Source organism: Faunimonas pinastri (assembly GCF_900110915.1).
Classification (GTDB): Bacteria; Pseudomonadota; Alphaproteobacteria; order Rhizobiales; family Afifellaceae; genus Faunimonas; species Faunimonas pinastri.
Window position 1 is genome coordinate 1 of the sequence record NZ_FOFG01000006.1, and the last position, 54,967, is coordinate 54,967.

At 65.4% G+C, this 54,967-nt stretch carries 57 protein-coding genes, 1 tRNA gene and 1 other RNA gene (1 of these 59 cut by a window edge); 22 read left to right on the forward strand and 37 right to left on the reverse strand.

What is annotated here, in order from left to right; all coding sequences use genetic code 11:
- Window positions 1-458: 458 nt before the first annotated feature.
- The 3 genes from BMY25_RS09320 to BMY25_RS09330 are packed head-to-tail and all read left to right on the forward strand — an operon-like array spanning window position 459 to window position 2,152.
- Window positions 459-638 (forward strand): hypothetical protein, encoded by a 180-nt coding sequence (locus BMY25_RS09320; RefSeq protein WP_092496380.1) that lies wholly within the window; start codon window positions 459-461, stop codon window positions 636-638.
- Between the two features lie 14 nt (window positions 639-652).
- Window positions 653-1,255: a DUF927 domain-containing protein gene (locus BMY25_RS09325; protein ID WP_092496381.1), complete on the forward strand. Its 603-nt coding sequence runs from the start codon at window positions 653-655 to the stop codon at window positions 1,253-1,255.
- Between the two features lie 42 nt (window positions 1,256-1,297).
- Window positions 1,298-2,152, forward strand: a complete 855-nt coding sequence (locus tag BMY25_RS09330; protein ID WP_092496382.1) for a hypothetical protein — start codon at window positions 1,298-1,300, stop codon at window positions 2,150-2,152.
- Between the two features lie 115 nt (window positions 2,153-2,267).
- Here the strand turns inward: BMY25_RS09330 and BMY25_RS09335 are convergent.
- The 3 genes from BMY25_RS09335 to BMY25_RS09345 form a co-directional block, all read right to left on the reverse strand.
- Window positions 2,268-2,344 (reverse strand) — tRNA-Arg (locus tag BMY25_RS09335).
- A 66-nt stretch (window positions 2,345-2,410) separates the two neighbouring features.
- Window positions 2,411-3,778, reverse strand: coding sequence for a sensor histidine kinase (locus tag BMY25_RS09340; RefSeq protein ID WP_092496383.1), 1,368 nt, complete (start codon window positions 3,776-3,778; stop codon window positions 2,411-2,413).
- Between the two features lie 203 nt (window positions 3,779-3,981).
- Window positions 3,982-5,397 (reverse strand): dihydrolipoyl dehydrogenase family protein, encoded by a 1,416-nt coding sequence (locus BMY25_RS09345; protein WP_092496384.1) that lies wholly within the window; start codon window positions 5,395-5,397, stop codon window positions 3,982-3,984.
- 321 nt (window positions 5,398-5,718) lie between these two features.
- Between BMY25_RS09345 and rpmH the strand changes: the two genes are divergently transcribed.
- Genes rpmH through argB form a run of 5 tightly spaced genes read left to right on the forward strand, consistent with a single transcriptional unit; the run spans window position 5,719 to window position 9,715 of the window.
- On the forward strand, window positions 5,719-5,853 hold the full coding sequence (gene rpmH / locus BMY25_RS09350; RefSeq protein WP_092496385.1) for a 50S ribosomal protein L34: 135 nt from the start codon (window positions 5,719-5,721) through the stop codon (window positions 5,851-5,853).
- 17 nt (window positions 5,854-5,870) lie between these two features.
- Complete coding sequence (gene rnpA, locus BMY25_RS09355) at window positions 5,871-6,239, forward strand: ribonuclease P protein component (protein WP_092496386.1); 369 nt, start codon at window positions 5,871-5,873, stop codon at window positions 6,237-6,239.
- On the forward strand, window positions 6,236-8,089 hold the full coding sequence (gene yidC / locus BMY25_RS09360) for a membrane protein insertase YidC (protein WP_092496387.1): 1,854 nt from the start codon (window positions 6,236-6,238) through the stop codon (window positions 8,087-8,089). Before rnpA ends, yidC begins: the two co-directional genes overlap by 4 nt.
- A 1-nt stretch (window position 8,090) precedes the next feature.
- Window positions 8,091-8,756 (forward strand): ribosome biogenesis GTP-binding protein YihA/YsxC, encoded by a 666-nt coding sequence (yihA, locus tag BMY25_RS09365; protein WP_092496388.1) that lies wholly within the window; start codon window positions 8,091-8,093, stop codon window positions 8,754-8,756.
- A gap of 38 nt (window positions 8,757-8,794) precedes the next feature.
- A complete protein-coding gene (gene argB / locus BMY25_RS09370) occupies window positions 8,795-9,715 on the forward strand; it encodes an acetylglutamate kinase (protein WP_092496389.1) in 921 nt (306 codons plus the stop codon).
- Between the two features lie 345 nt (window positions 9,716-10,060).
- Here the strand turns inward: argB and BMY25_RS09375 are convergent, their stop codons facing one another.
- From BMY25_RS09375 to BMY25_RS09405, 7 genes are all read right to left on the reverse strand, one after another.
- On the reverse strand, window positions 10,061-10,993 hold the full coding sequence (locus BMY25_RS09375; RefSeq protein WP_092496553.1) for a 2-hydroxyacid dehydrogenase: 933 nt from the start codon (window positions 10,991-10,993) through the stop codon (window positions 10,061-10,063).
- Between the two features lie 23 nt (window positions 10,994-11,016).
- Window positions 11,017-12,645, reverse strand: coding sequence for an ABC transporter ATP-binding protein (locus tag BMY25_RS09380; RefSeq protein WP_238858249.1), 1,629 nt, complete (start codon window positions 12,643-12,645; stop codon window positions 11,017-11,019).
- A gap of 8 nt (window positions 12,646-12,653) precedes the next feature.
- A complete protein-coding gene (locus BMY25_RS09385) occupies window positions 12,654-13,874 on the reverse strand; it encodes an ABC transporter permease (protein ID WP_092496391.1) in 1,221 nt (406 codons plus the stop codon).
- 3 nt (window positions 13,875-13,877) lie between these two features.
- The gene (locus BMY25_RS09390; RefSeq protein WP_092496392.1) at window positions 13,878-14,975 is read right to left on the reverse strand and encodes a microcin C ABC transporter permease YejB; all 1,098 of its coding nucleotides are present in this window, start codon (window positions 14,973-14,975) and stop codon (window positions 13,878-13,880) included.
- A gap of 9 nt (window positions 14,976-14,984) precedes the next feature.
- Window positions 14,985-16,898 carry an extracellular solute-binding protein gene (locus tag BMY25_RS09395; RefSeq protein ID WP_092496393.1) on the reverse strand — a complete coding sequence of 638 codons (1,914 nt, stop codon included), beginning with the start codon at window positions 16,896-16,898 and terminating at the stop codon, window positions 14,985-14,987.
- Window positions 16,895-18,781, reverse strand: coding sequence for an extracellular solute-binding protein (locus BMY25_RS09400; RefSeq protein ID WP_092496394.1), 1,887 nt, complete (start codon window positions 18,779-18,781; stop codon window positions 16,895-16,897). The genes BMY25_RS09395 and BMY25_RS09400 overlap by 4 nt, the downstream gene beginning before the upstream one ends.
- A gap of 179 nt (window positions 18,782-18,960) precedes the next feature.
- Window positions 18,961-20,382, reverse strand: a complete 1,422-nt coding sequence (locus BMY25_RS09405) for a c-type cytochrome (protein WP_092496395.1) — start codon at window positions 20,380-20,382, stop codon at window positions 18,961-18,963.
- A 162-nt stretch (window positions 20,383-20,544) separates the two neighbouring features.
- On the opposite strand from BMY25_RS09405, the gene BMY25_RS09410 reads away from it, so the two are divergent.
- Both BMY25_RS09410 and BMY25_RS09415 read left to right on the forward strand, forming a co-directional pair.
- Window positions 20,545-21,276, forward strand: coding sequence for a 3-deoxy-manno-octulosonate cytidylyltransferase (locus BMY25_RS09410; protein ID WP_092496396.1), 732 nt, complete (start codon window positions 20,545-20,547; stop codon window positions 21,274-21,276).
- Window positions 21,273-22,175, forward strand: a complete 903-nt coding sequence (locus BMY25_RS09415; protein ID WP_177176797.1) for a prephenate dehydratase — start codon at window positions 21,273-21,275, stop codon at window positions 22,173-22,175. Before BMY25_RS09410 ends, BMY25_RS09415 begins: the two co-directional genes overlap by 4 nt.
- A 36-nt stretch (window positions 22,176-22,211) precedes the next feature.
- Here BMY25_RS09415 and nudC read toward each other — a convergent pair whose 3' ends face one another.
- Both nudC and BMY25_RS09425 read right to left on the reverse strand, forming a co-directional pair.
- The gene (gene nudC / locus BMY25_RS09420; RefSeq protein ID WP_092496397.1) at window positions 22,212-23,147 is read right to left on the reverse strand and encodes an NAD(+) diphosphatase; all 936 of its coding nucleotides are present in this window, start codon (window positions 23,145-23,147) and stop codon (window positions 22,212-22,214) included.
- A gap of 27 nt (window positions 23,148-23,174) precedes the next feature.
- Window positions 23,175-23,594: an HIT family protein gene (locus tag BMY25_RS09425; RefSeq protein ID WP_092496398.1), complete on the reverse strand. Its 420-nt coding sequence runs from the start codon at window positions 23,592-23,594 to the stop codon at window positions 23,175-23,177.
- 150 nt (window positions 23,595-23,744) lie between these two features.
- On the opposite strand from BMY25_RS09425, the gene dapD reads away from it, so the two are divergent.
- The 4 genes from dapD to BMY25_RS09445 are packed head-to-tail and all read left to right on the forward strand — an operon-like array spanning window position 23,745 to window position 26,749.
- The gene (gene dapD, locus BMY25_RS09430; RefSeq protein WP_092496399.1) at window positions 23,745-24,575 is read left to right on the forward strand and encodes a 2,3,4,5-tetrahydropyridine-2,6-dicarboxylate N-succinyltransferase; all 831 of its coding nucleotides are present in this window, start codon (window positions 23,745-23,747) and stop codon (window positions 24,573-24,575) included.
- Between the two features lie 10 nt (window positions 24,576-24,585).
- Complete coding sequence (locus BMY25_RS09435) at window positions 24,586-24,987, forward strand: DUF805 domain-containing protein (RefSeq protein WP_177176798.1); 402 nt, start codon at window positions 24,586-24,588, stop codon at window positions 24,985-24,987.
- On the forward strand, window positions 24,984-26,168 hold the full coding sequence (gene dapE / locus BMY25_RS09440; protein WP_092496401.1) for a succinyl-diaminopimelate desuccinylase: 1,185 nt from the start codon (window positions 24,984-24,986) through the stop codon (window positions 26,166-26,168). The genes BMY25_RS09435 and dapE overlap by 4 nt, the downstream gene beginning before the upstream one ends.
- Complete coding sequence (locus BMY25_RS09445) at window positions 26,165-26,749, forward strand: hypothetical protein (RefSeq protein WP_092496402.1); 585 nt, start codon at window positions 26,165-26,167, stop codon at window positions 26,747-26,749. Before dapE ends, BMY25_RS09445 begins: the two co-directional genes overlap by 4 nt.
- A gap of 3 nt (window positions 26,750-26,752) precedes the next feature.
- On the opposite strand, the gene truA is transcribed toward BMY25_RS09445, so the two are convergent.
- From truA to BMY25_RS09465, 4 genes are all read right to left on the reverse strand, one after another.
- Window positions 26,753-27,490, reverse strand: a complete 738-nt coding sequence (truA, locus tag BMY25_RS09450) for a tRNA pseudouridine(38-40) synthase TruA (protein WP_092496403.1) — start codon at window positions 27,488-27,490, stop codon at window positions 26,753-26,755.
- 15 nt (window positions 27,491-27,505) lie between these two features.
- The gene (gene fmt, locus BMY25_RS09455) at window positions 27,506-28,441 is read right to left on the reverse strand and encodes a methionyl-tRNA formyltransferase (protein ID WP_092496555.1); all 936 of its coding nucleotides are present in this window, start codon (window positions 28,439-28,441) and stop codon (window positions 27,506-27,508) included.
- Window positions 28,442-28,455: 14 nt separating this feature from the next.
- Window positions 28,456-28,989, reverse strand: a complete 534-nt coding sequence (gene def, locus BMY25_RS09460) for a peptide deformylase (RefSeq protein ID WP_092496404.1) — start codon at window positions 28,987-28,989, stop codon at window positions 28,456-28,458.
- A gap of 81 nt (window positions 28,990-29,070) precedes the next feature.
- On the reverse strand, window positions 29,071-30,549 hold the full coding sequence (locus BMY25_RS09465) for a DNA recombination protein RmuC (protein ID WP_177176799.1): 1,479 nt from the start codon (window positions 30,547-30,549) through the stop codon (window positions 29,071-29,073).
- A gap of 157 nt (window positions 30,550-30,706) precedes the next feature.
- Between BMY25_RS09465 and BMY25_RS09470 the strand changes: the two genes are divergently transcribed.
- From BMY25_RS09470 to BMY25_RS09480, 3 genes are all read left to right on the forward strand, one after another.
- A complete protein-coding gene (locus BMY25_RS09470; RefSeq protein ID WP_092496556.1) occupies window positions 30,707-31,522 on the forward strand; it encodes an SDR family NAD(P)-dependent oxidoreductase in 816 nt (271 codons plus the stop codon).
- 33 nt (window positions 31,523-31,555) lie between these two features.
- Window positions 31,556-32,146, forward strand: a complete 591-nt coding sequence (locus BMY25_RS09475; RefSeq protein ID WP_238858250.1) for a DUF421 domain-containing protein — start codon at window positions 31,556-31,558, stop codon at window positions 32,144-32,146.
- 64 nt (window positions 32,147-32,210) lie between these two features.
- A complete protein-coding gene (locus BMY25_RS09480) occupies window positions 32,211-32,735 on the forward strand; it encodes a TspO/MBR family protein (protein WP_092496406.1) in 525 nt (174 codons plus the stop codon).
- Window positions 32,736-32,759: 24 nt separating this feature from the next.
- Here BMY25_RS09480 and recR read toward each other — a convergent pair whose 3' ends face one another.
- The 7 genes from recR to BMY25_RS09515 form a co-directional block, all read right to left on the reverse strand.
- On the reverse strand, window positions 32,760-33,365 hold the full coding sequence (recR, locus tag BMY25_RS09485) for a recombination mediator RecR (RefSeq protein ID WP_092496407.1): 606 nt from the start codon (window positions 33,363-33,365) through the stop codon (window positions 32,760-32,762).
- Window positions 33,366-33,379: 14 nt separating this feature from the next.
- Window positions 33,380-33,703 (reverse strand): YbaB/EbfC family nucleoid-associated protein, encoded by a 324-nt coding sequence (locus tag BMY25_RS09490; RefSeq protein ID WP_092496408.1) that lies wholly within the window; start codon window positions 33,701-33,703, stop codon window positions 33,380-33,382.
- A gap of 27 nt (window positions 33,704-33,730) precedes the next feature.
- A complete protein-coding gene (locus tag BMY25_RS09495; protein WP_092496409.1) occupies window positions 33,731-35,614 on the reverse strand; it encodes a DNA polymerase III subunit gamma/tau in 1,884 nt (627 codons plus the stop codon).
- Window positions 35,615-35,719: 105 nt separating this feature from the next.
- Window positions 35,720-35,817, reverse strand: an RNA gene (ffs, locus tag BMY25_RS09500) — signal recognition particle sRNA small type.
- Between the two features lie 94 nt (window positions 35,818-35,911).
- Window positions 35,912-36,652 carry a pyrimidine 5'-nucleotidase gene (locus tag BMY25_RS09505; RefSeq protein ID WP_092496410.1) on the reverse strand — a complete coding sequence of 247 codons (741 nt, stop codon included), beginning with the start codon at window positions 36,650-36,652 and terminating at the stop codon, window positions 35,912-35,914.
- Between the two features lie 36 nt (window positions 36,653-36,688).
- Window positions 36,689-37,555, reverse strand: a complete 867-nt coding sequence (locus BMY25_RS09510; RefSeq protein ID WP_092496411.1) for a C40 family peptidase — start codon at window positions 37,553-37,555, stop codon at window positions 36,689-36,691.
- Window positions 37,556-37,596: 41 nt separating this feature from the next.
- On the reverse strand, window positions 37,597-38,985 hold the full coding sequence (locus BMY25_RS09515) for a leucyl aminopeptidase family protein (protein WP_092496412.1): 1,389 nt from the start codon (window positions 38,983-38,985) through the stop codon (window positions 37,597-37,599).
- Window positions 38,986-39,114: 129 nt separating this feature from the next.
- Here BMY25_RS09515 and BMY25_RS09520 point away from each other — a divergent pair, with 129 nt between their 5' ends.
- Entirely contained in the window at window positions 39,115-40,005 is an 891-nt protein-coding gene (locus BMY25_RS09520; protein WP_092496413.1) for a tetratricopeptide repeat protein, read from the forward strand.
- A gap of 31 nt (window positions 40,006-40,036) precedes the next feature.
- On the opposite strand, the gene BMY25_RS09525 is transcribed toward BMY25_RS09520, so the two are convergent.
- The 10 genes from BMY25_RS09525 to BMY25_RS09570 all read right to left on the reverse strand — a co-directional run bounded on the left by BMY25_RS09525 (window position 40,037) and on the right by BMY25_RS09570 (window position 49,071).
- A complete protein-coding gene (locus BMY25_RS09525) occupies window positions 40,037-41,011 on the reverse strand; it encodes a type II secretion system F family protein (RefSeq protein ID WP_092496414.1) in 975 nt (324 codons plus the stop codon).
- A 10-nt stretch (window positions 41,012-41,021) separates the two neighbouring features.
- Entirely contained in the window at window positions 41,022-42,029 is a 1,008-nt protein-coding gene (locus tag BMY25_RS09530) for a type II secretion system F family protein (RefSeq protein WP_092496415.1), read from the reverse strand.
- 52 nt (window positions 42,030-42,081) lie between these two features.
- Window positions 42,082-43,545, reverse strand: coding sequence for a TadA family conjugal transfer-associated ATPase (locus BMY25_RS09535; protein WP_092496416.1), 1,464 nt, complete (start codon window positions 43,543-43,545; stop codon window positions 42,082-42,084).
- Window positions 43,546-43,556: 11 nt separating this feature from the next.
- Entirely contained in the window at window positions 43,557-44,840 is a 1,284-nt protein-coding gene (locus tag BMY25_RS09540; RefSeq protein WP_428976953.1) for a CpaE/TadZ family protein, read from the reverse strand.
- Window positions 44,840-45,559, reverse strand: a complete 720-nt coding sequence (locus BMY25_RS09545; protein WP_177176800.1) for a CpaD family pilus assembly protein — start codon at window positions 45,557-45,559, stop codon at window positions 44,840-44,842. Before BMY25_RS09545 ends, BMY25_RS09540 begins: the two co-directional genes overlap by 1 nt.
- 20 nt (window positions 45,560-45,579) lie before the next feature.
- Window positions 45,580-47,157, reverse strand: a complete 1,578-nt coding sequence (locus BMY25_RS09550; protein WP_177176801.1) for a type II and III secretion system protein family protein — start codon at window positions 47,155-47,157, stop codon at window positions 45,580-45,582.
- Between the two features lie 29 nt (window positions 47,158-47,186).
- Window positions 47,187-47,972, reverse strand: coding sequence for a Flp pilus assembly protein CpaB (gene cpaB, locus BMY25_RS09555; protein ID WP_092496419.1), 786 nt, complete (start codon window positions 47,970-47,972; stop codon window positions 47,187-47,189).
- Window positions 47,973-48,106: 134 nt separating this feature from the next.
- A complete protein-coding gene (locus tag BMY25_RS09560; protein WP_346432145.1) occupies window positions 48,107-48,637 on the reverse strand; it encodes an A24 family peptidase in 531 nt (176 codons plus the stop codon).
- Window positions 48,638-48,649: 12 nt separating this feature from the next.
- Window positions 48,650-48,835 carry a Flp family type IVb pilin gene (locus BMY25_RS09565; protein ID WP_092496421.1) on the reverse strand — a complete coding sequence of 62 codons (186 nt, stop codon included), beginning with the start codon at window positions 48,833-48,835 and terminating at the stop codon, window positions 48,650-48,652.
- A 59-nt stretch (window positions 48,836-48,894) separates the two neighbouring features.
- Window positions 48,895-49,071 carry a Flp family type IVb pilin gene (locus tag BMY25_RS09570; RefSeq protein WP_092496422.1) on the reverse strand — a complete coding sequence of 59 codons (177 nt, stop codon included), beginning with the start codon at window positions 49,069-49,071 and terminating at the stop codon, window positions 48,895-48,897.
- 346 nt (window positions 49,072-49,417) lie between these two features.
- On the opposite strand from BMY25_RS09570, the gene BMY25_RS09575 reads away from it, so the two are divergent.
- From BMY25_RS09575 to BMY25_RS09585, 3 genes are all read left to right on the forward strand, one after another.
- Complete coding sequence (locus BMY25_RS09575; protein WP_092496423.1) at window positions 49,418-49,876, forward strand: pilus assembly protein N-terminal domain-containing protein; 459 nt, start codon at window positions 49,418-49,420, stop codon at window positions 49,874-49,876.
- Window positions 49,877-50,002: 126 nt separating this feature from the next.
- A complete protein-coding gene (locus BMY25_RS09580) occupies window positions 50,003-50,503 on the forward strand; it encodes a TadE/TadG family type IV pilus assembly protein (protein ID WP_177176802.1) in 501 nt (166 codons plus the stop codon).
- Window positions 50,500-51,156, forward strand: a complete 657-nt coding sequence (locus tag BMY25_RS09585) for a TadE/TadG family type IV pilus assembly protein (RefSeq protein WP_092496425.1) — start codon at window positions 50,500-50,502, stop codon at window positions 51,154-51,156. The genes BMY25_RS09580 and BMY25_RS09585 overlap by 4 nt, the downstream gene beginning before the upstream one ends.
- A gap of 86 nt (window positions 51,157-51,242) precedes the next feature.
- Here the strand turns inward: BMY25_RS09585 and BMY25_RS09590 are convergent, their stop codons facing one another.
- The 3 genes from BMY25_RS09590 to upp form a co-directional block, all read right to left on the reverse strand.
- Window positions 51,243-52,742 (reverse strand): phosphomannomutase/phosphoglucomutase, encoded by a 1,500-nt coding sequence (locus BMY25_RS09590; RefSeq protein ID WP_092496426.1) that lies wholly within the window; start codon window positions 52,740-52,742, stop codon window positions 51,243-51,245.
- 34 nt (window positions 52,743-52,776) lie between these two features.
- A complete protein-coding gene (locus tag BMY25_RS09595; RefSeq protein WP_092496427.1) occupies window positions 52,777-53,307 on the reverse strand; it encodes a TIGR02281 family clan AA aspartic protease in 531 nt (176 codons plus the stop codon).
- A gap of 79 nt (window positions 53,308-53,386) precedes the next feature.
- Window positions 53,387-54,028 carry a uracil phosphoribosyltransferase gene (upp, locus tag BMY25_RS09600; RefSeq protein ID WP_092496428.1) on the reverse strand — a complete coding sequence of 214 codons (642 nt, stop codon included), beginning with the start codon at window positions 54,026-54,028 and terminating at the stop codon, window positions 53,387-53,389.
- Between the two features lie 194 nt (window positions 54,029-54,222).
- On the opposite strand from upp, the gene BMY25_RS20770 reads away from it, so the two are divergent.
- Window positions 54,223-54,360, forward strand: a complete 138-nt coding sequence (locus BMY25_RS20770) for a hypothetical protein (RefSeq protein WP_177176803.1) — start codon at window positions 54,223-54,225, stop codon at window positions 54,358-54,360.
- 17 nt (window positions 54,361-54,377) lie between these two features.
- Here BMY25_RS20770 and BMY25_RS09605 read toward each other — a convergent pair whose 3' ends face one another.
- Window positions 54,378-54,967: the final stretch of a phosphopentomutase gene (locus BMY25_RS09605; RefSeq protein ID WP_092496429.1), read on the reverse strand. Its footprint extends 631 nt past the window's final position; only the last 590 of its 1,221 coding nucleotides appear in the window; the start codon falls outside the window, past its right edge — the gene reads right to left on this strand; it ends in the stop codon at window positions 54,378-54,380.

Sequence of the window (54,967 nt, forward strand, 5' to 3'; positions counted from 1 at the left end):
GCGGACCGCAAGACGGTGCGGTACCGGTCCTGTCGTCCGCCGGACACGGCGTTGCGCGAGCGTCTGCGGGAACTGGCGACCGAGCGGCGGCGGTTTCTGGCGGGTGACACCCCGGAAAGAACTGATGGGCCTAGTCCGGATCAGGCCTGTTGGTTCGAACGGGAACGCACCTCCTGATGGGGGTGGGAAGCGGAACGGCAAGAAGCGGGAAACACCCCCGCAGATGCATCCAGGCCCACTGTCGAGGCTGTAGATCCCCCTTTCGAGCTTGATGGGCGGCCACACTGCACTTGGTCGGCAGCGCCCTTCCCAGGCGTCTGCCGGCCTCGCTGGCCGGCCATGTGTCGAAACTGCCGTGCAAGCCGTGCAGCCGTGCAGCCGCTCTTCTTCAAACATTCGTGATCACCCCCGCGCCCCAGCCAGATGCGGGGCCATTCCCTTCCATCATAGGTTCCACCATGACCAAGAAAGCGAAGGCGGTGCGTCCGCCTATCGAGAAGATTGCGACCGTGTACGACGAGGCGACCGGAAGCTGGTTCGATGTCTTTTCGTTCGTCACCATTCGAGGTGAGCTCGCAGAACTCACCGTACTCCGCGCCACCAACGAGAGCCGCAGCAGCTTCGAGAGCAGCTTCTGAACAAGGGCACCCCTATGGAGCTGAGCGAGGGTGAGATCAACCGTGCGATCCGTCAGCAACCAGCGGAGCATCGCATCTTCTGCGGGCATGCCGGCTGGCGGAACGATGACACCGCCTTTGTGCTCCAGGATCAGTGCATCCCGCCGCGTGTCGAAGGAACCACGCTTCTGCCACCCAGATGGCAGGAACACCTTCAGCGCCCGGCTCTACAGAGGCAAGGTAAGACGGAAGCCTGGACGGAGAAGGTCGCCAAGCCTGCTGGGGGCTCCTCACGACTGCTGACCGGAATTGCCGCTGCTTTTGCCGCCCCTCTGATCAAGACCTCGGGTCTGCAACCCTTCGGGCTTCTCTTCTATGGCCCTTCCAAGGTCGGGAAATCGCTGCTGCTGACTGCTGCGGGTTCGACCTTCGGCATCGGCGAAGAGCGGGACCTGCCCGCCTGGAACGTCACGGATGCCGGGTTTGATGAGCTTGCCCGACTCCATAATGATCTGCCGCTCTTGATAAACGAACTGGCGGTCCGCAGGGGGGCCAAGACAAAGATATACGGCGACATGCGGTCCTTCGCTTACCGCTTCAGCGAGGGCAAGGAGCTCCGGCGCCACAGCGGCTTTTAGGCGCCAAGCACCTCGAGGGTGCCTGGGAACTGGCGTTCCGTCATGATCACCGGCTCGGAGCACTCTCTCACCGAGTGGGCCAGCGTCTGCGGTGAGACACAGGATGCTGGCGAGATTGCCCGGCTTTTCGATGTCCCTGCCCTTCACCCAGGCTGCGTCACGATCTTCGACTGGCTGGAAGAAGAGTACGGGGCCGAGCAGGGAGCTAAGCGAGCCGAGACCCGACTGGCGAACATCCGGCGCCGCTGCATGAAGTATCGGGGCACGGTTCTCCCGGAATTCATCTGCTACCTGATGGCGCAAGGGACAGACTTCGAGCTGCAGGTGCGATCGCTGATGGCGGCCTTCGAGGCGGAGGTGGTCAGGGAGGAGATGGAACCCGCGCTAAAGCATGCGGCCAAGAACTTCGCCCTGATCTATGCCGCCGGCATGCTGGCCCGGGACGCGGGATTGGTGGCCTGGTCCGAAGCACGGATCGAAGCGAGCATCCGGCGCTGCTTCGAAGATGGAGCTTCGATCATCCAAGCCCAGATCGAATCGTTCGAAGAGGCTCGCGCTCGATTCTTCGGCCAGCTCGAGACCGACGAGCTGATCGAGCACGATGCTGACCGGAGCCTCTTCGCCACCGCAAGGGGATACCGGACCCGATCGGAATCGTCGACCCCGTACATTCTTCGAGGCGAGGCGGTTCTGAGCTGGCTCCCGAACCCATCCGTTCGCAATCAGCTGCTTCTTTGGGCGGCCGACGAGGGGCTGCTCCGCTGCAAGGGCAAGTCCACGGGCGGCAGAGACATCGCCTGGGCGGAAACTCAGCGTGGCTGGCGGGACGGGACGCGGCCTAGGTCGATCGTTCTCAAGGTATCACGGGAGACGCTGGACGCTCTCACGAGCACCTGACAATCACCGGCCGGATGGCGACCCGCTCTGGGTCGCCATTTGGTCACCCGCATCCAATGCGTCAGCGCAGCCCCCGTAAGGGGACGCTGAAAAGCCAATAATAACAAAGAGATAGTGGTGCGCCCGAAGAGATTCGAACTCCTGACCCCCAGATTCGTAGTCTGGTGCTCTATCCAGCTGAGCTACGGGCGCACTGTCCGGTGGCGTTTACCGCCGCGGTGAGCGTCATCTAGCCGACGCTTGGGGGGATTGCAAGGGCTAGAACGCTTCCTTTGCGCTTCTATTCACAGCTCGCCTCTGCTCCGTCCGGACCGCCCGGTCGGGTATGGTCACCTCGAAGACGGCGCCGGCACCCTGGCGCTCGATCAGGGCGATGCGGCCGTCATGGGCGCGGACGATCTCGGCGGCGATCGGCAGGCCGAGTCCCGTCCCGCCCGGCCGCACCGAGCCGTGGAAGGGCTCGAAAAGCCGCTCCTTGGCGCGCGGCGGAACGCCCGGACCGGTGTCGCAGATGCGGAAGGTGACGATGCCGGCCTGCCGTTCGCCCTCGATCCAGATGCGGCGGATCACGGCCGGGTCATCGCCGCTTTCAAGCGCGTCGGCGGCATTGCGCAGGAGGTTCATCAGCACGCGGAAGAACTGTTCGGGATCGGCGTCGATCTCAAGATCCGGCGAAACGTTGTTGTCCCAGGTGATGCGGCTTTGCGAGGTGAGCCCGATCACGTCGGCGGCGTCCTCGGCCAGCCGGGAGAGCGACAGGAGATGCCGGTTCGGCTCCTCTTCCCTCGCCTGACCGTAGGCCATCACCGTGGAGGTGTAGCCGATCGCCCGGTCGATCGCCCGCACCACCTTGGGCGCGAAGCGGCGCGCGACAGGATCCTGCGCGGAGCTCAGCCGGTCGGAAAAAAGCTGCGCGGGCGCCAGGATGTTGCGCAGGTCGTGATTGATCTTGGAGACCGCGAGACCCAGGCTCGCGAGATGCCGCCTCTCAGAGAGCGTCTGGCGAAGCGCGCTCTGCATCTCCACGAAGCGCTCTTCGGCAAGGCCGATCTCGTCGCGCCGCCCCGACGGCTGCTCCACCCTGCCCTCTTCCGGCGCGGAGGAAAAGGCGATGATGCGATCCGTCAGCCGCTGCATGGGGCGAACGATGATCTGCTGCAGGGCCAGGTAGATCAGGATGCCGGTGACGGCCGAGATGATCAGCGACAGCACCAGGATGTGGCGGGAATAGACCAGCATCGCATCGCGCAATTCGCTGCGGCGCAGGATGATCTCGAAGCGCTCATGGCCGGCCGGAGGCTGACCGCGCACGATCATCAACTGGTCGCCGCTGGAAAACAGGGTGGAAACGGCGGCCATCATGCTGTTCAGCGGCGTGACCAGCGGCAGATCGTACTCGGCGACCACGTCGGCGCTCAGATTATCCTGCCCCATGACCCAGCTGCGGTTGTCGGCAAAGCTGGCGATGCCTTCCACGCCGATCATGTCGAGCATGCGGCGTTCAAGCTCGGGCGGAATTTCCATGCCCGGCGCCGCGGAATCGACGAGGCTGGCCAGTGACGCTGAATCCAGCCGCTCCTGCAGCCAGGTATTCCAGAAATTCGCGACCGACGGAATATAGATCAACAACTCTGCGAGCGTGAAGAATACAATTGTCAGGAACAACAACTTGCCTGACAGACCCCAACGCAGACGCTTTTGCTTCAGTGCCGTAAGTGGCAAAGCACAACCTTTCGCCGACTTCCCTGTTCACGAAAGTCGGGTCCTGCCTCACGATCAGGTTACTGTAAAGCGAGAACGCGCTGGGCGCACGTTAAGGTTTGTTCAGATCACCCGAGTGCTGCCATCAGCCGCACGAAGACCCGCATGGCGGGGTTCTGCACGCGCGGTGTGTAGAAGGAGGTGGCCGCGCGCTTTCCCGCCTCCGACATGGTGGGATAGGGCAGCACCGGCATCATCATATCCCTCACCGACATGCGTCGCGTCACCGCCAGCGCCCATGGGGCGATCAGGTCGCCCGCGCCGCGGCCGACGATTCCAGCGCCCAGAATGCGCCCCTTGGTGCTGGTGACGACCTTCACCTGCCCGATCGTCGTGCCTTCCGCCTGCGCCCGGTCGTTCTCCGCGAAAGGCCAGCGCAGAATGTTGATCCGCCCGTAGCGTTGGCGCGCCTGCTCTTCCCCAAGGCCGACCCAGGCAAGTTCCGGATCGGTGTGAAGGGAGGAGACCAGCAGCGAAGGATCGACCCGCGCGCCGGCCCGCGACAGTATCGAGCGGACGACCTGCTCGGCCTGATAAGCGCCCCAATGCGGAAAATCCGGTCCTTCCGCCGCGCTCCCCACCGCGTAGACGGCACCGTTGGTGGTTCGAAGCCGCCTGTCGACCTTGATGCCGTCATCGCCGAAGGAGATGCGCGCCGCGTCAAGACCCAGATCCGCGATGTTCGCGCGGCGGCCCATCGCGACCAGAAGATGACTGCAGGAAACGGGTTCGCCGCCGGAAAGCGCGATCTCCAGCCCGCCATCGGACTGGCAGATCGCGGTCACTTCGACCTGCTCCCGAACTGTCACACCCTCGCGGCGGAGTTCACGCAGGACGATCGCCGCCAATTCGGGATCGTCATCCTTCAGCGCCCTGTCGGCGCCCAGCACCGTCACTTCGGAGCCAAGCCGCCGGAAGGCCTGAGCCATTTCGATACCGAACGGACCGCCGCCCAGAACAGCGAGATGCCGCGGCGTCTCGGCAAAGTCGAAAATCGTCTCCTCCGTCAGGAAGGGGACGGATCCAAGCCCGTCGATCTCGGGAATCGCGGGCCGGGAACCGGTGGCGATCACGAAGCGCCGGGCCCGCAGTTCGGTTTCCCCGGCCAGCAATGTCTTTCTATCCTTGAAGCGGGCGTCTTCCCGGATGATGCGGACCCCCAGACCGGCGAAGCGCTCGAGGGAGCCGAACGGACCGACATGGCGGACCACTCCCTCGACATGCTCTCGCACGCGGGCGAAATCGACGCTGACGCCTTGAGCCTCCACACCGAATCGACCCGCGTTGCGCACGTCATGCACGCGCCGGGCCGCGGCGAGAAACGCCTTGGAGGAGACGCAGCCGCCGTTCAGGCGATCCTCGCCCGTTGCCTCCTTGTCCACCAGCACCACGGACAGGCCGGAGGTGGCGGCCGCCGCGGCCACGGCAAGCCCGGCGGGACCTGCCCCGACGACACAGACGTCGCAGTCGATCCGTTCCGGCATGTTTCCTCCGCATGACCTCAGAGCCCGAGCGGCTCGCTGTCTTCTTTATGCTTCAGTCTCTTTACCAAAATCGGAACAGGCGAAGGACTGCGGGCGGCAAAGGCCTGCCGAACGTCTTTGACGAGCATCGGCCCGGATCGGAGAAGATTACCGTCCCGACATTGACTTGGCCGCACTCTTCACCCTATATCGCGCACGGCTGATCGGAACCTCTCTCTCTGCTGAAGGTCCGACACTATCCCTGATATCGAAGCGACCTGACCGTCGGGAGACGAAACGGTCGCTTTGCAACGTGAGGACCGCCGCCAGGCGGCAGGAAAGATGAAACGGACTTATCAACCCAGCCGTCTGGTTCGCAAGCGGCGCCATGGCTTCCGCTCCCGTATGGCCACCTTCAACGGCCGGAAGGTTCTTGCTCGTCGCCGTGCGAAGGGCCGGAAAGTCCTTTCCGCCTAAGTTTCGCGAGGCGCACCATGCAGCGCCTGAAGAAACGGCGTGAATTCCTAGCCGCCGCGAAGGGCCGGAAGGCCTCGCGGCGGGCATTTGTGCTGGAAAGCCGTTTTCGCGACGACGACCAGCCTCCCCGCTTCGGCTTCACCGTGACCAAGCGGACGGCCAAGAAGGCCGTGGAGCGCAACCGTATCCGCCGCCGCCTCCGCGAGGCGGTGCGCCTTGTCGCGCCTGCCTGCGCGCGCGAAGGATACGACCACGTGCTTGTCGGCCGCCGGGGAGCCCTGACACTGGGCTTCGCCGACCTGACGGCGGACCTCGCCGGCGCCCTCACCGCAATGCCCCCTGCAGGGCCCAGAATCGCCCGGACAGGCGGAGACCCCACTCCATGAAGAACAATCGTAACGTCGCAGTCGCGATGATCCTGTCGCTGATCGTGCTCGTCGGGTGGCAATATTTCATTGCCGGGCCCAAGCTCGAAGCGCAGCGACGACTGCAGGCGGCCCAGCAGAGCCAGAACGCCGAGATCCAGAAGGGTCAGTCGGTTCCGGCCAGCGGGAGCAATGCGGGGTCTCCGGTCGCCAACAACAAGCCGGGCGCGGTTCCTGGCGGCAATCCGGCCGTGCCGGGCTCTGCCGCCTCGGCTTCCGACGCCGCCGCCTTCAACCGCGACCAGCAGATCTCCGCCGGCCAGCGCGTGGCGATCGACAGCCCGGCCATGGGCGGCTCCATCAACCTGACGGGCGGCCGCGTCGACGACATCCTGCTCAAGGATTATCATCTCACCACAGACCGCCAGAGCCCGCTGATCGAACTCTTCGCCCCGGCCGGCACGGACAATCCCTATTATGCCGAGTTCGGCTGGGTGCCCGAGAAGGGCGGCCCCGCGACGCCGAACGGCACCACGGTGTGGCAGACGACGGACAAGGAGCCGCTGAAGCCCGGCCATGACGTCGACCTCACCTGGGACAATGGCGGCGGCCTCGTCTTCAAGCGGACCTATTCCGTCGACGACAAGTACATGATCACCGTGCACCAGAGCGTGCAGAACAACACCGCCGCGGCGGTCACGCTCTATCCCTACGGCCTGGTCAACCGCGTCGGCGTCCCGGCGAAGACCGGCTCCTATGTCCTGCATGAGGGCATGATCGGCTATTTCGGCCACGCCGGGATGCAGGAGATCGCCTACAGCAAGCTCGACAAGGAAAAGACCGTCACGCCGGCCGAAACCAACGACGGCTGGCTCGGCATCACCGACAAGTACTGGGCGGCGGACCTCATTCCGCGTGGCGGCCTCACCTTCAAGAGCCGCTTCGTGCAGGGCGAGCAGGACGGCAAGCCGAGCCATCAGGCCGATTATCTCGGCAGCGCCGTTCCCGTCGCGCCGGGCGCCTCGGTGACCCAAGAGACCCTCCTTTTCGCCGGCGCGAAGGAAGTCGGCACCCTCAACCATTACGAAGACGCGCTGAAGATCACGAACTTCGGCAAGAACATCGACTGGGGCTGGCTCTATTTTATCACCCAGCCGATGTACTGGCTGATCGACCACCTGAATCATCTCTTCGGCAATTTCGGCCTGGCGATCCTCGCCGTGACCGTCATCGTGAAGCTCATCTTCTTCCCGCTCGCCAACCGCTCCTATTCGTCGATGAGCAAGATGAAGAAGGTGCAGCCGCAGGTGAAGGAGCTGCAGGAGCGCTTCAAGGACGACCGCATGGGCCTGCAACAGGCCATGATGCAGCTATACAAGCAGGAAAAGATCAATCCGGTGGCCGGTTGCTGGCCGATGGTGATCCAGATCCCGGTCTTCTTCTCGCTCTACAAGGTGCTGTCGATCACCATCGAGATGCGGCATGCGCATTTCTTCGGGCTCGTGCAGGATCTGTCCGCGCCCGATCCGACCAGCATCTTCAACCTGTTCGGCCTCGTCCCCTTCTCGCCGCCCTTCGGCCAGCATCTCGGCATCTGGGCCATCATCCTGGGCTGCACCATGTTCGCCCAGATGCGGATGAACCCGACGCCGCCTGACAAGACCCAGGCGATGATGTTCAACTGGATGCCGGTCGTCTTCACCTTCATGATGGCGAACTTCCCGATCGGGCTGGTGATCTACTACTCGTGGAACAACCTGCTTTCCGTCCTGCAGCAGAGCATCATCATGCGCCGCAACGGTGTGAAGAACGAACTGGTGACGTTCGTGCAGGGCCTGTTCTCGCGTCGCCAGAACAACCCGGCGGAATAGCATGAGCGAGATCCCCGCCTCCGAGGGTTCGGCCGAGACCGCGGACCGCGCCGAAAGCGTCCGGCTCCTGTTCGCCCGCCCCTGGGACTTCCTGATCGGCGCGCGATCGCTCGGCGACCTGCCGCCGCTGGACCGGACGGAGCTGGCCTTTGCCGGCCGCTCCAATGTCGGCAAGTCCAGCCTGATCAATGCGTTGACCGGCCAGTCCGGCCTCGCCCGCACGTCCAACACGCCGGGGCGCACGCGGGAGCTCAACTTCTTCCTGCCGGAAGCGGAAGCCGGCCTCCTGCTGGTCGACATGCCCGGCTACGGCTACGCCAAGGCGCCGAAGACCGAAGTCGCGCAATGGTCGCGGCTGATCCACGATTATCTGCGCGGCCGCGCCAATCTCCGCCGCGTCTTCGTGCTGGTCGATGCGCGTCACGGCATCAAGCCGAGCGACGAGACGATCATGAACGAGTTCGACAAGACGGCGGTGCCCTATCAGATCGTCCTGACCAAGGCCGACAAGATCAAGCCGGCCGAGCTCGAGGCGGTGAAGGCCGACACGGCGGACCGCATCCGCAAGCGCCCCGCCTCGCATCCCACGATCATCGCCACCTCGGCCGAGAAGGGCTGGGGCATGGAAGAGCTTCGCACCGAGATCAGCGCGTTTACGAGCGATTGAGAACCGGTTAAGAGGCTCGAACTTCAGCGGACGGGCCCATGACCGACAAGACCGAATCCCTCGATACGATTGGCCGCGAGCAGGCGCGTCTGCTGGCCCAGGTGCTGCCCTTCATGCAGCGCTACGAGAACAAGACCGTCGTCGTGAAATACGGCGGCCACGCCATGGGCAACCCGGCGCTGGGCCAGGCCTTCGCGCAGGACATCGCACTTCTCAAACAGTCGGGCGTGAACCCGATCGTCGTGCATGGGGGCGGCCCCCAGATCGGGGCGATGCTGGAAAAGCTCGGCATCAAGAGCGAGTTCAAGAACGGCCTCCGCGTCACCGACAAGCGGACGGTCGAAGTCGTCGAGATGGTGCTGGCGGGCTCCATCAACAAAGAAATCGTCGCCATGATCAACGCCGAGGGCGAATGGGCGATCGGTCTTTGCGGCAAGGACGGCAACATGGTCTTTGCCCGCAAGCTCGGCAGCGAAGCCCCGGCCGATGCCGATGTCCCGGATCTCGGCTTCGTCGGCGAGCCGGCGGAAGTCGACCGCACGCTGCTCGATCTCCTCGCCCGCTCCGAGATGATCCCTGTCATCGCCCCGATCGCGCCCGGCCGCGACGGCGAGACCTACAACATCAATGCCGATACTTTTGCCGGCGCCATCGCAGGCGCGTTGCAGGCCGTCCGCCTGATCTTCCTGACCGACGTGCCCGGCGTCCTCGATCGCGACGGCAACCTCATCCAGGAACTCACCGTCAACGAGGCGCGCGACCTGATCGCGGATGGCACGATTTCCGGCGGCATGATCCCGAAGGTGGAAACCTGCATCGAGGCGCTCGGCCGCGGCGTGGACGGCGTGGTGATCCTGAACGGCAAGACCGAGCACGCCGTGCTGCTGGAGATCTTCACCGAGCACGGCGCGGGCACGCTGATCAAGCCCAACGCCGCCCGCCGCCAGCGCGGCCGCTAGCTTCCCCCGGCGGCAGACCCGGATGGCGACACCATCCGCGTTCGGGCCGAGGTGCCGCTTCCTCCACCTGCGGAGGGCGGTCGGACGGAGCCGGTCAGCGGGATTTATCGCCCGAACGAGAACTTCCTCGGCCACGACGATGGCGCCATGTCTGTCGGCACCATCGAGCTTTCAGCCGGCACTGAATTGCATCCGGGAGAACGCCTCGACTGTGGTCACGTTTTTGATCCGGCCCGGCCTTTGCGACGAGATCTATCCGGGTCGGGAGTGGCGGATCCAGGAAGCCCGGCGCCTCGTAGGTGTCGGTACCATCCGGACTCCTTCCGTCCGAAGCTTGACCGAGACTTAGTACCCCCGGCTGACATCCACGATATTGCGGAGCGGTTCGCCGTTCCGGTGTGCGTTGATCTGGCCGGCGATGGTGCGGCTGAGCGCCTTCGCGTCGGAGCTCGCCGCGACGTGTGGCGTGATCACCAGATTGGGGCAGTCCCAGAGCGGACTTTCCGCCGGCAGCGGCTCCGTCTCGAACACGTCGAGGCTCGCGCCCTTCAGCGTGCCATCGCGGAGCGCGGCGGCAATATCCGCATCGACCTGCGAACCGCCGCGCCCGGCATTGATCAGCACGGGACCGCCGAGCGGCCCGTCCTTGCGCAGCGTCGCGAAGAGATCGCGATTCAGGAGCCCGCATGTTTCCTCCGTCAGCGGCAGGATGCTGACCAGGATGTCCGTCATCGGCAGCATGGCAGCGAGCCCCGCCTCGCCGCTGAAGGTCTGGAGGCCGGGCATGACCTTCGGCGTGCGGCTCCAGCCCATGACGTGGAACCCCAGCCGCTTCAGCACCTCTGAAGCGTCGGTCCCGAGCACGCCGAGCCCCAGGATGCCGATCCCGACATCCGGCGCGGAGATCGGGTCCAGTGGCTCCCAACGGCGTCCAGCCTGCGCCGCACGGTAGGCTTCGGCTTGTCGGTGATGGTGCAGCACCTGCCAGACGACATATTCGGTCATCTGCCGCGTCAGGTCCTCGTCGACGCTGCGGACGACGGGAACGTCGGGCACGTCCAGCCGGAGAAGATGGTCGACGCCCGCGCCCATGTAGAAGATCGCCTCCAGCGCGGGCAGGCTCGACACGACCTTCTGCGACGGCTTCCACGCCACGAGATAGCGCACGCGGGTAAGCGTTTCGGCATCGGGCAGGTCGGAGCCGTCGGGCCTTGCCGCGAGGAACTCCATGTCCGGGCAAAGCGCTGCGAGTTCCCTGCCCCACTCCGCCGGGTCCATGCCCTCGCAGCTGACCAGCACGCTCACTCCGCCACCAATGCCGTCTTTTCCGCCTTCAGCGAGAAGGCTGCCGCCATCAGGGCGCGCGTGTAATCATCCTTGGGGCGATCGAAGATTTCTTCCGCCGGGCCGGCTTCCACGACCTTGCCGTTGCGCATGACGATCACGTCGTTGGCGAGCGCGCGGACCACCTTCAGGTCGTGGCTGATGAAGAGATAGCTGAGATTGTGCCGCTTCTGGAGGTCGCGCAGGAGATCCACGACCTGCGCCTGTACGCTCATGTCGAGCGCCGAGGTCGGCTCGTCCAGCATCACGAATTTGGGCGCGAGCACCATGGCGCGGGCGATCGCGACGCGCTGGCGTTGGCCGCCGGAAAATTCGTGCGGATAGCGGAAGCGGGTTTCCGGATCGAGCCCCACTTCCCGCATGGCCGCCACCACCCGCTCGTCGCGTTCGGCCGCGCTGAGGGTGCTTTCGTGAACGCGTAGCCCTTCGGCGATGATGTCGCGGATCACCATGCGCGGGCTGAGCGAGCCATAAGGATCCTGGAAGACGATCTGCATGTCGCCGCGGATCGGCCGGGTTTCCTCAAAGCTCGCGCCCTGGATGTCGCGGCCGAGAAAGACGATGCGGCCCTCCGAGGAGATCAGGCGGAGCAGCGCCAGCCCGAGCGTCGTCTTGCCGGAACCGGATTCGCCGACTACGCCAAGTGTCTGCCCAGCGCGCACGGTGACGTCGATGCCGTCCACCGCCTTGATGTGGTCGACGGTCTTGCGGAACAGCCCCTTTCGGATCGGAAACCAGACCTTGATCCCGTCGCCTTCCAACACGACCGGCGCGTCCCGGTTCGTCGCCGGTGGGCGCCCCTTCGGCTCCGCTGCCAGCAAATGCCGCGTATAGGGATGCTGCGGATCGCGGAAGATCTGCTCGGTCGGGCCGGTCTCCACAATCTCGCCGTTGGTCATCACGCAGACGCGGTCCGCGATGCGGCGGACGATGCCGAGATCGTGGGTGATGAACAGCATGGCCATGCCGCGCTCGCGCTTGAGATCGGCCATGAGTTCGAGGATCTGCGCCTGCACCGTCACGTCGAGAGCCGTCGTCGGCTCGTCGGCGATCAGCAGCTCCGGCTCGTTGGCGAGCGCCATGGCGATCATGACGCGCTGCCGCTGCCCGCCCGACAATTGATGCGGATAGGCGCGGAGCCGTGTCTCGGGATCGCGAATGCCGACCTTGATCATGAGGTCCAGCACATGGGCGCGGAGCTGCGGCCCGCGTAGCCCCTTGTGCGTGGCGAGCATCTCGCCGACCTGCCGCTCCACCGTATGGAGCGGGTTCAGGGAACTCATCGGCTCCTGGAACACCATGGAAATGTGGTTGCCGCGCACCTGACGCAGCGTCTTTTCAGAAGCGGTGAGGAGCTCCCGTTCCCCAAACAGGATGGAGCCGCCGGGATGCGAGGCCGGCGGGTAAGGCAGGAGCTTCAGGATCGACTGGGCGGTGACCGACTTGCCCGAGCCGGACTCGCCCACCAGCGCCAGCGTTTCCCGCTCGCCGATATCGAAGGAGACGCCCTTCACCGCATGCGAGACGCGGCCCTCCTGCCGGAAGTCCACCCGGAGATCGCGGACGCTGAGAATGGGTTTCGGCACGGATCCGGTCACGCAAAGGTCTTTCGGGGGTCAAAGGCGTCGCGCACGGCTTCGCCGACAAAGATCAGCAGCGACAGCATCAGCGAAATGACGATGAAGCCGGTGATGCCGAGCCAGGGGGCCTGCAGGTTGGACTTTCCCTGCGCCAGCAACTCGCCCAGCGACGGCGAGCCCGGGGGCAGGCCGAAGCCGAGGTAATCGAGGGAGGTCAGCGTCGTGATCGAACCGTTCAGGACGAAGGGCAGGAACGTGAGCGTCGCGACCATGGCGTTCGGCAGGAGATGGCGCGTCATCAGCGTCAGATTGCCGACCCCGAGCGCGCGCGCCGCCTTGACGTATTCGAAGTTGCGGGCCCGCAGGAATTCCGCCCGGACCACGCCGACCAGCGCCGTCCAGGAGAACATCAGGAGGATGCCGAGCAGGATCCAGAAGCCCGGCGTGATCACCGAGGAGATGATCAGCAGGAGATACAGCGTCGGCACGGCGCTCCAGATCTCGATGAAGCGCTGGAAATAGAGATCCACCCGACCGCCGAAGAAGCCCTGGATCGCGCCCGCCGCCACGCCGACGACCGAAGACAGGATCGTCAGGATGAGACCGAAGAGCACGGAGATGCGGAAGCCGTAGATCAGACGCGCCAGCACGTCGCGCGCCTGGTCGTCCGTTCCCAGCCAGTTCCAGTTGCCGATCGTACAGTTGCGGTCGGCCGCCTTCCCGACATAGCGGTTGCAGCGCATGTCCTTGTCCATCAGCCACGACGGCTTGGAGGGCGCCGGGCTCGGGATCTCGTCGTTGACGGTGCGGTAGGAATAGCGGATCGGCGCCCAGACGATCCAGCCGTTCTTGTCGATCTCGTCCTGGATATAGGGATCGCGATAGTCGGTCACCGCGAGGAAGCCACCGAACTTCTCTTCCGGATAGTTGTGGAACACCGGGAAGAGCATCTCGCCCTTGTAGGAGATCACGAGCGGCTTGTCGTTGGCGATGAACTCGGCGAACAGCGTCGGGATAAAGATCAGCAGGAAGATCCAGAGCGCCCAGAAGCCGCGGCGGTTCGCCTTGAAGGTGTTCCAGCGGCGGCGATTGATCGGCGACAAGGAAAAGCGCTCGCGGCGCGGCGGCGGAACAGCCTGCCCGGGCAGCGGCGTGATCGTCTCCGGCGCATTGGGGAGCGGCGCTTGCGGCGTGCTCGTCACGGGAACGGCTTCCGGATCGTTGCGGGTGTCCATCGCTCAGACCTCCCGCGTCTCGAAATCGATGCGGGGATCGATCCAGGTATAGGTCAGGTCGGAGATCAGCTGCACGACGAGGCCCATCAGAGCGAAGATGTAGGCGGTCGCGAAGACCACGGGATAATCGCGGTTCAACACGCTCTCGTAGCTGAGAAGACCGATGCCATCGAGGGAGAAGATCTGCTCGATCAGCAGCGATCCGGTGAAGAAGGCCGAGACGAAGGCGGCAGGAAACCCGGAAACGATCAGCAGCGTCGCGTTACGGAAGACGTGGCGATACAGGATGCGGCTCTCGCTCAGCCCCTTGGCGCGCGCGGTCACCACATATTGCTTGCGGATCTCGTCCAGGAAGGAATTCTTGGTGAGCAGCGTCGTCGTCGCGAAAGCGGAGAGCGACATTGCGAGCAGCGGCAGGCAGAGGTGCCAGAAATAGTCGACGATCAGCGCCGGCCAGGAGAGGTCCCGCCAGTTTTCCGAGATCAGCCCGCGCAGCGGGAACCAGTCGAGAAAGCTGCCGCCGGCAAAGAGCACGATCAGCAGGATCGCGAAGAGAAAGCCCGGCACGGCATAGGCCACGACGATGACGGCCGACGTCCACACGTCGAAGCGCGAGCCGTCCTTGATCGCCTTGCGGATGCCGAGCGGGATGGAGATCAGGTATGAGAGGATCGTCATCCAGAGGCCGAGCGAGATGGAGACCGGCATCTTCTGCTTGATGAGGTCGATCACCGACGTGGAGCGGAAATAGCTCTGGCCGAAATCGAAGCGGGCGTAGTTCCAGAGCATGATGCCGAAACGCGTCAGCGGCGGCTTGTCGAAGCCGAACTGCTTCTCCAGCGACTTGATAAAGGCGGGATCAAGCCCTTGGGCGCCGCGATAGCTGGAGCCGCCGCCGCCCTGGTCCAATCCCGCGCCGGCAAAGTCGCCGCCGGAACCGCCGAGACGGGCGGTCGCCGAGACGTCGCTGCCCTGGAGCTTGGCGATCACCTGCTCCACCGGGCCGCCGGGGGCGAACTGAATCACGATGAATGTCACGGCCAAGATCCCGAGGATGGTCGGGATCATCAGCAGGATACGACGAAGAATATAGGCTGCCATGGGTCTCCGTCAGCCAGACTTGCCGATTCGGGCAGCCTTGTCAGGGTCGAACCACCAGGTGGTTTCGAAGGGAAAGCCGTAATCCGGCTTGGTGGAAGGCGCGCCGAACAGATCCCAGTACGCGACCAGATGCTGATCGCGGTGCCATTGTGGCACCGTGTAGAAGCCGGCCCGGAGCACCCGGTCGAGAGCGGAGAGCGCCGCGCGGTGGCTGGCGCGGTCCGTCGCGGCCATCGCCTTGGCGATCATCGCGTCGACGACCGCATCCTTGATGCCGGCATAGTTCTGCGAGCCGGGCGCATCGGCGGCATCCGAACTCAGGAAGTTGCGCAGTCCTTCCAGCGGCGTTGCGCCGATGGTGAAGCGCGCGGCGATCACGTCGAAGTCGAAGGCATTCTGCCGTCGCTGATACTGGGCGGCATCGAGCAGCACGACATTCGCCGCCACGCCGATCGCGCGCAGCGAATCCACGTACTTGCCCAGCACCGGCTGGAAGACGACGGAGTCGATCACGAACTCGACCGAAAGCGCCTCGCCCTTCGCATTGACGAGCCCGCTGCCGCTGCGCTTCCAGCCGGCCTCGGCAAGCAGCGTCGAGGCGGCGCGCAGAAGGTTGCGATCACGACCCGAGCCGTCGGAAACCGGCGGGATCGGCGGCTCGCCGAACACGACGGCGGGCAGCTTCTCGCGGAAAGGCTCCAGCAGCGCCAGTTCTTCCGCCGACGGCACGCCGGTCGCGGCATAGTCGGAGCTCTCGAAATAAGAGGTCGTCCGGCTGTAGCTGTTGAAGAAGAGATTGGCGTTGGTCCATTCGAAGTCGAACACCATGCCGAGCGCCTGCCGCGTGCGCGGATCGGCGAATTTCGCCCGACGGGTGTTGATGTACCAGGCCTGGTAGTCTGGACCTTTCTCGCCCGGGAATGACTTCTTCCGCACCTGCCCGCTCGTCACCGCCGGAAAGGTGTAGCCGGTCGCCCAGGTCTTGGCGGTAAACTCCTCGCGGAAAGTCACGAGGCCCTTGGCGAAGGCCTGAAATTCGGCTTCCCGCTCGCGGTAGAACTCGATGCGGAGAACGTCGAAATTGTTCTGCCCACGCCGCACGGGAAGGTCGGCCGCCCAGTAATCCGGCACGCGCGCATACTCGATGAAGCTGCCCGGCGACATTGCCCCGACCTTGTAGGGACCGGAGCCCAGGATCGGCTCCATGGTGGATGCGCCGAAATCGCGGCCTGCCCACCACGCTTCCGAGAAGATCGGCAACTGCGCGATCAGGAGCTTGAGCTCGCGCGACTGGTGGCCGGTGAAGCGCACCAGCACCTCGCGTTCGCCCGCCGCTTCCGCGCTCGCCATCTGCCGCATCGGCAATGCGGTCACGGGGTGGCCCTTCTCCTTCAACGTCGTCAGAGACCAGGCGACGTCGGCCGCCGTCACCCGCGATCCGTCGGAGAATTTTGGCTCCTGCCGCAGGAAGAAGCGGAGTTCGTTTCCATCGGCCGAAAGCTCGACCGCCTCGGCGAGCAGGCCATAAAGCGAATCCGGCTCGTCGGCGGCGGACACCATCAACGTATCGAAGGTGAGCTCCATGCGCGGCGGCGCATCGCCCTGCAGAACGAAGGAATTCAGCGTGTTGAAGGTCTGGGTGTTCTGGTTCCAGCCCCAGCTCGGCGGCTGCATGACCATGCGGCCGCCTTTCGGGGCCGCGGGCTCCACATAGTCGAAGTGCGTGAAGTCAGGCCCGTAGCGGAGATCGCCGAAGATCGAAAGCCCGTGGCGGCGGCCGCTGGCGGCGGCAACTCCGCCGGACGACTGGGCGGGGAGGGACGGAGCAGCCGCCTGCTGGGCGAAGGATCGCCACGGCACGAGCCCCGCCGCAGCGCCCGAGCCGACGAGCGTCAGAACATTGCGACGGGAAAGGCCTGTCACTGCTTAGCCTTTTGCACGACGTCGGCCTTGGCCTGATCCCACCACCAGATGGAGGGGAAGCCGACATCGTATTGCGGCAGGATTTCGGGATGGCCGAAACGATCCCAGCGCGCGATCCGCTGCTGGCGGAGGGAGTAGCTGGGGATGACGTACTGGTTCCAGAGCAGCACCCGGTCGAGCGCATGCGTCGTGGCGATCAGAGTATCGCGGTCCTTCGCTTGCACGAGGTCCTCGATCAGCTTGTCCACGACCGGATCCTTGATCCCGGCGAAGTTGCGCGAGGAAGGCTGGTCGGCCGAGGACGAGCCCCAGAAATCACGCTGCTCGTTGCCCGGCGACAGGGACTTCGGCCAGCCGGAATAGATCATGTCGAAGTCGCGCGAGCGGATCCGGTTGATATATTGCGACGTATCGACCGAGCGCACGCGCATGTCGACGCCGATCTTGCGCAGTTCCGCCTGCAGCGACAGCGCCACGGGCTCGATGGTCGGCCCGTTCAGCAGCAGTTCGAAGGAGAGCTGTTGGCCCGTCTTGCCGTCCACCAGCTTCTGGCCGTTGAGCTTGTAGCCAGCTCCCTGCAACAGTTCCAACGCCTTGCGGAGGTTGCCGCGCTCCTTCTCCGGATCGCCGCCGACGGGGTTCTGGTAGGGATTGGTGTAGATCTCGCGCGACAGCTCGTTGCGGAACGGGCTGAGCACATCCAGCTCCTGTCCCTGCGGAATGCCCGACGAGGCCAGCGGCGTGCCGTAGAAGAAGCTGTTGACGCGCTCGTACTGGCCGTAGAACAGCGTGCGGTTCAGCGTCTCGAAGTCGAAGGCATAGTTGATGGCCTGCCGCACGCGCCGGTCGGCGAAGATCGGGCGACGCAGGTTCGGCACGAAGCCTACCATGACGCCCTGGCTGCGCAGCGCATTCGGGAAGAGCTCCTTGAGCACCGCCTTCTTCTGCACGGCAGGAAAACCGTATGCGGTGGCCCAACGCTTGGCCATGTTCTCATCGCGCCAGTCGTAGAGATCGCCCTTGAAGCCCTCGAACTCCACGTTGTCGTCGAGATAGGTGTCGTAGCGGATCTGGTCGAAATTGTTCGTGCCGATGCGCACCGGCAGGTTCGCGCCCCAGTAATCCGCCACCCGCTGGTAGACGATCGTCTTGCCGGCATCGACCGAAGCGACCCGGTAGGGACCGGAGCCCATCACCGGCTCCAGCGTGCCGTTGGCGATGTCACGCTTCTTGCCGCTGGAATCGGTCCCCTCCCACCAATGCTGCGGCAGCACCAGAAGCTGCGCCATGATGTTGGGAAGTTCGCGGTTGCCCTTCTCGTCGAAGGTGAAGGTGACCTCATGGTCGCCCGTCTTCTCCGCCTTCGTCACGTGGTGATAATAAAGCCGCTGGCTGGGATCGAGCTTCACCGCCTCGTTGAAGGACCAGACCACATCCTCCGGCGTCACCGGCTGGCCGTCCTGCCACTTCGCCGCCGGGTTCAGCCGGAAGGTGACGGAGGAGAAATCGTCGGGATAGCGGAGCGCTTCGGCGATCAGCCCGTATTCGGTGGAAACCTCGTCCATCGCCGATGCCATCAGCGGCTCGTAGACATAGCCGAGGCCGGGCGCCGTCGCCCCCTTGGGCAGGATGGGGTTCAGCGTGTCGAAAGGCGCGGAGGAGGCAAGCCGGACCGTGCCGCCCTTCGGCGCGTCCGGGTTCACGTAGGAGAAACGCTTGAAGTCCGGCTTGTACTTGGGCTCGCCGATCAGCGATGTCGCGTGACGCCACTCCCCCTGCGCTGCCGGCGCGGCGCCGCTGTCAGGAGCCCCCTGCGCCAGGGCCAGTGGCGTGGCGGCAAGGGTGAGGAAGGCGGCGCAGGCGAAACGGATCAGGCTTTGCATCAAGAACGGACCTTCAGGGATTTCGTGGCCATTTTACGACCCGGGTCCGACGCAATCACCGGGACCGATCGAACAGAACCGTAGCGGAGAGCCCGGCCAGAAGCAAAAAGGCCCAAACGGAAAGGCCAGAATCAGAAAGGCCGGCGCGAAGCCGGCCTTTCCGGGATTTATCGGCCTTGTTATTGCGGAGCCGGCATGGACGGCGTGCCCGTTCCGGCGTTGCCACCCGAGTTGGTCGCACCGAGATTGTTGCCCTGCCCCGCCGGGTTGGCGGAATCGCCGCTGGCGCTGCTGTTGCCGGCATCCGTCGAGCCGCTGGCCGGAGCAGCCGCATTGTTGCTGCCCGCGGCGGGCCCCGCGGAGGTATCGCCGCCCGATCCCGCAGCAGGCGCGGCGGCCGGCGCGGCCGTGCCGCCCTGGGCACCGCTGCCGGCAGGCACCGCAGGAGCAGGCGCCGCCTGCGTCGGAGCGACATTCGCCGCAGGAGCCGGGCCACGATTCGCCGCCGGGGCGGGGCCCGGCTTGCTATCGACGGTCGGCAGCGGCACGGGCGTGTCGGCGAGCGTGCGGAGATAGGCGACGACCTTGGCCCGGTCGGCTTCCTGCGGAATGCCGGCATAGGTCATCTTGGTGCCCGGCACATGGGCCCGCGGATTCTCCAGGAAGTGGTCGAGTTCGTCGAAGGACCAGACCTTGTCGCCGGCCGCGAACTTCTTCATGGCGTCGGAATAGGCGAAGCCGTCCGCCGAGGCGACCTTGCGGCCGATCACACCCCAGAGATGCGGTCCGATCTTGTTGGGGCCGTTCTTCTCAAGCGAATGACAGGTCTGGCAGATACGCGCCTTGGACTGCCCATCCGCCGGGTTCATCTGGCCCACCAGCGTCGCGAAGTCGCCGCCGCTGCCACTCCCGGGCGCGCCGCCCGCCGAGCCGGTCTGCCCTGCGGTGTTGGGGCTCTGCGTCCCGTTCGCGCTCGCCGGGGCATTGGCCGCAGCCGTCTGCTGCTGCGAGGCCGTCGCCGGAGCGCCCGCTGCGGGCGCCGCTGCGTTTTGCGCCGGCGGCGCAGGCAGGGGCGCCGGATCGTCGGAGAGCGAGCGGAGATAGGCGATCACGTTCGCCCGGTCCTGCGGCGAAGGCAGGCCCGCGAACGTCATCTTGGTGCCCGCGACGTCGCCGCGCGGATCGTGGATGAAGTGGTAGAGGTTGTCGTAGGTCCAGGTCTTGCCGCCGGCGGCAAAGGCCTTCATCGCGTCGGAATACTGGAAGTTGGCGATCGAGGCGATCGGCCGGTTCACCACCCCGTAGAGATGCGGGCCGGTCTTGTTGACGCCGCCCTTGGAAAGATCGTGGCAGGCCTGGCACTTCTTGGCGGTGGCCTCGCCGGCCTTGGGATCGGCGCTGGCCAGGATCGCCTCGATCGGCGGCTCGGCAACCGGGGCCGGCGCTCCGCCACCGGAAGTCTCCGCCACCACGATGGAATAGCCGGGCACCGCCGGCTCGGGAGAATTGAAGATGATGTCGGAGAGGCTGTGCAGGCCGAAGGCGATCAGCAGCGTGAAAAGAACTGCGCCCGCAATCTTGTTCAGTTCAAAAGTATCCATGCGCTGAATTGCTCCCCTCCCAGACAGTTCAGCCGACGGAAACGCTGCCCACAACGCCTCCATCGCAAGTCATTCAGAGCTATCGCTTTTGACGAGGGCCAGCAAGCCGTATAAGGCCGCTCACATCCGACATTCGACCCGCAGCAACCCGTCCGGCGCACCATGAATCCGATTGTCCTCGTTCCGGCCCGCATGAGCGCGACGCGCCTGCCGGGCAAGCCCCTCGCCGACATCGCGGGGCGCCCGATGATCGTGCACGTCGCGGAGCGGGCGCTGGCCGCCGGCATCGGCCCGGTGCTGATCGCGACCGATTCGCCGGAAATTCGCGAGGCGCTGGCCGGCTCGGGCGCCGAGGTGGCGATGACGCGGAGCGACCATTCGACCGGCTCCGATCGCATCTTCGAAGCGCTCGGCCAGTTCGACCCGGACGGCCGGCACGATGTCGTCGTCAACGTGCAGGGGGACCTCCCCTCCATCGCACCGGGCGAAATTGCCGCAGCCCTCGGGCCGCTGGAAGATCCCGCCGTGGATATCGCCACGCTTGCCGCCGAGATCCGCCGCGAGCACGAGCGCACCGACCCCAACGTGGTGAAGATCGTTGGCTCCCCGGTCGGGACCGGCCGGCTGCGCGCGCTCTATTTCACCCGCGCGACCGCGCCCCACGGCGATGGCCCGCTCTACCATCACATCGGCCTCTACGCTTATCGCCGCGCCGCGCTGGAGCGCTTCGTCTTGCTGCCGCAGAGCACGCTGGAGAAGCGCGAGAAGCTGGAGCAGCTGCGCGCTCTGGAAGCCGGCATGCGCATCGACGTGGCGCTGATCGACACCGTTCCCCTCGGCGTGGATACGCCGGACGATCTGGAGCGCGCCCGCGCTCTTCTCAGCCAGACATGACAGGACCAACCGTGACCGCCAAGCGCGTAGCCTTCCAGGGCGAATTCGGCGCCAATTCCCACCTCGCCTGCCACGAGGTCTTTCCGGACGCGACCTACGTGCCCTGCGCCACGTTCGAGGATTGCTTCGTGGCGATCTCGTCGGGCGAGGTCGATCTCGGCATGATTCCGATCGAGAACTCCCTGAACGGGCGCGTGGCCGACATCCACTATCTGCTGCCGACATCCGATCTTTCCATCGTCGGCGAATTCTTCCTGCCCGTGCACCACCAGCTAATGGGAATACCCGGCACGAAGCTGGGCGAGCTGGAGGTCGTGCAAAGCCATGTGCAGGCGCTCGGCCAGTGTCGGCGGCTGATCCGGGATCTCGGGGTTTCGGCGGAAGTGGCGGCCGATACGGCAGGCTCCGCACGTTTCGTGGCGGAACTCGGCGATCCCAAGCGCGCCGCGTTGGCTCCCCGCCTGGCGGCCGAGATCTACGGGCTGGAGATCCTGAAGGAAAACGTCGAGGACGATTCCAGCAACACGACGAGGTTCGTCATCTTCTCGCGCGACGCGGTGCGGGCTCCCGCCGGCAACGGACCGGTGATCACGAGCTTCATCTTCCGCGTCCGCAACGTGCCGGCCGCCCTCTACAAGGGTCTCGGCGGCTTTGCGACGAACGGCGTCAACATGACGAAGCTGGAAAGCTACCAGACGGGCGGCAAGTTTTTCGCCACCCTCTTCTATGCCGATATCGAAGGTCATCCGGACGACCGAAACGTCCAGATGGCGCTTGAGGAGCTGGACTTCTTCTCCGCCGAACTCCGCATCGTCGGCGTCTATCCCGCGAGCCCGTTCCGGGCCAACATCGCGGAGCCGGCCGAAAACCGCGACCTGCGACCGACCGCCAAGAGCTGAGCGCGACCGAGGAGAGGTTGAGCGAGGAGCGCCCGCTCAGCCTTCCCATTCCGCGAAGGCGTCGATCAGCTTGCGGGCGATCGCCACCTTCTGCGGCACGATCAGATTTCCGGGATGCGTCCCGGCGATCATGCGGCGAACCTCGTCGCGGTCGAACCAGCGCGCATCCTCCAGCTCTTCCACATCAGGGACGATCTCGGTGGAAAGCGCCTCGCCGTGGCAGCCGAGCATCAGCGAATGGGGGAAGGGCCACGCCTGGCTGGAGTGGTAGCGCACCTGCCCGACCTTGACGCCGGCCTCCTCCTGCACCTCGCGCCGCACCGCCTCCTCCATCGTCTCGCCCGGCTCAAGAAAACCGGCAAGCGCGGAATAGGAACCCGGGGCGAAGCGTGCCTGCCGCCCCATGAGGCAGCGGTCGCCGTCGATCACCAGCATGATCACGACGGGATCGACGCGGGGGAAAATCTGCTTGCCGCAATGCGGGCAGTGCCGACTGACGCCACCCCCGCGCGGCTCGGTTCGGCCACCGCAATTGCCGCAGAAGCGGTTCACCGCGTGCCAGGAGAGATAGGAACTCGCCTGCGAGAGGGCGGCGATATCCTCCGGCGGCAGCCTTGCTTCCGTGGCCAGCGCCCGCAGCGCGACAGCCTCGGTCCCCGCCGCCGCCGGGCTGTTCTTCAAGAGCGAAGCCGCGATGCGCGGACCCTCCGCCGCCATGCCGAGCAGGACGAGGCTGTCCACGTCGAGCGGCATGGCTTCCGCCTCGGCCGGCGTGAAGCGCGCATCGGCGCCGCCGGCCTTCACCAGCACGCCATCGTCGCTCAGGACATGATAGCGCACCTCCGGCATCGCGCGCGCATCGGTCAGCGCGGTTTCGCTCCGCAGTTCGCTCTGGCGATTGATGGTGCTGCCGGAAAAGCCGTTGAGCTGGCTTGCCTCATGATAGGTCCGGTCCTGGAAAAATGACGACATGAGTAACTGCGACCTCGCGCGGGAATGTCAGGAAAGGACCGGGGCAAGCCGGGAACGGAGACGATCGAGCACGTCGCGCTCGGCCGCCGGGACATAGGGTTCGGCGGCGCCGGAACCCCAAACGGGGCGCGGCCATGCGGCGTCGCCGATCCGGCGCGCGACCACATGCACGTGAAGCTGCCGCACCATGTTGCCGATCGCGGCCACATTGAGCTTGTCGCAGGGCGCGACGTCGCGGAGTGCCTCCGACACGACACCGATCTCCGTCATCAACCGCATGCGGTCGGGCTCCGCGAGATCGACGATCTCGGCAAGCTCCGCCTGCCGGGGCACGAGGATCAGCCAGGCGAAGCGCGCGTCCCGCATCAGGAGCAGCGAGGAAAGCGACAGGTCGCCCACAGCGATGGTGTCGGCGGCAAGTTGCGGATCGAGAAGGAAGGGCGTCACGAAAACCTCGGAGAGATCCCTCGATCTAGGTCAGATATCCCCTCCCGCCAAGACGGTGCGGCCTTCCGTCGACCTTCCGGGTGCTGCGCTCGGTTGACTGGACTCAGCGGATGCGTAAGGTCCGCTCGCTTCCAGCCTTCCGGATTTCCCATGACCGATATCGCCCAGCTCCAGCCCATCATCGAGAACGCCTTCGAGGCGCGCGCGGATGTCTCCCCCGCCACGCAGGGCGAGGTTCGCGACGCGGTGAACGAGACGCTGAACCTGCTGGATACCGGCAAGCTGCGCGTGGCGGAGAAAAGCGGCGCGGACTGGCACGTCAACCAGTGGGCCAAGAAGGCGGTGCTGCTCTCCTTCCGCCTCAACGACATGAGCCTGATCGAAGGCGGCCCGGGCGGCGCGGGCTGGTGGGACAAGGTGCCCTCCAAGTTCGCGGGCTGGGGCGAAAGCGAGCATCGCGCGGCGGGCTTCCGCTCCGTGCCGAACGCCATCGTGCGCCGCTCCGCCTTCATCGCGCCGGGCGTGGTGCTGATGCCCTCCTTCGTCAATCTCGGCGCCTATGTCGACGAAGGCACGATGATCGACACCTGGGCGACCGTCGGCTCCTGCGCCCAGATCGGCAAGAACTGCCACATTTCCGGCGGCGTGGGCATCGGCGGCGTGCTGGAGCCGCTGCAGGCCGGACCCGTCATCATCGAGGATCACTGCTTCATCGGCGCCCGCTCGGAAGTGGCTGAGGGCGTGATCGTTCGCGAAGGTTCGGTGCTCTCCATGGGCGTCTATCTCGGCGCCTCCACCAAGATCGTCGATCGCGAAAGCGGCAAGGTTCTCTACGGCGAGGTGCCGCCATATTCCGTGGTGGTTGCCGGCTCCATGCCCAGCGACAAAGGGGGCCCGTCCCTCTACTGCGCCGTGATCGTCAAGCGCGTCGACGAGCGGACCCGCTCCAAGACCTCGATCAACGAACTCCTGCGCGATTGAGCGGCAGCCGGTGCGAGCCCTTTCCGACCTGCTCTCCCGCTCGCCCCGGCTCTGGCTCTTCCTCGGGCTGAACGGCCGCATCTCGCGCCGGCTCTACTGGCTTTCCTACCTGTTCCTGATCGCGGCCGACTCGGTGCTGGCGGCGCAGGTGCTGAGCAAGGGAGAAGGCCATATCTACCAGCTTGCCGAGTTCCTCTGGCCGTTCGCGGTGGTGCTGACGATCTGGTCGAATCTGGCGATCTCGGTGAAGCGGCTGCATGATGCCGGCATGAACGGCCTTTTCGCCGTCGCCCTCTTCATTCCGCTGATCAATCTCGCCTTCACGATTTGGGTCGGCCTGATCCCCGGCCAGTCCGGCCCCAACAACCATGGCGCAGGCCTCGGCCCGCCGCCGCCTCCGGTCCAACGATGACACCCACCGTCCAAGCCATCCTCACCGACCTGATCCGCGCCGAAAGCGTGACGCCGGATGCCGGTCCCGCCATCGATGCGCTCTGCGGTCATCTGGCCCCGGCCGGTTTCACCATCGAGCGCCCGGTCTTCTCCGAGCCGAATACGCCGGACGTGGAAAATCTCTTCGCCGCCGTCGGCACCGGGGAGCGGCATCTCGTGCTGGCCGGCCATGTCGACGTCGTGCCGACCGGCCCGGCTTCGGCCTGGAGGCATCCGCCCTTTTCCGCCGCTGTCGAGGACGGGGTGCTCTATGGCCGGGGCGCGGTGGACATGAAGGGCGGCCTTGCCGCCATGACCGCCGCCGCGCTGCGATTCGTGGAGCGGCGCGGGCCCCATTTCGGCGGTCGCATCTCCTTTCTCGTCACCGGCGATGAGGAGGGCCCCGCCCTCAACGGCACGGTGAAGCTTCTGGACTGGGCGGTGGAACGCGGCGAACGCTTCACCGCCTCCATCGTCGGAGAACCCACCAGCGCCCGCGAACTGGGCGACCAGGTCAAGGTCGGCCGACGCGGCAGCTATTCCCTGACGCTGACGGTTGAAGGGCGGCAGGGCCACGCCGCCTATCCGCACCTTGCCGACAACCCGGTCCGTGGCCTGACGCAGATCCTGCAAGCGCTTCTGGCGGCGCCGCTGGACAACGGCACCGACCGCTTCGAGCCCTCCACATTCGAAATAGTCGGGCTGGATACCGGCAACGCGGCCTGGAACGTCATCCCGGGCAACGCCTGGGCCCGGATCAACAGCCGCTACAACGACAAGTGGACGCGTGAAACGCTGCGGACGGAGATCGAGCGCCGCATTCGCGAGGCCATCGCCGGGGACAGTCCCACCCGCGCCAACCAGCCGATCCGCTGGCGCGTCGACGAGGAGCCCGGCAATGCCGACGCCTTCGTCACGCGCGACGATGCGCTGGTCTCGACCCTGTCGGAAGCCATTACGGCCGTCACCGGTCGCCAGCCCGAGCTTTCGACCGGCGGTGGAACCTCGGACGCCCGCTTCATCAAGAACTTCTGCCCCGTCGTGGAGTTCGGGCCGGTCGGCCAGACCATGCACCAGGTCGACGAGCGCGTCCCGGTCGCGGAGCTTGAGGAAACCGCAAGGATTTACGAGACGTTCCTGGATGCGTTCTTCCCGGCATGAAGACGCACGCCCGCACGCTGCAGAACGAAATCGCCGGCGCGTGGGCGGTAATGAACGGCCGCCCGGAAGGCCTGGGTCGCATGGACCTTTCCGCCAGTGGCTTCTGGCAGTCCTTCCTGGCGCTCGTCCCGATCCTTCCCTTCGTGATTCTCCAGTTTCTGGGACAGTGGAAGCTCGGCACGACCCTCGATCCGACGCCCCAGCCACTCGGCGTCGGTGACATCGCGGAACAGTTGATCGAGACGACGATCGAGTGGTTCGTCTTCCCCGTCGTCTTTGCGTCGATGGCCCGCCCGTTCCGCCTCACGGCGGGCTTCGTGCCTTTCATCGTCGCGCGAAACTGGTCCACGGTGATCACCGGCGCTATCTTCGCCCTGCCCTATGCGCTCTACGGCGCCGGGCTGATCGGCCCGACATTCCTGCCCTTCCTCGTGCTGATCGCCTTCGGCACGACGCTCCGCTTTTCCTATCTGCTGACACGGGTGACGCTGGGCGTCGGGCCTGGCGTGGCCATCCCCATCGTCATTCTCGACGTGCTGGTCGGCGTCGTCTCCGAACTGCTGATCGACAAGATCCTCTGAGGATCAGTAATCGACGCGCGTCAGCGTCAGCCCTTCCGGCGGCGCGACCGGACCGCAAGCCTTGCGATCGCGCGCGTCGAGCGCCTCGCGCAGACGCTCCGGCGACCACTTGCCCTCCCCCACCATCGCCAGCGATCCCGCAAAGGAGCGGATCTGGTTGTGCAGGAACGAGCGGGCCGAGGCTTCGATCACCACGATCTCGCCCTGACGGTGGACATCCAGCCGGTCCAGCGTCCGCACGGGGCTTTTTGCCTGGCAGGCGGCAGCGCGGAATGTCGTGAAATCATGCGTGCCGAGCAGGAGCTGGGCGGCTTGATGCATGCGTTGCTCATCGAGCGGCTTGGGGAAGTGCCAGGCATGACCCTGCTCGATCGCCAGCGGTGCCCGGCGATTGCCGATGCGGAAACGGTAATGCCGCCCCTTGGCGGAGAAGCGGGCATCGAACTCCGGCCCGACCGCCTCGACCGACAGGATCGCGACCGGCTGTGGCTTCAGGTAGAAGTTCAGCGCGCCTTCCAGCTCCGACGGCCGCCAGTCGCGATCGAGATCGACATGCGCCACCTGCCCGCTGGCATGGACGCCCGTATCCGTGCGGCCCGCGCCATGCAGCGTCACCGCCTGCCGGGTGGTCTTCAGGATCGCCCGTTCGATCGCCGCCTGTACGGACGGTCCGTTCTGCTGGCGCTGCCAGCCGCAATAGGGGGTGCCGTCATATTCGACGAGGAGCTTGAAGCGTGGCATCGCGGTCGGGCTGGATCAGGCGAGGATCCGGACGGGCTTCTGCGCGCCGCGTCCGAATTCTTCCGCGCTCATCGGTTTCTTGCCAGCGCGCTGCAGTTCGATGATGCGGATCGCGCCGTTTCCGCAGGCAACGCTGAGGTCGTCGCCGAGGACCGCGCCGGGCTCGCCTTCTGCCGCACCGGAGCTGGTGCCCAGCGTGGAGCGCAGGATCTTCACGCGCTCCGGCTTGCCGCCGATCTCCATCTCGCACCACGCACCCGGGAACGGTGAAAGACCGCGAATGTGGTTGTGCACCTCGGATGCCGGTCGGCTCCATTCGATCCGGGCTTCCGCCTTGTCGATCTTGGCGGCGTAGGTCACGCCCGCGTCCGCCTGCGGCACGGAGTTCAGCGCCCCGCGCTCCAGCGCTCCGAGCGCGCGCACCATCAGATCGCCGCCCAAGGCCGAGAGCCGGTCATGGACGGAGCCGGCCGTCTCGTCGGGGCCGATCGCCAGCCGTTCCGCCATGCAGACCGGGCCGGTGTCGAGGCCCTCCTCCATCCGCATCACCATGATGCCGGTTTCTCCGTCGCCCGCCATGACGGCTCGCTGGATCGGCGCTGCGCCGCGCCAGCGGGGCAAGAGAGAAGCATGGAGATTGAGGCAGCCATCGCGCGGCGCCTCCAATACGCCCGGCGGCAGGATCAGCCCATAGGCGACGACCACGGCCACGTCGGCGTCGAGCGACGCGAAGATGTCCTGCGCCTCGCTGTTGCGGAGGCTCTTCGGCGTGAAGACGGGGATGCCGAAGCGCTCCGCCTTTTCGTGCACGGGCGAGCGCGTTTCCGCCATGCCGCGACCGGCGGGGCGCGGCGGCTGGGTATAGGCAGCCACGACCTCGTGCCCCTGCCCGATGATGTCCATCAGCGTGGGCACGGAAAATTCGGGCGTCCCCATGAAGACGATGCGCAGCGGCATGATGTGGCTCAGATCGTGTTGCGGCGGTGGCGTTCCCGCTCGCGCGCCGCCTTGGTGAATTTCTTGATGACGAGATCGCGCTTCAGCTTGGAGATGTAGTCGATGAAGAGCACCCCATTGAGGTGGTCGATCTCATGCTGGAGGCAGGTGGCGAGGATGCCTTCCGCGTCGATTTCCTGCGGCTTGCCCTCCCGGTCCACGTAGCGGACCTTCACCTTCGCCGGTCGCTCCACCTCCGCGTAATAGTCCGGGATGGAAAGGCAGCCTTCTTCGTAGGTCGAGCGCTCGTCGGAAGCCCAGAGGACTTCCGGATTGATGAAGATCATCGGCGCGGGAGCGTCGCCCTCCGGGGCGACGTCGATCGTCACCAGTCGCTTCGGCACGCCGACCTGGATCGCCGCAAGCCCGATGCCCGGCGCATCGTACATCGTATCCAGCATGTTCTCGATGAGCTTGCGCGTCTCGTCGGAAACGCCTTCGATGGGCGCGCTGGACTGACGGAGAAGCGGGTCTGGAAGATTGACGATTTCGAGCTTGGCCATGGCCCGCGAGATAGGCTCTGCCGCGATTGCGGTCAATGCGTGGCGGCCTTCGAGCGGCCGCGGAATGCCCGCGTCGTGGGTCTATCCCGCAGGAATCGGCGCCGCCAGCGCCGGGCGTTCCTCGAACAGGAGGTCGCGACCGCGCACCGGATCGCGCACCTCCGCCTCGATCGGCTCAAGGAGGTCCAGCGACTTGGAGCCGTCGGCGACATGCAGGTCCTTGAAGCGGCGGGCCTGCGGCATGACCGAGGTTTCCATGCTGCCGACGAAGCTGTTGAAAGCCTTCACCCCGGCATCGAGCCCGCGCCCCACCTTGGCGACGTGGTCGCCCATCTTGCAGATGCGGGCGTAAAGCTCGCGCCCGAGCTCGGCGACTTCCCGGGCGTTCTCCGTGATCGCCTCCTGCTGCCAACCCAGCGCGATCGCCTTGGCCAGCGCGATCAGGGTCGTCGGCGTCACGATGAAGACGCCCTTGCCGATTGCCTCGGAGAAGAGATCGCCATTGCGCTCGATGGCGGCGGCGAAGAAGTTCTCGCCCGGCACATACATCGCTACGAAGTCCGGCCGTGCGGCCATGTGCGCCGAAACGGTCTGCGCATATTCCTTCCGGGCCAGCGAAAGCATGTGCTGGCGCATCGCGTCGGCATGGCGCTTCATGCAGGTGGTGCGCGTCGCCTCGTCGGTCGCCTCCACCCCCTCCAGGAAAGCCGAAATCGGCGTCTTGGCATCGACCACGATATGGCGCCCGCCCGGCAGGTGGATCACGCAATCCGGTCGAATGCTGGAATCGAGCCGCGCGAAGGTCGCCTGCGTATCGAAGTCGCAATGGGCGGACAGGCCGGCAAGCTCCAGCGCGTTGCGCAGGCTCTCCTCTCCCCAGCGTCCGCGCGTGCCGGGATTGGCTTTCAGCGCCTGCGTCAGCCGCGCCGTCTCGCGACCTACGCTGCCGAGCTGCTCGCGGATCTGGCCGAACGAATCCGTCCGCTCCTTCTCGATCTGCTGCAGCTTTTCCTGCGTCAGCTTCAAGGCATCGCCGATGGGGCGGACGAGATCCTCCACGGCCTTGCGCCGCAGCTCCACATCGGCCCCGGTTTCGGCACGATGCTTCTTGAAGACCTCGTCGGCGAGGGCCAGAAAGGACTGGCGGCTTTCGCCGAGCGCATTGGTCGCGAGGTTCTTGAAATCGCGCTCCATCTCGCCGCGTATCGTCAGGAGATCGGCCTGCCGCTGCTCGAAGGCTTCACGCTCCGCCTCCGCGCGACCGTCGCGCGCGGCAAGCTCCCCATCGCGCTGCCGGAGCGCGCGCTCCAGAAGCTCGATCTGGCCGCGCAGGGGGCGGAGAAGGTTGGCCTCCGCCGCCATGGCGGCTCCCTGCCGTTCCGCAGCGCCCAACCGGTCCCGCAAGGCTTCGGCGTGATCACGAAGGTTCTCGAACTCGTCTTCCGCCCTGCCAAGCAGATGCCGCGAGCCGCGAAGCTGCACCAGAAGCGCGAGCACGGCGACGGCGAGGCAGCCAGCGATCACGGAGGCGGCGAGAAGCATCGCGTCGGAATGGAACATGATGAACGCCCGTACCCTGGATATTCCCTGTATGTATCGCCTTTGATCGCGGTCATCAATGTACTTGTGCCGGTTTGTTCTCACTGCGGAGGCGGAATATCGAGCATCCAACCCGGCCCTTGCGCGTTCACTGCCTGGAACGAGGGAGGGCTTGCAGATGACAGGAGAACTGGAGGGTCGGGTAGCAATCGTGACCGGCGGCGGCCGAGGGCTGGGTCGCGCCATGGCGGTGGGCCTTGCCCGCGCGGGCGCTGCGGTGCTGATCACGGCCGCTCGCGAGAGTTCCGAGGTCGAGGAGGTCGCCCACGCCGCCGCGGCGGAGTTCGGCGAGGGCCGGATGGTCCCGATGCAGGGCGACGTGACGCAGCAGGAGGATTGCCGGCGCGTGGTCGACCGGGCGCTTGGGCATTTTGGTCGCGTCGATATCCTCGTCAACAATGCCGGTCGCGGCATGAAATATGTAAGCGACGAATTTCTCACGAAGCCGACCCGCTTCTGGGAGGCGGATCCGGAGGCGTGGCGTCTCGTCATCGACACCAACGTGAACGGCCCCTTCCTGATGGCGAGGGCGGCGGCCCCGGCGATGATCGCGGCCGGGAGCGGCCGCATCCTCAACGTCTCGATGAACCATTCGACCATGCGACGGGCCGGCTTCTCGCCCTACGGCCCGTCCAAGGCGGCGCTGGAATCGGAAACCGTCATCTGGGCGCAGGACCTGGCGGGCACCGGCGTCACGGTGAACGCGATCCTGCCCGGTGGCGCGACGCTGACCGGCATGATCCCTGCAGGCTTCCCGGAGGCGGCGCGGGCGCAACTTCTCGCCCCCGAGATCATAGTCCCTCCCCTGCTCTGGCTCGCTTCGGACGCATCGGCCGGCTTCACCGGGCGGCGGGTGGATGCGAGCCGCTGGCGGGGCGACCTGCCGGCCGGTGAGGCCGCCGCAGCCGCGACGGACGATGCGGGCTGGGCATAGCCGATCGAACATGACGACCCGCAAAGGACCTGAATGATGCAGTGGATCGACATGGGATGGATCGACAGCGCCTGCCGCCTGCTTCTCGGCTCCGGGCTCGACAGCAAGGACATCTCCCTGCCGCAGATGGCGCTTCGTGCATTGATCGTCTACGTCGTGACGCTGCTGATCATCCGGCTCGCCAAGAAACGCTTCATGGGGCGGGCATCCGCTTTCGACATGATCGTCGGCGTCATCCTGGGCTCCACGGTCAGCCGCGCCATCACGGGGACCGCTCCCCTCGTCCCGGCGCTCGGCGCCGCCTTGGCCCTGGTCGCCATGCACTGGGTGTTCTCGTGGCTCGCGATGCACTGGGGTGCTTTCGGCGACCTGGTGAAGGGCGAAGCGAGGCTGATCGTCGAGAACGGCCGGGTGCTGTCCTCGGCGATGAAAACCGCGCATCTCACCGATAAAGACCTGCATGAGGACCTGCGAGCCCACGGCCTGACCGGACCGGACCACATTGCCGAGGCAAGGCTGGAGCGGAACGGTCAGCTCAGCGTCATCAAGGCCGCTGCCGGCCCGAAGGTGGTCGAGGTGGCCGTGCAGGAGGGCGTGCAGACGGTGCGGATCGAGCTTCCCTGACGGTCCGCCCGGAACTGCCGCGCGGCCGGTTCATTGGAAGGTGGAAGCCTGAGAAGGACATCCCATGCCCAACAGCAAAGCCATTGTCCGCGCGACCGGAAACGTATCGCCGCTGCTCGCGCTCGCCATTTCCGGCGGCGCCGTCCTCGCCTCCGGGCTCCTCGCCCGCCGCAGCGCGCCGGAGCCGCAGCATCCCGATATCCAGCGCTGGTATCACCATCTGGACAAGCCGGACTTCGTACCGCCGGATCCGGTCTTCGGTGCGGTCTGGGGCGTGCTGGAATCGCTGCTCGCCTATGGCGGCTATCGCCTGCTGCGCCATCCCGCGACGCCGACGCGCAATCGCGCGCTCGGGCTCTGGGGCTTCAACATCGCGATGATCTCCGTCTGGCCCAGGCTGTTCTTCGGAGAGCGGAGCGTGCGGTCCGGCTTCCTCGGCTCGCTGCTGATGCTGGGCTCCGGCATCGCGTATGTCGCAAGCGCGCGCCGCGTGGACAAGGTGGTTGCCGCGACGAGCCTGCCCTTCGCCGCATGGCTCGGCTTCGCCAGCGTGGTCAGCGAGGAAGTCTGGCGTCGTAACGAGGATTGAGCGGCCGAGAGCGGAAGCCGCGCGTCAGAAGGGCGTGCGGCTCTTCATGGCGGCGGCCAGCGTTCCGTCGTCGAGATAATCGAGCTCGCCGCCAACCGGCACGCCATGGGCGAGGCGGGTGATCCGCACGTCGGTGCCGGCCAGCATGTCGGTCACGTAATGGGCGGTGGTCTGTCCTTCCACGGTGGCGTTCACCGCGAGGATGATCTCCTTGATCTCCCCGTCCTGCGCGCGATGCATCAGGCTGGAAAGATTGAGCTGGTCCGGACCTATGCCGTCCAGCGGCGACAGCGTGCCGCCAAGCACGTGGTAGCGGCCGCGCGTCGCCATGGCGCGTTCCAGCGCCCAGAGATCGCCGACATCCTCCACCACGACCAGCACCGAGGCGTCGCGCAGCGGATCGCTGCAGACGGAGCACGGATCGCGGGTATCGAGATTGCCGCAGACCGAGCAGACGGAAACGGAGGCGGCGGCCTCCGCCGCCGCGCGCGCCAGCGGCTCCAGAAGAAGGTCTTTCTTCTTCATGAGATGCAGCGCGGCGCGCCGGGCCGAACGCGGCCCCAGCCCCGGCAGACGCGAAAGCAGCTGGATCAGCCGCTCGATCTCGGGGCCGACGACGGATTGAGGCAAGTGGAAACCCCGGCCTAGAAGGGCAGCTTGAAGCCGCCGGGCAGCGGCAGGCCGGCGGTCAACGCCTGCATCTTTTCCTCGGCCGCGCGGGTGGCGCGTCCTGAGGCGTCGGTGGCGGCGGCGACGATCAGGTCTTCCAGGATTTCGACTTCGTCCGCCTGGGCGAGCGAGGGGTCGATCTTCACGGATTTCAGCACGCCCTTGCCATCAACGACCACGGTGACGAGCCCGCCGCCGGAGGTGCCGGTCACTTCCATCTCGGCGATCTCGGCCTGCAGGCCCTGCATCTTCTCCTGCAGTTCCTTGGCCTTGCTCATCATTCCCATCAGGTCGCGCATTCTGGTCTCCCCGGCCGGCGGCCGCTGTCAGTCGTCATTGCTGTCGTCGGCATAGCCGTCATCGAAGCCGGCGTCACTCCCGCCCGGATTGGGCGTCTCGCCGTCGGGAACGGGCTCGGGCGGCAGCGCCTCGCGAACCTCGACGATCTGGGCGCCGGGAAAGCGGGAAAGAACCTCCTGCACAAGCGGATCGGCCTTCGCCTCTTCCAGCAACGTCGCCCGGCGCTTCAACCGGACTTCGTGGAACGTGTCGCGCGCGCCTTCGCTGGAAACGGCGACGATCCAGCGCTGGCCCGTCCATTCCCTGAGGGTCTCGCCGATCTTCTGCGGCAGGCCGGGATCGGCGTCCGGCGTCAGCGTGATCTCAAGCTGCCCCGGCTCGAAGCGAACCGGCCGCACATGCCGCTCCAGCGCGAAGACCAGGAGGCGGTCGCGCTCGGCGCGCGCCTTCTCGATCACGTCCTCGAAGCGCAAGAACTGCGGCTTTGCGGGCTCCGGCGCGCGTTGCGGAAGCATCTGAGGGACAAGTTGCGGCACCGACTGTGCGGGTTGCGCCTCGGCCCGCGCAGCCATGCCGGCACCCCTCTGCGAATGAACGAGCGCGACAGGGGCGCCGGAGGGGACCGAAGCGGAGGGCATGCTCGCCGGCTGCGAAACGGACTGCGCCGACGATTGCCCGGGAGAGGCAGGCCGCGAAGCCCCGCCCCGCGCAGGGATCCCGCCGCCGGGCACGGCGCCGCCGAACTCGCCGGATTGCAGCAGCCGGATCGCCTCGTCGGGCGTCGGCATGTCGGCCGCATGGCAAAGGCGGACCAGCACCATGTCGGCCGCGAGCATCGGGCGCGGCGCGGTTTGCGTTTCGGCGATGCCCTTCAGGAGCATCTGCCACGTGCGCGACAGGATACGCACGGATAGACTTTCGGCGAAGATCTGGCCCCGAGTGCGCTCGCTTTCGGTGGCGGACGCATCGGCGGCCGCCTGCGGGGCGAGCTTCAGCCGCGTCACGTAATGGGTAAATTCGGCAAGGTCCGTCAGCACCACGACCGGATCGGCGCCGGTATCGTGCTGCGCCTTGAGCTCGGCCATGGCGGCGGCGGTATCGCCGCGCATCACATGCTCGAAGAGGTCGATGGTGCGCGCCCGGTCGGCCAGGCCGAGCATGTCGTGGACGGTGTCGGCATCGACGCGGCCGCCGCCATGGGCGATCGCCTGGTCGAGGATGGAAAGGGAATCGCGGGCGGAGCCTTCGCCGGCGCGCGCGATGGCGCGCAGCGCTTCGGTATCGACTTCGATGCCTTCCTTCGCCGCGATGTTGCCGAGCAACTGCATCAGCGTCGAAGCCTCGATGCGGCGCAGGTCGAAGCGCTGGCAACGCGACAGCACCGTCACCGGCACCTTGCGGATCTCGGTGGTGGCGAAGACGAATTTCACATGCGCCGGCGGCTCTTCCAGCGTCTTCAGGAGGCCGTTGAAGGCCGCCTTGGAGAGCATGTGCACTTCGTCGATGATGTAGACCTTGAAGCGCGCGGAAACAGGCGAATAGCGAGCGGAATCGATGATGTCGCGGATGTCGTCGATGCCGGTGTGGGAGGCCGCGTCCATCTCGATCACATCGGGATGGCGGCCCTCCATGATGGCGCGACAATGCACGCCCTCTTCCGTCAGGTCGACGGTCGGCTCGCCGGTGCCGTCCTCGCGCACGAAGTTGAGCGCGCGGGCGAGAATGCGGGCCGTCGTGGTCTTGCCGACACCGCGCACGCCCGTCAGCATCCAGGCATGCGCGATGCGGCCGGAGGTGAAGGCGTTGCGCAGGGTGCGCACCATCGGCTCCTGGCCGATCAGGTCGTCGAAGCTGGAAGGCCGGTATTTCCGGGCAAGGACCTGATAGGGAGCAGGCGCGGTTTCGCTCATGACGCTTCAGGGGCTCCCTGCCGGCGGTCCGGCGCACGATCCAGCGCAGTCCGAGGCCGGAGCGTTCCCGAAGCGGGCGCAGCCGGTAAGCCGCGGCGAAACAGAAGTGGGAGGCTGGACGGCAACCCGTGCCGAATTCGTTGGGGCTGCTTCCTTCCGGACCTGACCCGATTGGCGAGTGGAACGTCCGCCGCCAACCTCCCGAGCCCTATATCGTCGCAGCCGCCGCCAAACGCAAGAGCGTCCCCGAATTCTTCACCAATCGATTCTTCCGCAATCCAGTCTTCACCGTCCGGCTCAGGCCCCGATGGCCTCGGCGACCTCGGTGACGAACCGGCCGATATCGTCGGTGACGAAATCCACCTGATCGTCCTTGCGGGCATCGAGATCCCAGGAGCCGCCCATGATCGCGGTCGCGCCCTTCGGCACGATCAGCGTGGTGCGCATCCCGAGCTCCTTGGGCACGGTCAGGTTGCGCGCCAGATCCTCGAACATCGCGGCGTTCGCCGGGTCTATGCCGAAGCGGGCCAGAAAGCGGTCATAGGTCTGGCGCTCGGGCTTGGGCACCAACTCGCCGGCGACGATGTCGTAGATGCCTTCGAAATGGCCGGAAATGCCGAGCTTTTCCGCGACGGTCTGCGCATGGCGATAGGAGCCGTTGGTGAAGATGTACTTCTTGCCCGGCAGCCGTTCCAGCGCGGGCCCGAGAAGCGGATCGACGACCAGCGGGGAGTGATCGATGTCGTGCGCGTAATGCAGGAAATCGTCGATATCGATGTCGTGGTGGATCATCAGGCCGCGCAGCGAGGTGCCGTAGCGGCGATAGAAGTCGGTCTGGATGCGCTCGGCTTCTTCCGGACCCACCTGCAGCGTCTTCGCGACGTATTCGTGGATCCGATTGTGGATCTGCTGCCCGAGCTGCGTCTCGTGCGGGTAAAGCGTGTCGTCGAGATCGAAGATCCAGGACTTGACCGAGGCAAAGACTTCGAGATCTTCACGCGGACGCTGCTTGGAGCTTTCGGCGGTCGCGGCGTTCATGAATTGTTTGTTTTCCGGTCAAACGATTACGGGATGTCAGACTAGCCGCCGAATTGCGGCCAATGTCAGCCCTTTTGCCTCAAATCGCGATAATGTGTCGCGCAGAGGCTCGGACGCGACGGCCATATGGAAGGCGTTGGCATGGAGGAGCCGCTCGCCATCCTGCATGATGCCGACATGGCCGCGCCAGAAGACGAGGTCGCCACGCTTCAGCTCAGGAACGCCGGCCGACAGATCGAGAGCCTCGCCCAGGCCGTTCCTCTGCATATCGGAATCGCGCGGAGCGGCGATGCCGCAAGCCTCGCACGCCACCTGCACGAGAGCGGAGCAGTCGATGCCGAAGCTCGTCCTGCCCCCCCAGAGATAGGGCGTGCCGAGGAAGCGCTCGGCCACCGCCACCGGATCGCTTTCGTGCGCCTCCGCCGCGCCGAGATGCTGCATCACAACCGCGCCGGCCGGATCCAGCAGCCCATAGCGCGCGTTGTGGTCCTCGGCCTCGCCGCCGACATGCACCCGCGCACCCAGCGACAGGGCCATGAGCGGCGCGAGCTTGATGTCCGGCCCGGCAAAGACCGGGGTGCGCAATGCCGTGACCCGGTATTCCGGCTCGGCACGGGCATGGGCAAGATCCGATCGGGCGACCCAGCCGACATAGGAATCGGCTTCCAGCTGCGCCCAGCACCAGCCTTCGCCGGTTGTCTCGAAGACGCGCACGGCCTCGCCGTGCAGCCCTTCCGTCAGCATGGTCGCGTCAGCCGCCGGGCGACCGCGAAACGCCGCCGTAGCGGACGCGACGCGGAGCACTTCGCCCTCCGCGTAGCGCTCGGCCGGGTAGACGTGGCGAAGTCGGATATCGGCGAGGTCCGGCCGGGCGGCGTTGATGCGCGGATCGAGTTCGGTCATGTCCTCATCCTAGCAGAGCGGTCGCCCGGACACAGGAACTTTCACCCGTAGCTGGCGGAGAGATGCGCGAAGAGCGCCCGGATCGCCTGCGCCTCGCCACCCTCTGGGCAAGCCGGGCGCACGCCCGGATTCCAGCCGAAGACATCGAAATGGGCATAGGTTCGGGCATTCTCCACGAAGCGATCGAGAAAGAGTGCCGCCACGATGGCGCCGGCATGCCCATTGGTCGAGACGTTGTTCATGTCGGCCGTCCTGGAGGCCAGCCAGGAATCGTAGGGACGCCAGAGGGGCAGCCGCCAGAGGGGATCGCGAAGATCGTCCGCCGCCTGCTGAAGCCCTTGCGCGAAAGCCTCGTCATCGCTGAAGAAGGGCACGACTTCCGGCCCGAGCGCCACGCGGGCGGCGCCGGTCAGCGTCGCCATGGAAATCAGGATCTCCGGCTTTTCCTCGTCGGCATAGGCCAGCGCATCGGCAAGGATCAGCCGGCCTTCCGCATCCGTGTTGCCGATCTCGACGGTGAAGCCCTTGCGGCTCCTGAGGATATCGCCGGGGCGGAAGGAGCGGTCAGACACCGCGTTCTCGACCGTCGGGATCAGCACGCGCAGGCGCACCTTGAGGCCGGCGCCCATGATCATGGAAGCGAGGCCTAGCACATTCGCCGCGCCGCCCATGTCCTTCTTCATCAGGAGCATGCCGGACGCGCTCTTGATGTCGACGCCACCCGTATCGAAGACCACGCCCTTGCCGACGAGCGTCACCCTGGGCGCGGTCTCGTCGCCCCAGCGACAATCGATCAGCCGGGGCCGCCGCTCGCTGGAATCGCCGACGGCATGGACCATCGGGAAGCCCGTTTCCAGTTCTTGCCCCTCGATCACCGAGAAGGTCGCGCCGAAGCGATCGGCGACCTGCCGCGCGGCCTCGACGAGTTCGGCGGTGCCGAGATCGTTCGCGGGCGTGTTGATGAGGTCGCGGGTCAGGAAAATCGCTTCCGCGGTGCGGTCGAGCGCTTCGGGGTCGACCCCCTCCGGGCAGACGAACTTCACCCCGCCATGGCCGTTCGCCTTGCGATAGCGGTCGAACCGGTAGCCGCCGAGAAGCACGGCGAGAACAGCCAGCTCCGGCCGGTCGAAATCGCCTTCGAAACGGTACGTCCCCGGCGGGAGCAGCACGGCGAGCTTGCCCGGCGCCAGCGGGCTCGCGTCGCGCGCCGAGCCGCTCCCCAGGCCGAAGAGCACGCGCGCCACGTCGCCCTCCCCGTCCGGCAGCAGCACCAGCTTTCCGCTCTCGCCCTTGAAGCCCTGCGCCTCCGCGAAACGTCTCTCAGCCGGCGGCAAGCCGGCGAGCAGCGTGGCGCAGGCTTCGCTGGTCACGAGATGGACGGGACGCGCGGCAGAGCCGGCGGCGGACGCGAGGGAGATCGTGGAAGCCATGGGAGAATCCGAGTGAGAGGTTCCGGTTTATGCCTCTCGCCGCCCGGCTGGCAATCTTCAAACAGCGTTAACGAAACCTTAGCGAAGGCGGCTTAACGCTCGTTAACGATTCATCAGGGCGAGCACATCATGCGGCGTCGATTTACGCGGCGGTCCTTTCCGGCCAACACGCGGCCCCTTTGGGCCAGCCTGACGCTTGTCGCGGCACTTGCCTCGGCGGGCTGCCAGACCACGCATGGCGGCCCCCAGACGGGCGCGATTCCCGCCACCGCGACGATCGAGGCATCGCATCTTTCGCCCGAGCAGGCGGTGGCCGAGGTGCAGAAGTGGGGCGCCGCCTACAGCCGCGACCCGAAGAGCAAGGAGGCCGAGCTGAACTACGCCGCCGCGCTCCGTGCTGTCGGCCAGACGGGCCAGGCCGTCGCGCTGATGCGCAAGGCCGTGATCTATCATCCGGAGGACCGCGAGGTGCTGGCCGATTTCGGCAAGGCGCTCGCCGACGACGGCGAGTTCCCGGAGGCGCTTTCCACCGTCCGGCGGGCCCAGCGGCAGGATAACCCGGACTGGCAGCTGCTCGCCACCGAGGGTGGTATCCTCGATTCCATGGGCGACCATGAGGGTGCCCGCGCCCGCTACAATCAGGCGCTGGTGCTGGCGCCGGGCGAGCCGCAGGTGATGAACAACCTCGCCATGTCCTATGTGCTGACCGGCAATCTGAGCGAGGCGGAGGAACTGCTCACGAAGGCGGCGGCCGATCCCCGCGCCAGCCTGCGTGTCCGCCAGAACCTTGCGCTGGTGCAGGATCTGAAGGCGCATCCGGAAAAGGCGGCGTCCTATGGCAACCGGCAAGCCACCGCCCCTCCCCCGGCCGCCATCGCGGCCCCGGCCCGGACGGCCCGCTTCGTGGCACCGCAGCCCTTACCCACCGCCGGGCAGGATGGCGACGCGCTCTACCCGACCGAAGAGCCGCCGCCCGCCACCGAGGAAAACACCTGGGCGGAGCTCAAGGCGAAGGGCTGATCCTCTTCCCCTGAGAGCCGACACGGACCGTTCAGCCGCCGTGGGCTGCCCGCACCGCCTGGATCGCGGCAGGCGTGATGATGACGGCGAACAGCACCGGCAGGAAGAACAGGATCATCGGCACGGTCAGCTTCGGCGGCAGGCCGGCTGCGCGCTTCTCCGCTTCCGCCATGCGCATGTCCCGGTTTTCCTGCGACAGCACCCGGAGCGCCTGCCCCAGCGACGTTCCGTATTTCTCCGACTGGATAAGGCTGGTGACCACCGCCTTGACCCCGTCGAGCCCCGTGCGATCGCCGAGATTGTCATAGGCTCGGCGACGGTCCTGCAGGTAGGAGAGCTCGGCGGTGGTCAGGCTCAGCTCTTCCGCCAGCTCGACCGATTGCGAGCCGATTTCCTCCGACACCTTGCGGAACGCGGCCTCGATGCTCATGCCCGCCTCGACGCAGATCAGCATCAGGTCCAGGGCGTCCGGCCAGGCGCGGCGAAGCGATTTCTGCCGCTTGGTGATCTTGTTCTTCACAAAGATCGCGGGCGAGTAATAGCCGAGCAGCGCGAAGGCGATGGCGATGGCCAGCTTGAAAAAGAACGGCTTGTTCAGGTGCAGGATCAGGAAAATGTAGAGTGCGGCCGCCGCGAAAAGCACGATGGGCCCGATCACCCGGAAGGCGACATAGGCGAAGACGGGGTTCTGGCCGCGATAACCGGCGCGGCGGAGCATGCGCACGACTTCGCCATCTTCGGCCTGCTTGGCGAGGTTGAACCGGTCTACGATGTCCTTGAAGAGCTTGCGCGGCTCGGCCCTGAGCGAGGTCTTCTTCGCTGCCTCCATCTTGGTGCGTTCGCGCACCCGCAGCCGCTCGCGCTCATTGGCGACCTGCCGCATCCGCGTCTCCAGGTTGGAGCGGAAGAGATAGGGCCAGGACACAACGAGAATGGCGGAGAAGACCGCCACGGCCGAGGCGAAGGCGATCAGGAGGCCGGAATTCGCAGGATCAAGGAAGTTCATCCATTGCCCCTCAGAAGTCGAAGTTGATCATCTTGCGCATCACCATGATGCCGACGAACATCCAGAAAGCGCAGCCGAACATGACCATGTGCCCGGTGCTGGTGGTGAACAGCAGCTTGATGTAGTCGGGGCTGACAAAGCCGACGAGGCCGCCCACCACGAAGGGCAGCGAACCGATGATGGCGGCGGAGGATTTCGCCTCCTGGCTCATCGCCTTGATCTTGCCGTCCATCTTCTTGCGCTCTCTCAGCACGCGCGACAGGTTGCCGAGCGCCTCCGAAAGGCTGCCGCCGGTTTTCGCCTGCACCGCGATGACGATGGCGAAGAAATTCGCTTCCGGGACGGGCACGCGCTCCGGCAGTCGGGCCACGGCCTCCGACAAGGGCATGCCGAACGTCTGGTCTTCCACGACCTGCCGGAACTCCGACTTCACCGGCTCCTGCGCCTCCGTCGAGATGACCTTGAGGCAATCGACCAGCGGCAGGCCTGCCTTGATACCGCGCACGATGACATCGATCGCGTTGGCGAACTCGTTGGAGAAACGCTTGAAGCGGCGCTTGCGGCGCTGGCCCACATAGAGATGCGGAACGAGGAGGCCTAGAGCCACGGCGAAGCCCAGCGCCGGTAGCAGCGACAATCCGATGAGCAACGTGCCGACGATAAAGCCCGCGATCCCCGCAATGGCGCAAAACAGGAAATAGGCGTTGCGGCTCCAGCTCAGGCCGCCTTGCCGCATTCGCGTCACGAGGGTCGGCTTGTTGTGACGCCGGTTCTTGGCGCGTTGCGTCTCTTCGATCTCGCGGATCGTCTCCTCGACGCTGCGGCGGCGACGCTGATCGTCGGTGAGGCCCGTGACCCGCTCGGAAGCCTTGTTCTGCACGCCGGCGACAGAGTTCATCCGGCCCTGGGTCCGCTTGCCCGCTTCCAGCCGCGGAAACACCGCGACGAGAAGAAGCCCGCCGATGCTGAAGGCGACCAGCATGAACAACGCGACCGAGACGAGGAGCGGCGACATCATGCGACGCTCCTGCCGAACGGTTCCATCCTGTCCCCCACGCGCATCCGCATCGTCACGCCACACGGCCCTCCCGCACGTCGGACGCATCGAGAGCCGCGGCAAGGCGCGTCTCCTCGTTGTAGTAGCGCGCCCGGTCCCAGAACGCGGGACGGCCGATGCCGGTGGAGCGATGCCGGCCGATGATGTTGCCCTGCGCGTCCTCGCCAAGGAGCTCATAGACGAAGAGGTCCTGCGTGGTGATCACGTCGCCCTCCATGCCGAGCACCTCGGTAATATGGGTGATGCGGCGGGATCCATCGCGCAGGCGCGAGGCCTGCACGATCACGTCGACGGAGGAGACGATCATCTCGCGGATCGTGCGCGAGGGAAGTGTGTAGCCGCCCATCGTGATCATGGATTCCAGACGGGACATCGCCTCGCGCGGGGAGTTGGCGTGCAGCGTCCCCATCGAGCCGTCATGGCCGGTATTCATGGCCTGCAGGAGATCGAAGGCTTCCGGTCCGCGCACCTCGCCCACGATGATGCGTTCGGGACGCATGCGGAGGCAGTTCTTGACGAGATCGCGCATGGTGATCTCGCCCTCGCCCTCGATGTTGGGCGGCCGTGTTTCCAGGCGCACGACATGGGGCTGCTGCAGCTGCAGTTCCGCCGCGTCCTCGCAGGTGATGATGCGCTCGGTGGTATCGATATAGCGCGTCAAGGTGTTCAGCAGCGTCGTCTTGCCCGAGCCCGTGCCGCCGGAGATCAGCACGTTGCAGCGAACCCGGCCGATGATCTGCAGGATCTGCGCGCCTTCCGGCGTGATCGTGCCGTAATTGACGAGCTGATCCAGCGTCAGCTTGTCCTTCTTGAACTTACGGATGGTGAGCACCGCGCCATCGATCGCCAGCGGCGGCGCGATCACGTTGACGCGCGAACCGTCCGGCAGGCGCGCGTCGCAGATGGGGCTGGATTCGTCGACGCGTCGGCCGACCTGGCTGACGATACGCTGGCAGATGTTGAGAAGCTGGGCGCCGTCGCGGAAACGCACGTCCGTCTCCTGCACGCGGCCCTCGACCTCGATGAAGACGCGGTCGGAGCCGTTGACCATGATGTCGGCGATGTCGTCACGCGCCAGCAGCGGTTCGAGCGGACCGTAGCCCAGCACGTCGTTGCAGATGTCTTCCAGCAGGTCTTCCTGCTCGGCAATCGACATCACCACGTTCTTCACGGAGATGATGTCGTTGACGATGTCGCGAATTTCCTCGCGCGCCTGGTCGCTGTCCATCTTGGCCAGCTGGGCGAGATCGATCGTATCGATCAGCGCTCCGAAGATCTGCGTCTTCAGCTCGTAATATTCGTCGGTGCGCCGAGGCCGAGCCGCCTGCGTGCGCGCGACCGAATTGCCGGAGGAGACTTGGGGCTGAGCCACGGGAACCGCGGGCCGGGAGGGCGCCGTCGGCTGCGGCCGGGGAATCCCCGGCGCACTGGGCTGGGCCTTGGGATCTAAAGCGCTTCGCCGTCCGAACGTCGACATGGCTCAGAGACTCACTTCTTGGATTTCGTCGAGAACCGCCCGACCAGTGAGTTCAAGGAGAAGCCTCCCTTGCGGGCCCGCTTCAGCTCCTTGCGACCGGTGATCAACTGGGCGATTTCCAGAAAATGGGTATGGAGTTCCGATTTTCCATGGTTCTCGGCGATCATCTCTCCGTTATTCGCCGCCGCCCCGAACAGGGCGGGGTCGAACGGAATGACGGCCGTGAGCTCCAGGTGGAGAGCCGCGGCAAAGTCCTGCGGCTTGATTTCCGGGCGCTTCGGCACGCCGACCTGGTTGAGGACCAGTCGCGGGGGCGCATCGTTCGGACGCCCCTGCTTCAAGAGGTCCACAAGGTTCTTGGCGTTGCGGAGATTGGCAAGGTCCGGAATGGCCGTCACGACGACCTGATCCACGGAGAGCAGTGTTTTCCGGGCCCAGGCGGTCCAGACATGCGGCACGTCCAGCACCACGGAAGGCACGCTGCCCTGCACCAGATCGAGCACGCGGTCGAAGGCCGTGTCCTCCAGATCGTAGGAGCGGTCGAGGGTCGCGGGGGCGGAAAGCAGGCTCAGGTGATCGCCGCATTTCGCGAGCAGGCGATCCAGCAGCACTTCGTCCAGCCGGTCCGCCCCGAAGACGGCTTCCGCCATGCCTTGGGCCGGATCGAGATTGAAGTTGAGCCCCGCCGTCCCGAAAGCCAGGTCCATGTCGCCGAGGACGATATCCGCCCCGAAGGTGCGGGCCATGGTCCATGCCACGTTATGCGCGATGGTGGACGATCCGACGCCGCCCTTCGCGCCGATGAAGGCATAACTCTGCCCCAGCTTCCCCGCGTTCTCGTCATGATAAATGCTCGAAATCGAGGCGATGACCTGCATCGCGTCGGCGGGCGCGACGAGATATTCGCTGACGCCGCGCTTCAGGAGGTCGCGATAGAACCGGACATCGTTGGAGTGCCCGATCACCATGACCTTGGTGCCGGCATCGCAGACTTCGGCGAGGCGATCGAGGCCGGCCAGCAGCTCCGGTGCCGGCAGACGGCTCTCGATGACCACGAGGTTAGGCGTGGGGGCCGACTGGTAGAATTCCCCGGCCGCGTTGATGCCGCCGGTATGGACCTTCACATGGGCCCGTCCCATGCGCCGGTCGGTGGCGGCCTGCTCCAGAGCGGTGCAGACTTCCGGCGTGTCGCAGAAAGCCTGTACCGTGATCCGCGGGACGGCTCTCGCTTCGAAGGTTTCGGGAAGCTCCGCCCCGAGGGTGCCGGCTTCCTGAAGATTGCCGCTCATCGGCATCAGGAGCCCCCGCCCGTCGATTGTGTGGTGAAGGGCTTGATGGCGGTACCCTTCTCATAATCGGTGATCACCGCCGCACGACGGGCGCCATCGGCGGCCTGCACGGGCCGCGGCCGGACGAGGTCCGCCGGATCGGCGACCATGGCGGCGAAATTGTTCTGGCTGGCGCAACCGAGATCGTAGGTATCCCGATTGTCGGAATGCGCGACCATGTCGTCCGGCCAGATCCCGCACTGCGGGGTCATGGCCTTGAGCTTGAGATAGCTCAGGCGGAGCACGCCGAGCTTTGCGGGATCGTCGACCGGATAGGGCGCGATTCGGATCGCGGTGCGCGGTACGCCCATGTCGATCAGCGCGTAATGGATCGACTTGCCCATCTCGGCGGCCGCGATGTCGTTCGCGGCCCCGGTCGGCACCTGGATGTTCAACGCCCCGGTGCCTTCCCTGCGATAGGCACGAGCGTAGTCGCGGATGGGCGCGCGCAGCTGCGCGGACAGCGCCCCGGCATTCATGCCGACCGGCACGTCGAGCGTCTCGGGCTCGTTCGAGAGCACCACAGGATGCCGTCTCGCATAATCCTGGTCGAAGAGCGCCTGGTTGGTCGCGGGGGCGTCGGTCTGGCAACCGGACAGCAGCCCGCCGGCCGCGACAAGCAGGACCATTCCGAGAACGATGCGCTGCAGAGCAGGGCTTGCCCCGGCCTGAAACGATTTGGCCATGCCCGTCATTTCCGATGCCCTCAATCGAAGGAAAATCCGACCTTGCCCGCCCTGCTCGTGGCAGCCGCGGGTGCCGCGCCGTAAACGCGGTTCAGCCGGTTCATGAAGTAGGCCTGCGAGTCCGTCGGTCCGACATAGTTGTCGCCAGGCCGCGCCAACTGCTGGGGGGAGACCGGTTTCACCAGATAGGGCGTGACGATCATCACCAGCTCGGTCTGCGCGTTCTGGAAATCCTTAGATGAGAAGAGCGCGCCCAGGATCGGCAGCTTTTGCAGAACGGGAAGTCCCGTCGCGGCCCGCTGCGTCTGCTGGTTCATCAGTCCGGCCAGCACGAAGGCGCCGCCGGAGGGCAGCTCGACCGTGGATTCGGCATTCCGCGTGTTCAGGCCCGGGATGGTGTAGCCGCTGGTCGTGATCGAATAGGCAGAGTTGATCTCGCTGACTTCGGTGCGGACATGCAGGCTGATACGCCCCGGCCCGAGCACGGTCGGGGTGAAGGCGAGCTTCACGCCGAAGTCCTTGAACGTCACGGTGGGCGTACCGGTCGTATCACTGACGCCCGTCACGATCGGGAATTCGCCGCCGGCCACGAAGTTCGCGGTCTCGCCCGACACGGCCGTCAGGGTCGGCTCCGCCAACGTGCGGATCATGTTGGTTTCTTCCAGCGCCTTCACGGTAGCGCTGATCGAATTGCCGCCTGCGGACCACGACAGGTTGAGGGTGCCCGGCGAGGTCGCGGTATTGATCGGGAAGGTCAGCGGGCTGAGACCCGTCCCGCTACCGCTATTGGCACTGAAGTTGCCGGAGGTCAGCGCGTCGGCCGAACCGTTGCCGAGGTTCACCCCGAGCTGCTTCACGACAGTTCGCTGGATTTCGGCGATCGTCACCCGCAGGCTGACCTGCTCCTCGCCGGTGATGGTGAGGAGGTTGATGATCCGGCTTTGGCCTGACTGGGCGCCTTCCGAACTGGAGCTCTGGGAGGCTCCTCCGCCGGAACCTGCCTGCGAGGCGCCGCCGCTTTTGGCACCGCCAGCGGCGGCTCCGCCACCCGATGCACCGCTGTCGACGGTCCCGATATTGAACCCCTGCATCATGCCGGCCACGATTTGCTGCGCCTTGGCGGAATCGCTGGCCGACTTCACCTGACCCCGGATGATGAAATTCCCGTTGAGCGTATCGGCGCGCACGGTCCCGTCCGGAATGGCCTGCCTGAGGATTTCGTTCAGCGAGGTCAGGTCGACATCGACATTGATATCGAAACCGCCGATCTGCGCACCGGAGCTGTCGAAGAGGAAGACGTTCGCCTGGCCCGTCTTCACGCCGATCAGATAAAGGCGCCGGGACGTCCGCAAAACCGCGTCGGCGATGGCGGGGTTTGAAACGAGCACGTCGCTGGCCGGGCGCGGCAGGTCGACCACGATCGACTTGTCCACCCCGAGGTGGATCTGCCGGTCGCGGGAAAGGTCGCTGGCCGTCAGCTTGATGTAGCTCCCGGCGGCGTTCGCGGCTTGCGGCGCAAGGAGGATCGGCGTCGCCGGAAGGACAGTCCCAAGGGCGAGGGCCAGCGCTCCGGCCTGCAGTTTGCGTAGCACGTTCATGACATGAACTCCTTGCGCGGAACCGGCTTTCATGGCGTCTGCACAACCTGGCTCTGGCCGGCGCGGAAGATCTGGATCACGTTGCTCTGGCGTTGGGCGGAAGCCGTGCTCTGCGTGTCGCCGCTGTCGGCGATGCTGCGAAGCGCAAGCGACAGCGACCCCGCCGATTCGGCCGCCGTGATCAGTTCCGCCTGCGGCGGGTCCAACTGGAGCGTCGCGGTCTTGCCGACCACGACGCTCTGGCCGTTCTTCTCCTGGATGTTCTGGTCGATCGCCAGAACCGGAATGTTGGTCAGGATGGTGCGGCTGATACTGCTGCTCTCGTCATTGTCCCCCTTCTGCCCCTTCTGTCCCGTGGTCTCGATCACGTCGACACGGTCGTTGGGCAGGATGAAGCCGCCGGCCGACGTATCGGCGGAGACGCGAACGGCGACGGCCCGCTTCCCGGCGGGCAGAATGGCGGACAGGAACCCGGTTCCGGGACGGGCGAGCTTGGCCTCGCGGATCGGCTCGCCGCTGACGAAAGGCGCGCGGACCAGGGAGCCGGCCAGGGTCTTGACCTCGTCGGGAGATTTGCTCTTGAGAAAAAAGGCGCCGTTCAGGGCGTTGTCGGGCCAGGTCTGCCAGCGGACGTTCTTGTCCGTCAGCATCTGTCCCTGCTTCAGGTCGTCGGCGGCCACCAGCACCTCCTGCGTCGAGAGCGGAGGAGGCGCCTGCACCTGCACGACGGCCGGCGCCCTCCGCGTGGCGAGGGCCAGGTAAGCCGCCATTCCACCGGCAAGAAGCGCAACAACAAGAACGATGGCACGAAGCATCTTAACCCGGAGGAGTTAGGGCAGGACCGACAGAGCCGATCTTTCTGCGCATGAAGTCTCGCAAGGAAAGCTCAAGGGATGGTTAATGGAGGGCTCCATTCGTCGGCTTCCCGACATCTTCGGCTTGGCTGACATCAGAAGAAGCCGCCGATCATCCAGGGCGTCTGCGGGAGCACGATCAGGGCCGCCGGGGCCATGGCCGCGCCATAGGGAATGCCTCCCCGCTTTTCATGCAGCCGCTCGATCCAGGGTATCCCGGCCAGGCTGGCGGGCAGGAGCCAACTCCGAAACAGCAGCAGAGCCAGCGTGAGAACACCGCCCAGCACAGCCGTCCAGATGAAAAAGGGCAGCGAAGCGCCGGCGCCGAACCACAAGGCCGCGGCCGCGGCGAGCTTCGCGTCTCCCCCGCCGATCCAGCCGAGGAAAAAGAAGATGAAGGTCAAGACGAAGACGCCCAACGCGACCGCGACGCTCCAGCCGATCTCGCTCCAGCTCAGAGCGGAGAAAGGGGCCACGACGCAGTAGAGAACGACAAGCGCGAGAACCAGGACGTTGCGGATCTTCATCGTCGTCAGATCCATGATCCCCGCATAGATCATGACCAAGGAGAAGAGGAGGCTTCCAACAGAGAGGACAGCTGAGGAACCGAGCAATAAAGTCTCCAAACACGGATCAGATCATGCAGCTCGGGCGATAACGTAGTCCAACACGGTCTGCAGCGAATTGCCGAAGGCCCTTATCCCGGCGAGTACGATTACGACAATGATGGTTGCCAGAAGCCCATACTCCACCGCCGCAGCCCCTCGCTCCTCCCGCAAATACCGCGACATCAACAGCAACAATCCTGCAATCGTCTCATGCATTGAGATTGGCCTCTGCGGTCGGAGCCTGCGCTCCGACCGCGATAGAAGATGCCTTCGATTTACTGGCCGGCGGTTTTAACGCTGTCCGAAATCGTGGTGAACTTGGCGGTCAACGACGTGCCAAGCACAGTCAGGCCGCCGATGATCACCACGGCGATCAGGGCGGCGATCAGGCCGTATTCGATAGCGGTCGCGCCGGACTCGTCCTTGGCGAAACGGGAAAGAAGCTGCTTCATATTTTTCTCCTGCGATCCAGACTTGGTTTCGCTTCGAGCCGCCATGCCGGCTGAAGTTGCTGCAAATGTGGGGGGCAATTGCTTTCAGCACCCTTAACCCCGAGGCTCAGATGCCGTCCGTTCCAATCAAGGTAATAAATTAGTAAATTTTGATTAGAACTGAATTTATTCTGCTCCACCCACGATCTGTCAGCCATATATATAATGGTGCGCTGCCTCAGCAAGTTCCCCTTCGGGGATCTGGTATGCAGATTGGCATCTTGCGGGCGGATATATTATGTAAGAGTTGAATTTACTTCCGGTTGACTCTTTCACGGTACGTTCAGACGGACTTCGGAGATCTCGCATGCGCGCCTATCGTTCAGGCCTCAAGACTGCCCTGCTCGCGCTCGTCCTCGGCGCTGCCGGACTGCAATCCGCCCGTGCGGCCGACGCGATCGATCTCACGATCGACTTCGCCAAGCTCCTGAAGCTCAACCGCCCGGCGACGACGATCGTGATCGGCAACCCCGGGATCGCCGACGCGACGGTGGGCAGCAACCAGACCATCGTCCTGACCGGGCACTCGGCGGGCACGACCAACATGATCGCGATGGACGACAAGGGGCATGAGATCCTGAACACGACGGTTCGTGTTTCGTCCGACTCTCGGCAGCTGACCACGGTCTTCTACGGCAACAAGCGCCAGACCTTCTCCTGCGACCCCGTCTGCGAGCAGGTCGTCGCGGTCGGCGATGCACCGGATGCGTTCGCGCAGGCGAAGAGCCAGATCCAGAGCCGCCAGGAAATCTCGGGCATCAAATAACGGCTGCGGGTCACCGGCCGCCAGACGGCCTTCCGAAACGACTTCACGATCTCACGTAAGGGATGAACAGCATCAATGGAGCGGCGCAGGACACGTCCGGGCTCTTGGTCGGCTCTCAGGTTGCGCATGGGCAGGGTGATCCGCCGCGAGGACGGCGCGACCGCGGTCGAATTCGCGCTGATCGCCCCCGCCCTCTTCCTGCTGATCTTCGTGATTTTTCAGACGGCTCTCGTCTTCGTCGCCGAGCAGGTGCTGGATAACGGAGTGGCGACAGTCGCGCGTCAGATCCGCACCGGCCAGCTGGCTTCGGGCAATGCCAAGACGCTGGTCTGCGCAGAGATCTCCTATGTCATCTCCTGCTCAGGCTCGTCGTTCTTCGTGGATGTCCAATCCAGCTCCGATATCGGCAGCCTGCCGACCACCAATCTCGTCAACACCGATGGAAGCTACAAGAGCTCGGCACAGAACAGCTTCGGCACCGCAGGCGACTATGTGTTGATCCGCGCCTATTACGAATGGCCGCTGGTCAAGATCTTCGGATCGCTCACGCTTGCCAATCTGGATAACGGAACGCGGCTGCTCAGTTCCTACGCGGTCTTCCGCAACGAACCCGCGAGTACGACATGAGGGCAGCCATTGTCCCCAGACTGGACTGCCGGCGCCAGCTTCTGCCGTTTTTGCAAAGCAGCGGCGGCGCGGTGGCGGTGGAGTTCGCGCTGATCCTGCCTGTGCTGATCTCGCTCTGGTTCGGCATGATCGTCTTCGGCACCGGCTTCAGCATTTCCCGCAAGACCGACATTGCCGGGGCGGCTCTGGGTGACCTCGTCGGACGGGCGGGAACGGACAAGACCAACTCGAACTATACGAAGACCCTCATGACCACTGATCTGAGCAGCATGTTCACGCTGGTTGCGCGCGGCCTTTATCCTTACGACACGACAAAGCTGAAGCTGGTGGTGACGTCCATCAGGGTCCAGCCCGGAGGGACTTCCAAAGTCACCTGGAGCCAAGCCTACAACGGCGGCACGGCACGCACTGTCGGCGAGAATGGCAGTTCCCTGATCCCGTCCAGCCTTGTCGCCGAAGCGGGGGCAGCAGATGCACCGGTCCAGGTGATCATGACGGAAACCTCTTACCCCTACACACCGGCGGTCGGTTATATTCTGACCGGCACTGTGAACCTCGGCAACGTGTCCTTCAACACACCGCGCAGCACGTTCGCTGACGGGGATCCAGGCAATGTCGCGCTGTGCACAAGCAGTTCGGCTTGCCTCTACTAGGTTGTCCAGCGGGCCGTCGGCGGGCCCCGTCCGTGAACGAAAGAGGCCGCACAAGGCGGCCTCTCCAATCCTTCCGAACGCTTCGTTCAGAGCGTCTGGTTGTATTCGCCGACTTCCGGGTTCTGGCGCAGAACGCCGTCCACAGCCTTGAACATCTCGCGGAGGCGCTCTTCCGAGACGGGGCTTTCCACCACGACCACCAGCTCCGGCTTGTTGGAGGAGGCGCGGACGAGGCCCCAGGTGCCGTCCTCGGTCGTGACGCGCACGCCGTTGACCGTCACGAGGTCGCGGATCTTCTGCCCGGCGACCGGCTCGCCCCTGGCTTCCATGTCCTTGAACGCCTGCACGACCTTGTCGACGACGCCGTATTTGGTCTCGTCATCGCAATGCGGCGACATGGTCGGCGAGCCCCACGTGCGCGGCAAAGCGCGACGAAGGTCGGCCATGGTCCGGCCCGGGTTGCGATCCAGCATGTCGAGGATCGCAAGCGCCGAGATCATGCCGTCGTCATAACCGCGGCCGATCGGCTTGTTGAAGAAGTAGTGACCGGATTTCTCGAAGCCGGCGATGGCGCCGATCTCGTTCACCCGCCGCTTCATGTAGGAGTGGCCGGTCTTCCAGTAGTCGGCCTTGATGTTGTTCTCGATCAGCTTGGGATCGGTGACGAAGAGACCCGTGGACTTCACGTCGACCACGAAGGTGCAGCCGGGATGCAGGGCGGAGATGTCGCGCGCCAGCATCACGCCAACCTTGTCGGCGAAGATCTCCTCGCCTTCGTTGTCGACCACGCCGCAGCGGTCGCCGTCACCGTCGAAGCCGAGACCCACGGCCGCCCCCGTCTCCAGCACCTTGTCGCGGATGGCGTGCAGCATCTGCAGGTCTTCCGGATTGGGGTTGTAGCGGGGGAAGGTGAAGTCGAGCTCGGCATCGAGCGGGATCACGTCGGCACCGATCATCTCGAGGATACGCGGCGCGAAGGCGCCGGCCGTGCCATTGCCGCAGGCGGCGACCACCTTGATCGCGCTGTTGAGCTTCGGCCGGTTGGTCAGATCCTTGATGTAGCGCTCGGGGAAGTTCTCGACGAACTGGTAGGAACCGCCGCCCTTCAGGTTGAACTTGGAACCCAGCACGATGTCCTTCAGGCGGGTCATCTCGTCCGGCCCGAAGGTGAGCGGACGGTTGGCGCCCATCTTCACGCCGGTCCAGCCGTTCTCGTTATGCGACGCCGTCACCATGGCGACCGCCGGGACGTCCAGCTCGAACTGCGCGAAATACGCCATCGGCGTCACGGCAAGCCCGATATCATGCACCTTCACGCCGGCGGCGAGCAGGCCGGTTACCAGCGCCAGCTTGATGGACGAGGAATAGGAGCGGAAATCGTGGCCCGTCACGATCTCCGGCTTCACGCCCATCTCCTGGAGGAGCGTGCCGAGACCCATGCCGAGGGCCTGGATCCCCATCAGGTTGATCTCTTTCTGGAAAAGCCAGCGCGCATCGTATTCGCGGAAACCGGTGGGTTTCACCATCGGCTCGGATTCGAATGCATAGGTATTCGGCTGCAAAGACGGCTTGGGAATGGGGAACATGGGTGCCTCCCTGGGAATGATCATGACGCTTCAATCAGTTCTGAAACAGCAAGGTTCCCCTTGATGCCTCAAAGCGTTGAAGCCGGTTGAGAAACGTGCCGCCGAGCAGGCTGATCTGCAGCTTGTCGTCGGGAAGGACGGCCGCCTGGATGCCGTCCACCTCGATGCCGCCGACGGCGACGCTGTCCAGCGTGACGGGGGCGGCGTAGGTCCGGCCGTTGGCGGTGGAGACCGGAAGCGAGTAATCAGAGCCGATGATGTGAAGACCCGCCGTCCTCGCGTCGGTCTCCCGCAAGGCCACGGTAGACGCTCCCGTATCGACCACGAAGTGCACGTCGCGACCGTTCACGGCGGCGACGAGATAGTAGTGGCCATCAGGGGCAACCTGGATGCGGAGTTCGCCGTCCGCGGTCGCCGCCGGCACGGCGGGAGGAGCGCGCCCTCCGACAGGAACCTGCACGGTCTGGCTCCGCTGGGTCCGGGCTTCCCGATAGAGGGTCACGAGCTTCGGTCCGGCGAGCGAAACCACACCCAGCACAACACAGAAGGTGACAAGCCCGCGCATGATTGCTCCACAGGCCCTCCATGCCGGAAGAAGGCAAAGAAACCGTTAGCAGGTTATTCCAGCCGGCCAAACGCGGCCATCACTTCGTGCCGTACATCCGGTCGCCGGCGTCGCCCAGACCCGGAACGATGTAGCCGTGATCGTTCAGGTGATCGTCGATGGCGGCAGTCACGACCTGCACATCGGGATGCATCTCGCGGAAATGCTTGATCCCCTCCGGGGCGGCGAGCAGGCACACGAACCGGATATCCTTCGCGCCGCGCTCCTTCATCTTGGTGATCGCGGCAACGGCGGAGTTCGCGGTCGCCAGCATCGGGTCCACCACGATCACGACGCGCTCGGAAAGGTCGTCGGGCGCCTTGAAGTAATATTCCACGGGCTGCAGGGTTTCGGGATCGCGATAGAGACCGATATGGGCCACGCGCGCTGACGGCACGAGGTCCAGCATGCCTTCCAGAAGGCCGTTGCCGGCGCGCAGGATGGAGGCGAAGACGAGCTTCTTGCCGGCGAGTTTCTTCGCGTTCATTTCCGCGACGGGCGTGCGGATATGAACGTCCGTGAGTTCCAGGTCGCGCGTCGCCTCGTAGGTCAGGAGGCCGGCGATCTCGCGCAGCAACTGGCGAAAGCCGCGCGTCGAAGTCTCGACGTCCCGCATGACCGTCAGCTTGTGCTGTACGAGCGGGTGGTCGACGACCTTCACTCCCTCAGGCGTTCCGAGCATATCCACCACTCCTTGATCCGGTTTCCAGTGACCTATCCCGCTCCGCGGGAAGAACACAAGACACTCACCGGGGGGCAGGCGGTATCGCGGGGGAAAAGGCGGACAGCAAGTCGTTCGATCGGCAGCCCGCCCAAGCTCCGCCCCGGATCTTTTCTGTCGGATAACAGTTCAAGGGGGAGCACAGGAGGATTGCGATGACCACCAGCAAGACTGATGCGAAGAAAGCCTCGAAAATCATGAGGGATCCGAAGAGCTCCAAGGACGAAAAGTCCGTGGCGGCTTCCGACCTGTCGCAGGCCAAGGGCGGAAAGTCCAAAGGCGGCAAGAAGTAGAAGCTTCCGCCGCTGCGCTAGAGAATGGACGTCCCGTGCGGCATTTCCGGCAGGCCGAGATGCCGCGCGATCGTCTGCGCCACGTCCGTATAGCTCGATCGGTGGCCGGCATAGCGGCCCTCGATGCCCGGCCCGAACAACATCAGCGGGATATTCTCCCGCGTGTGATCGGAGCCGCGAAAGGCCGGATCGTTGCCGTGATCGGCCGTCAGCACCACCAGGTCGCCCGGTCGCAGCAGCGCCTCCAGTTCCGGCAAACGGCGGTCGAACTCCTCCAGACAGGCGGCATAGCCGGCGATGTCGCGCCGATGGCCGTAGATCTGGTCGAAGTCGATGAAATTGGTAAAGACGAGATCGCCCTCCCCCGCCATCGCGGCTGCCTTGAGCGTCGCCTCGATCTGGGCGGGGTTGTTCGCCGCCCTCAGCTTGTCCGTCACGCCCCGCCCGACAAAGATGTCGGCGATCTTGCCGACACCGAAGACGCGACGGCCGGCCGCGACGGCCACGTCCAGCAGCGTATCGGACGGCGGCGGGATCGCGTAGTCGTGCCGGTTCAGCGTACGCTCGAACGTAGCGGCGGTTTCGCCGGTGAAGGGCCGGGCGATCA

Excerpts from the sequence above, each read along its gene's own strand:
- BMY25_RS09320 (WP_092496380.1), top strand. The coding sequence starts at position 459 with ATGACCAAGAAAGCGAAGGCGGTGCGTCCGCCTATCGAGAAGATTGCG.
- BMY25_RS09325 (WP_092496381.1), top strand. The coding sequence starts at position 653 with ATGGAGCTGAGCGAGGGTGAGATCAACCGTGCGATCCGTCAGCAACCA.
- BMY25_RS09330 (WP_092496382.1), top strand. The coding sequence starts at position 1,298 with ATGATCACCGGCTCGGAGCACTCTCTCACCGAGTGGGCCAGCGTCTGC.
- BMY25_RS09345 (WP_092496384.1), bottom strand. The coding sequence starts at position 5,397 with ATGCCGGAACGGATCGACTGCGACGTCTGTGTCGTCGGGGCAGGTCCC.
- rpmH (WP_092496385.1), top strand. The coding sequence starts at position 5,719 with ATGAAACGGACTTATCAACCCAGCCGTCTGGTTCGCAAGCGGCGCCAT.
- rnpA (WP_092496386.1), top strand. The coding sequence starts at position 5,871 with ATGCAGCGCCTGAAGAAACGGCGTGAATTCCTAGCCGCCGCGAAGGGC.
- yidC (WP_092496387.1), top strand. The coding sequence starts at position 6,236 with ATGAAGAACAATCGTAACGTCGCAGTCGCGATGATCCTGTCGCTGATC.
- yihA (WP_092496388.1), top strand. The coding sequence starts at position 8,091 with ATGAGCGAGATCCCCGCCTCCGAGGGTTCGGCCGAGACCGCGGACCGC.
- argB (WP_092496389.1), top strand. The coding sequence starts at position 8,795 with ATGACCGACAAGACCGAATCCCTCGATACGATTGGCCGCGAGCAGGCG.
- BMY25_RS09375 (WP_092496553.1), bottom strand. The coding sequence starts at position 10,993 with ATGGACCCGGCGGAGTGGGGCAGGGAACTCGCAGCGCTTTGCCCGGAC.
- BMY25_RS09385 (WP_092496391.1), bottom strand. The coding sequence starts at position 13,874 with ATGGACACCCGCAACGATCCGGAAGCCGTTCCCGTGACGAGCACGCCG.
- BMY25_RS09390 (WP_092496392.1), bottom strand. The coding sequence starts at position 14,975 with ATGGCAGCCTATATTCTTCGTCGTATCCTGCTGATGATCCCGACCATC.
- BMY25_RS09400 (WP_092496394.1), bottom strand. The coding sequence starts at position 18,781 with ATGCAAAGCCTGATCCGTTTCGCCTGCGCCGCCTTCCTCACCCTTGCC.
- BMY25_RS09405 (WP_092496395.1), bottom strand. The coding sequence starts at position 20,382 with ATGGATACTTTTGAACTGAACAAGATTGCGGGCGCAGTTCTTTTCACG.
- BMY25_RS09410 (WP_092496396.1), top strand. The coding sequence starts at position 20,545 with ATGAATCCGATTGTCCTCGTTCCGGCCCGCATGAGCGCGACGCGCCTG.
- BMY25_RS09415 (WP_177176797.1), top strand. The coding sequence starts at position 21,273 with ATGACAGGACCAACCGTGACCGCCAAGCGCGTAGCCTTCCAGGGCGAA.
- nudC (WP_092496397.1), bottom strand. The coding sequence starts at position 23,147 with ATGTCGTCATTTTTCCAGGACCGGACCTATCATGAGGCAAGCCAGCTC.
- dapD (WP_092496399.1), top strand. The coding sequence starts at position 23,745 with ATGACCGATATCGCCCAGCTCCAGCCCATCATCGAGAACGCCTTCGAG.
- dapE (WP_092496401.1), top strand. The coding sequence starts at position 24,984 with ATGACACCCACCGTCCAAGCCATCCTCACCGACCTGATCCGCGCCGAA.
- BMY25_RS09445 (WP_092496402.1), top strand. The coding sequence starts at position 26,165 with ATGAAGACGCACGCCCGCACGCTGCAGAACGAAATCGCCGGCGCGTGG.
- truA (WP_092496403.1), bottom strand. The coding sequence starts at position 27,490 with ATGCCACGCTTCAAGCTCCTCGTCGAATATGACGGCACCCCCTATTGC.
- def (WP_092496404.1), bottom strand. The coding sequence starts at position 28,989 with ATGGCCAAGCTCGAAATCGTCAATCTTCCAGACCCGCTTCTCCGTCAG.
- BMY25_RS09465 (WP_177176799.1), bottom strand. The coding sequence starts at position 30,549 with ATGTTCCATTCCGACGCGATGCTTCTCGCCGCCTCCGTGATCGCTGGC.
- BMY25_RS09470 (WP_092496556.1), top strand. The coding sequence starts at position 30,707 with ATGACAGGAGAACTGGAGGGTCGGGTAGCAATCGTGACCGGCGGCGGC.
- BMY25_RS09475 (WP_238858250.1), top strand. The coding sequence starts at position 31,556 with ATGATGCAGTGGATCGACATGGGATGGATCGACAGCGCCTGCCGCCTG.
- BMY25_RS09480 (WP_092496406.1), top strand. The coding sequence starts at position 32,211 with ATGCCCAACAGCAAAGCCATTGTCCGCGCGACCGGAAACGTATCGCCG.
- BMY25_RS09490 (WP_092496408.1), bottom strand. The coding sequence starts at position 33,703 with ATGCGCGACCTGATGGGAATGATGAGCAAGGCCAAGGAACTGCAGGAG.
- BMY25_RS09495 (WP_092496409.1), bottom strand. The coding sequence starts at position 35,614 with ATGAGCGAAACCGCGCCTGCTCCCTATCAGGTCCTTGCCCGGAAATAC.
- BMY25_RS09505 (WP_092496410.1), bottom strand. The coding sequence starts at position 36,652 with ATGAACGCCGCGACCGCCGAAAGCTCCAAGCAGCGTCCGCGTGAAGAT.
- BMY25_RS09510 (WP_092496411.1), bottom strand. The coding sequence starts at position 37,555 with ATGACCGAACTCGATCCGCGCATCAACGCCGCCCGGCCGGACCTCGCC.
- BMY25_RS09515 (WP_092496412.1), bottom strand. The coding sequence starts at position 38,985 with ATGGCTTCCACGATCTCCCTCGCGTCCGCCGCCGGCTCTGCCGCGCGT.
- BMY25_RS09520 (WP_092496413.1), top strand. The coding sequence starts at position 39,115 with ATGCGGCGTCGATTTACGCGGCGGTCCTTTCCGGCCAACACGCGGCCC.
- BMY25_RS09525 (WP_092496414.1), bottom strand. The coding sequence starts at position 41,011 with ATGAACTTCCTTGATCCTGCGAATTCCGGCCTCCTGATCGCCTTCGCC.
- BMY25_RS09530 (WP_092496415.1), bottom strand. The coding sequence starts at position 42,029 with ATGATGTCGCCGCTCCTCGTCTCGGTCGCGTTGTTCATGCTGGTCGCC.
- BMY25_RS09535 (WP_092496416.1), bottom strand. The coding sequence starts at position 43,545 with ATGTCGACGTTCGGACGGCGAAGCGCTTTAGATCCCAAGGCCCAGCCC.
- BMY25_RS09540 (WP_428976953.1), bottom strand. The coding sequence starts at position 44,840 with ATGCCGATGAGCGGCAATCTTCAGGAAGCCGGCACCCTCGGGGCGGAG.
- BMY25_RS09545 (WP_177176800.1), bottom strand. The coding sequence starts at position 45,559 with ATGGCCAAATCGTTTCAGGCCGGGGCAAGCCCTGCTCTGCAGCGCATC.
- BMY25_RS09550 (WP_177176801.1), bottom strand. The coding sequence starts at position 47,157 with ATGAACGTGCTACGCAAACTGCAGGCCGGAGCGCTGGCCCTCGCCCTT.
- cpaB (WP_092496419.1), bottom strand. The coding sequence starts at position 47,972 with ATGCTTCGTGCCATCGTTCTTGTTGTTGCGCTTCTTGCCGGTGGAATG.
- BMY25_RS09565 (WP_092496421.1), bottom strand. The coding sequence starts at position 48,835 with ATGCATGAGACGATTGCAGGATTGTTGCTGTTGATGTCGCGGTATTTG.
- BMY25_RS09570 (WP_092496422.1), bottom strand. The coding sequence starts at position 49,071 with ATGAAGCAGCTTCTTTCCCGTTTCGCCAAGGACGAGTCCGGCGCGACC.
- BMY25_RS09575 (WP_092496423.1), top strand. The coding sequence starts at position 49,418 with ATGCGCGCCTATCGTTCAGGCCTCAAGACTGCCCTGCTCGCGCTCGTC.
- BMY25_RS09580 (WP_177176802.1), top strand. The coding sequence starts at position 50,003 with ATGGGCAGGGTGATCCGCCGCGAGGACGGCGCGACCGCGGTCGAATTC.
- BMY25_RS09585 (WP_092496425.1), top strand. The coding sequence starts at position 50,500 with ATGAGGGCAGCCATTGTCCCCAGACTGGACTGCCGGCGCCAGCTTCTG.
- BMY25_RS09590 (WP_092496426.1), bottom strand. The coding sequence starts at position 52,742 with ATGTTCCCCATTCCCAAGCCGTCTTTGCAGCCGAATACCTATGCATTC.
- BMY25_RS09595 (WP_092496427.1), bottom strand. The coding sequence starts at position 53,307 with ATGCGCGGGCTTGTCACCTTCTGTGTTGTGCTGGGTGTGGTTTCGCTC.
- upp (WP_092496428.1), bottom strand. The coding sequence starts at position 54,028 with ATGCTCGGAACGCCTGAGGGAGTGAAGGTCGTCGACCACCCGCTCGTA.
- BMY25_RS20770 (WP_177176803.1), top strand. The coding sequence starts at position 54,223 with ATGACCACCAGCAAGACTGATGCGAAGAAAGCCTCGAAAATCATGAGG.